Annotated in this window: 51 protein-coding genes and 1 pseudogene (2 of these 52 only partly in view); 34 read left to right on the top strand and 18 right to left on the bottom strand. The window is 73.0% G+C overall.

The genetic code is table 11. The annotated features are described in order from the left end of the window. Positions 1–661, top strand: the 3' end of a protein-coding gene (locus V1634_RS12970; protein ID WP_407951779.1) for an LVIVD repeat-containing protein. 797 nt of this gene lie to the left of the window's left edge; only the last 661 of its 1,458 coding nucleotides appear in the window; its start codon lies beyond the left edge, outside the window; its stop codon occupies positions 659–661. A 92-nt stretch (positions 662–753) separates the two neighbouring features. Further along, positions 754–1,125, top strand: coding sequence for a cupin domain-containing protein (locus tag V1634_RS12965; RefSeq protein WP_331208023.1), 372 nt, complete (start codon positions 754–756; stop codon positions 1,123–1,125). Between the two features lie 147 nt (positions 1,126–1,272). Here V1634_RS12965 and V1634_RS12960 read toward each other — a convergent pair whose 3' ends face one another. Then, entirely contained in the window at positions 1,273–2,379 is a 1,107-nt protein-coding gene (locus tag V1634_RS12960) for a cellulose binding domain-containing protein (RefSeq protein ID WP_331208021.1), read from the bottom strand. A gap of 187 nt (positions 2,380–2,566) precedes the next feature. On the opposite strand from V1634_RS12960, the gene V1634_RS12955 reads away from it, so the two are divergent. From V1634_RS12955 to V1634_RS12940, 4 genes are read left to right on the top strand one after another with little or no spacing between them, the layout of a single operon-like run. Continuing rightward, on the top strand, positions 2,567–3,289 hold the full coding sequence (locus V1634_RS12955; RefSeq protein ID WP_331208020.1) for an N-acyl homoserine lactonase family protein: 723 nt from the start codon (positions 2,567–2,569) through the stop codon (positions 3,287–3,289). A gap of 21 nt (positions 3,290–3,310) precedes the next feature. Beyond that, on the top strand, positions 3,311–3,688 hold the full coding sequence (locus V1634_RS12950) for a nuclear transport factor 2 family protein (RefSeq protein WP_331208019.1): 378 nt from the start codon (positions 3,311–3,313) through the stop codon (positions 3,686–3,688). Positions 3,689–3,720: 32 nt separating this feature from the next. Next, positions 3,721–5,280, top strand: a complete 1,560-nt coding sequence (locus V1634_RS12945) for a DUF4419 domain-containing protein (protein WP_331208018.1) — start codon at positions 3,721–3,723, stop codon at positions 5,278–5,280. A gap of 46 nt (positions 5,281–5,326) precedes the next feature. Continuing rightward, positions 5,327–5,818: a DinB family protein gene (locus tag V1634_RS12940; RefSeq protein ID WP_331208017.1), complete on the top strand. Its 492-nt coding sequence runs from the start codon at positions 5,327–5,329 to the stop codon at positions 5,816–5,818. Positions 5,819–5,846: 28 nt separating this feature from the next. Here the strand turns inward: V1634_RS12940 and V1634_RS12935 are convergent, their stop codons facing one another. Next, positions 5,847–6,929: a nucleoside hydrolase gene (locus tag V1634_RS12935; protein ID WP_331208016.1), complete on the bottom strand. Its 1,083-nt coding sequence runs from the start codon at positions 6,927–6,929 to the stop codon at positions 5,847–5,849. Between the two features lie 249 nt (positions 6,930–7,178). Between V1634_RS12935 and V1634_RS12930 the strand changes: the two genes are divergently transcribed. Genes V1634_RS12930 through V1634_RS12900 form a run of 7 tightly spaced genes read left to right on the top strand, consistent with a single transcriptional unit; the run spans position 7,179 to position 14,048 of the window. Next, the gene (locus tag V1634_RS12930) at positions 7,179–8,780 is read left to right on the top strand and encodes an ABC transporter substrate-binding protein (RefSeq protein WP_331208015.1); all 1,602 of its coding nucleotides are present in this window, start codon (positions 7,179–7,181) and stop codon (positions 8,778–8,780) included. Further along, on the top strand, positions 8,777–9,790 hold the full coding sequence (locus tag V1634_RS12925; RefSeq protein WP_331208014.1) for an ABC transporter permease: 1,014 nt from the start codon (positions 8,777–8,779) through the stop codon (positions 9,788–9,790). Before V1634_RS12930 ends, V1634_RS12925 begins: the two co-directional genes overlap by 4 nt. Further along, on the top strand, positions 9,783–10,667 hold the full coding sequence (locus tag V1634_RS12920) for an ABC transporter permease (RefSeq protein ID WP_331208013.1): 885 nt from the start codon (positions 9,783–9,785) through the stop codon (positions 10,665–10,667). The genes V1634_RS12925 and V1634_RS12920 overlap by 8 nt, the downstream gene beginning before the upstream one ends. After that, positions 10,664–11,713, top strand: a complete 1,050-nt coding sequence (locus V1634_RS12915) for an ABC transporter ATP-binding protein (protein ID WP_331208012.1) — start codon at positions 10,664–10,666, stop codon at positions 11,711–11,713. Before V1634_RS12920 ends, V1634_RS12915 begins: the two co-directional genes overlap by 4 nt. Continuing rightward, the gene (locus V1634_RS12910) at positions 11,710–12,492 is read left to right on the top strand and encodes an ABC transporter ATP-binding protein (protein WP_331208011.1); all 783 of its coding nucleotides are present in this window, start codon (positions 11,710–11,712) and stop codon (positions 12,490–12,492) included. The genes V1634_RS12915 and V1634_RS12910 overlap by 4 nt, the downstream gene beginning before the upstream one ends. A gap of 9 nt (positions 12,493–12,501) precedes the next feature. After that, positions 12,502–13,317: an AraC family transcriptional regulator gene (locus V1634_RS12905; RefSeq protein WP_331208010.1), complete on the top strand. Its 816-nt coding sequence runs from the start codon at positions 12,502–12,504 to the stop codon at positions 13,315–13,317. Between the two features lie 11 nt (positions 13,318–13,328). Then, positions 13,329–14,048: an SDR family oxidoreductase gene (locus V1634_RS12900; RefSeq protein WP_331208009.1), complete on the top strand. Its 720-nt coding sequence runs from the start codon at positions 13,329–13,331 to the stop codon at positions 14,046–14,048. A 51-nt stretch (positions 14,049–14,099) separates the two neighbouring features. Here V1634_RS12900 and V1634_RS12895 read toward each other — a convergent pair whose 3' ends face one another. After that, positions 14,100–14,642 carry an MOSC domain-containing protein gene (locus V1634_RS12895; protein ID WP_331208008.1) on the bottom strand — a complete coding sequence of 181 codons (543 nt, stop codon included), beginning with the start codon at positions 14,640–14,642 and terminating at the stop codon, positions 14,100–14,102. A 320-nt stretch (positions 14,643–14,962) separates the two neighbouring features. Between V1634_RS12895 and V1634_RS12890 the strand changes: the two genes are divergently transcribed. From V1634_RS12890 to V1634_RS35460, 8 genes and pseudogenes are all read left to right on the top strand, one after another. Next, positions 14,963–15,949, top strand: a complete 987-nt coding sequence (locus V1634_RS12890; RefSeq protein ID WP_331208007.1) for a Scr1 family TA system antitoxin-like transcriptional regulator — start codon at positions 14,963–14,965, stop codon at positions 15,947–15,949. A 166-nt stretch (positions 15,950–16,115) separates the two neighbouring features. Continuing rightward, positions 16,116–17,387 (top strand): glycosyltransferase 87 family protein, encoded by a 1,272-nt coding sequence (locus V1634_RS12885; RefSeq protein WP_331208006.1) that lies wholly within the window; start codon positions 16,116–16,118, stop codon positions 17,385–17,387. A 144-nt stretch (positions 17,388–17,531) separates the two neighbouring features. Continuing rightward, positions 17,532–18,707 carry a low temperature requirement protein A gene (locus V1634_RS12880; RefSeq protein ID WP_331208005.1) on the top strand — a complete coding sequence of 392 codons (1,176 nt, stop codon included), beginning with the start codon at positions 17,532–17,534 and terminating at the stop codon, positions 18,705–18,707. 209 nt (positions 18,708–18,916) lie between these two features. Further along, on the top strand, positions 18,917–20,098 hold the full coding sequence (locus tag V1634_RS12875) for an outer membrane protein assembly factor BamB family protein (protein WP_331208004.1): 1,182 nt from the start codon (positions 18,917–18,919) through the stop codon (positions 20,096–20,098). Positions 20,099–20,308: 210 nt separating this feature from the next. Then, positions 20,309–21,790 carry a CoA-acylating methylmalonate-semialdehyde dehydrogenase gene (locus V1634_RS12870; protein WP_331208003.1) on the top strand — a complete coding sequence of 494 codons (1,482 nt, stop codon included), beginning with the start codon at positions 20,309–20,311 and terminating at the stop codon, positions 21,788–21,790. 110 nt (positions 21,791–21,900) lie between these two features. Continuing rightward, positions 21,901–22,380 (top strand): cysteine dioxygenase, encoded by a 480-nt coding sequence (locus V1634_RS12865; RefSeq protein ID WP_331208002.1) that lies wholly within the window; start codon positions 21,901–21,903, stop codon positions 22,378–22,380. Between the two features lie 61 nt (positions 22,381–22,441). Then, a complete protein-coding gene (locus V1634_RS12860) occupies positions 22,442–22,939 on the top strand; it encodes a rhodanese-like domain-containing protein (RefSeq protein WP_407951784.1) in 498 nt (165 codons plus the stop codon). Positions 22,940–23,399: 460 nt separating this feature from the next. Then, a pseudogene (locus tag V1634_RS35460) lies at positions 23,400–23,758 on the top strand (winged helix-turn-helix domain-containing protein); the annotation flags it as partial. 115 nt (positions 23,759–23,873) lie between these two features. On the opposite strand, the gene V1634_RS12850 reads toward V1634_RS35460, so the two are convergent. Beyond that, on the bottom strand, positions 23,874–24,797 hold the full coding sequence (locus V1634_RS12850) for an AEC family transporter (protein ID WP_331207999.1): 924 nt from the start codon (positions 24,795–24,797) through the stop codon (positions 23,874–23,876). A 192-nt stretch (positions 24,798–24,989) separates the two neighbouring features. Here V1634_RS12850 and V1634_RS12845 point away from each other — a divergent pair, with 192 nt between their 5' ends. Further along, on the top strand, positions 24,990–25,607 hold the full coding sequence (locus V1634_RS12845) for a winged helix-turn-helix domain-containing protein (protein ID WP_331207998.1): 618 nt from the start codon (positions 24,990–24,992) through the stop codon (positions 25,605–25,607). A gap of 39 nt (positions 25,608–25,646) precedes the next feature. Here V1634_RS12845 and V1634_RS12840 read toward each other — a convergent pair whose 3' ends face one another. After that, on the bottom strand, positions 25,647–26,303 hold the full coding sequence (locus tag V1634_RS12840; RefSeq protein ID WP_331207997.1) for a response regulator transcription factor: 657 nt from the start codon (positions 26,301–26,303) through the stop codon (positions 25,647–25,649). A 1-nt stretch (position 26,304) separates the two neighbouring features. After that, complete coding sequence (locus tag V1634_RS12835) at positions 26,305–27,615, bottom strand: sensor histidine kinase (RefSeq protein WP_331207996.1); 1,311 nt, start codon at positions 27,613–27,615, stop codon at positions 26,305–26,307. A 168-nt stretch (positions 27,616–27,783) separates the two neighbouring features. Between V1634_RS12835 and V1634_RS12830 the strand changes: the two genes are divergently transcribed. The 6 genes from V1634_RS12830 to V1634_RS12805 all read left to right on the top strand — a co-directional run bounded on the left by V1634_RS12830 (position 27,784) and on the right by V1634_RS12805 (position 32,290). Next, positions 27,784–28,779 carry an ABC transporter ATP-binding protein gene (locus tag V1634_RS12830; RefSeq protein ID WP_331207995.1) on the top strand — a complete coding sequence of 332 codons (996 nt, stop codon included), beginning with the start codon at positions 27,784–27,786 and terminating at the stop codon, positions 28,777–28,779. Then, complete coding sequence (locus V1634_RS12825; RefSeq protein WP_331207994.1) at positions 28,776–29,606, top strand: ABC transporter permease subunit; 831 nt, start codon at positions 28,776–28,778, stop codon at positions 29,604–29,606. The genes V1634_RS12830 and V1634_RS12825 overlap by 4 nt, the downstream gene beginning before the upstream one ends. A 33-nt stretch (positions 29,607–29,639) precedes the next feature. Further along, entirely contained in the window at positions 29,640–30,278 is a 639-nt protein-coding gene (locus V1634_RS12820) for a nucleoside/nucleotide kinase family protein (RefSeq protein WP_331207993.1), read from the top strand. A gap of 143 nt (positions 30,279–30,421) precedes the next feature. After that, entirely contained in the window at positions 30,422–30,820 is a 399-nt protein-coding gene (locus V1634_RS12815) for a TraR/DksA family transcriptional regulator (protein ID WP_331207992.1), read from the top strand. A gap of 73 nt (positions 30,821–30,893) precedes the next feature. Beyond that, on the top strand, positions 30,894–31,763 hold the full coding sequence (locus tag V1634_RS12810) for a DUF72 domain-containing protein (RefSeq protein ID WP_331207991.1): 870 nt from the start codon (positions 30,894–30,896) through the stop codon (positions 31,761–31,763). Positions 31,764–31,861: 98 nt separating this feature from the next. Further along, positions 31,862–32,290 (top strand): DUF2267 domain-containing protein, encoded by a 429-nt coding sequence (locus V1634_RS12805; RefSeq protein ID WP_331207990.1) that lies wholly within the window; start codon positions 31,862–31,864, stop codon positions 32,288–32,290. 90 nt (positions 32,291–32,380) lie between these two features. On the opposite strand, the gene V1634_RS12800 is transcribed toward V1634_RS12805, so the two are convergent. Both V1634_RS12800 and V1634_RS12795 read right to left on the bottom strand, forming a co-directional pair. Continuing rightward, on the bottom strand, positions 32,381–33,130 hold the full coding sequence (locus tag V1634_RS12800) for a DUF72 domain-containing protein (protein WP_331207989.1): 750 nt from the start codon (positions 33,128–33,130) through the stop codon (positions 32,381–32,383). Positions 33,131–33,255: 125 nt separating this feature from the next. Continuing rightward, positions 33,256–35,730, bottom strand: a complete 2,475-nt coding sequence (locus V1634_RS12795; protein WP_331207988.1) for a beta-xylosidase/alpha-l-arabinosidase — start codon at positions 35,728–35,730, stop codon at positions 33,256–33,258. A 783-nt stretch (positions 35,731–36,513) separates the two neighbouring features. On the opposite strand from V1634_RS12795, the gene V1634_RS12790 reads away from it, so the two are divergent. Continuing rightward, a complete protein-coding gene (locus tag V1634_RS12790; RefSeq protein ID WP_331207987.1) occupies positions 36,514–38,016 on the top strand; it encodes a PQQ-dependent sugar dehydrogenase in 1,503 nt (500 codons plus the stop codon). Positions 38,017–38,097: 81 nt separating this feature from the next. On the opposite strand, the gene V1634_RS12785 is transcribed toward V1634_RS12790, so the two are convergent. The 4 genes from V1634_RS12785 to V1634_RS12770 all read right to left on the bottom strand — a co-directional run bounded on the left by V1634_RS12785 (position 38,098) and on the right by V1634_RS12770 (position 41,661). After that, positions 38,098–39,405, bottom strand: a complete 1,308-nt coding sequence (locus tag V1634_RS12785) for an MFS transporter (protein ID WP_331207986.1) — start codon at positions 39,403–39,405, stop codon at positions 38,098–38,100. Beyond that, complete coding sequence (locus V1634_RS12780) at positions 39,402–40,154, bottom strand: Clp protease N-terminal domain-containing protein (protein ID WP_331207985.1); 753 nt, start codon at positions 40,152–40,154, stop codon at positions 39,402–39,404. The genes V1634_RS12785 and V1634_RS12780 overlap by 4 nt, the downstream gene beginning before the upstream one ends. A 69-nt stretch (positions 40,155–40,223) precedes the next feature. Then, the gene (gene rnhA, locus V1634_RS12775; RefSeq protein WP_331207984.1) at positions 40,224–40,700 is read right to left on the bottom strand and encodes a ribonuclease HI; all 477 of its coding nucleotides are present in this window, start codon (positions 40,698–40,700) and stop codon (positions 40,224–40,226) included. Positions 40,701–40,722: 22 nt separating this feature from the next. After that, positions 40,723–41,661, bottom strand: coding sequence for a ribose-phosphate diphosphokinase (locus V1634_RS12770; protein ID WP_331207983.1), 939 nt, complete (start codon positions 41,659–41,661; stop codon positions 40,723–40,725). A gap of 300 nt (positions 41,662–41,961) precedes the next feature. Between V1634_RS12770 and V1634_RS12765 the strand changes: the two genes are divergently transcribed. Beyond that, positions 41,962–43,656 (top strand): cholesterol oxidase substrate-binding domain-containing protein, encoded by a 1,695-nt coding sequence (locus V1634_RS12765; RefSeq protein ID WP_331207982.1) that lies wholly within the window; start codon positions 41,962–41,964, stop codon positions 43,654–43,656. A 116-nt stretch (positions 43,657–43,772) separates the two neighbouring features. Beyond that, positions 43,773–44,444, top strand: coding sequence for a class I SAM-dependent methyltransferase (locus V1634_RS12760; protein ID WP_331207981.1), 672 nt, complete (start codon positions 43,773–43,775; stop codon positions 44,442–44,444). 29 nt (positions 44,445–44,473) lie between these two features. Here the strand turns inward: V1634_RS12760 and V1634_RS12755 are convergent, their stop codons facing one another. The 6 genes from V1634_RS12755 to V1634_RS12730 all read right to left on the bottom strand — a co-directional run bounded on the left by V1634_RS12755 (position 44,474) and on the right by V1634_RS12730 (position 51,463). Beyond that, positions 44,474–45,298: an inositol monophosphatase family protein gene (locus tag V1634_RS12755; RefSeq protein WP_331207980.1), complete on the bottom strand. Its 825-nt coding sequence runs from the start codon at positions 45,296–45,298 to the stop codon at positions 44,474–44,476. 26 nt (positions 45,299–45,324) lie between these two features. Continuing rightward, complete coding sequence (locus tag V1634_RS12750; protein ID WP_331207979.1) at positions 45,325–46,794, bottom strand: NADH-ubiquinone oxidoreductase-F iron-sulfur binding region domain-containing protein; 1,470 nt, start codon at positions 46,792–46,794, stop codon at positions 45,325–45,327. Then, on the bottom strand, positions 46,791–48,548 hold the full coding sequence (locus V1634_RS12745) for a chromosomal replication initiator protein DnaA (RefSeq protein WP_331207978.1): 1,758 nt from the start codon (positions 48,546–48,548) through the stop codon (positions 46,791–46,793). The genes V1634_RS12750 and V1634_RS12745 overlap by 4 nt, the downstream gene beginning before the upstream one ends. A 291-nt stretch (positions 48,549–48,839) precedes the next feature. Further along, entirely contained in the window at positions 48,840–48,962 is a 123-nt protein-coding gene (locus V1634_RS12740; protein WP_255416204.1) for an MFS transporter small subunit, read from the bottom strand. Then, positions 48,959–50,428 (bottom strand): OFA family MFS transporter, encoded by a 1,470-nt coding sequence (locus tag V1634_RS12735; RefSeq protein WP_331208390.1) that lies wholly within the window; start codon positions 50,426–50,428, stop codon positions 48,959–48,961. Before V1634_RS12735 ends, V1634_RS12740 begins: the two co-directional genes overlap by 4 nt. A gap of 261 nt (positions 50,429–50,689) precedes the next feature. Continuing rightward, a complete protein-coding gene (locus tag V1634_RS12730) occupies positions 50,690–51,463 on the bottom strand; it encodes an SIR2 family NAD-dependent protein deacylase (protein WP_331207977.1) in 774 nt (257 codons plus the stop codon). A 288-nt stretch (positions 51,464–51,751) separates the two neighbouring features. Between V1634_RS12730 and V1634_RS12725 the strand changes: the two genes are divergently transcribed. The 3 genes from V1634_RS12725 to V1634_RS12715 all read left to right on the top strand — a co-directional run. Beyond that, positions 51,752–54,169 (top strand): phosphoketolase family protein, encoded by a 2,418-nt coding sequence (locus V1634_RS12725; protein ID WP_331208389.1) that lies wholly within the window; start codon positions 51,752–51,754, stop codon positions 54,167–54,169. 51 nt (positions 54,170–54,220) lie between these two features. Then, positions 54,221–56,902 (top strand): bifunctional acetate--CoA ligase family protein/GNAT family N-acetyltransferase, encoded by a 2,682-nt coding sequence (locus V1634_RS12720; protein ID WP_331207976.1) that lies wholly within the window; start codon positions 54,221–54,223, stop codon positions 56,900–56,902. A gap of 76 nt (positions 56,903–56,978) precedes the next feature. Next, a protein-coding gene (locus V1634_RS12715) for a GAF domain-containing protein (RefSeq protein WP_331207975.1) crosses the window boundary here: on the top strand, positions 56,979–57,323 show its start. It continues 1,380 nt past the right edge of the window; 345 of the gene's 1,725 nt are visible here — the first part of the coding sequence; its start codon is at positions 56,979–56,981; its stop codon lies beyond the right edge, outside the window.

Raw genomic sequence — 57,323 nt, 5'->3', positions numbered from 1 at the left:
CCCGAGCAAGGACCTGGCCGCCGGTGCCTGCATGGGTGACGGCATCCTGCTGAACATCGCCAACCGCGAGGCGCCCCGGGTGATCAACCGGGTGCGGGACACGGTCAACTTCTCGTTCTGGCACTCGGCGACGTTCAACAACTCCGGCACCAAGGTCGTCTTCACCGACGAACTCGGCGGCGGCTCCGGCGCGACCTGTGTCGAGACCGTCGAGCCGACCCGGGGCGCCAACGCCATCTACGACATCGCCGGTCGGGGTGACGGCCGCAATCTGGTCTTCCGGAGCTACTACAAGATCCCGCGGCTGAACACCACCCTGGAGAACTGCGTCGCGCACAACGGTTCGCTGATTCCGGTGCTCGGCCGGGACATCATGGTCCAGGCGTGGTACCAGGGCGGCGTCTCGGTCTTCGACTTCACCGACTCGGCCCGTCCGGTCGAGATCGCCTACTGGGAGCGGGGTCCGCTCTCGACCGACCGCCGGATCATCGGCGGATCGTGGTCGGCGTACTGGTACAACGGCCACATCTACTCCAACGACATCCAGAAGGGCCTGGACGTCTTGGAGCTGCGGGACTGGCGGATCTGGACGGCGCACCTGACCCGGTTCAAGGAGCTGAACGTGCAGACCCAGCCCAGCTACCTGGGCAGCAACTGGTAACCACAGCGGTACGCACCGGGCGGCCCGGTCCCCGCGAGCGGGGGCCGGGCCGCTCCCGTGATAACTTGCCCGACCTGTGGAGGGGAGGGCCGGTGCGGGACGGCATCTACGTCGGCCAGGCCGAGATCGACGGTGCACAGAACGGCGGCTGGCTGCTCGGCCACTTCATGCCGCCCGGGGTGGACGTGCGGCACAGCGCCGAGGTGGAGGTCAAGTGGGGCGTACACCCGGCCGGTGACACCCGGGCCGAGTGGGTGACCGGGGAACGGCGTACCGCCCTGTTGGTGCTGGTCTCCGGCCGGTTCCACGTCGAGCTGCGGGACCGTACCGTCGTGCTGACCCGGCCGGGTGACTACGTCGTCTGGGGACCCGGGGTCGACCACTCCTGGCTGGCTCCGGAACCGGCGGTGGTGCTCACGGTCCGCTGGCCGTCGGTGGCCGGCTACAAGGTCCCCGCGAGCTGAGTCCGCCGCGCGGGTCGGCCGTACTCCGGTGCGGGGCGGCCGGCGGGGTCCGGGAAACGGTACCGGGTCCCCGTGCCCAGTGGGGCCGACCGCCGCGACGGGGGCACGCGGGGCCGGTACTGGGCACGGGGACGTCCTCGGTGCCGGTCAGCCCAGTGCGCAGCTGACCGCCGGGGCCGGATTGCTGCCGGTCCAACTGCCGACGAAGCCGAACGTGGCCGTACCGCCGGGAGCGAGCGAGCCGTTCCAGCCGACGTTCCGGGCGGTCACGGTGCTGCCGCTCTGCGACACGGTGGCGTTCCAGGCCTGGCTGACCTGTTGGCCGGCGCCGAAGGTCAGCTCGGCTGCCCAGGACCGGCCCGTCGCGGTGCCGTTGTTGCGAACCGTCACCTCACCCTGGAAGCCGCCCTGCCACTGCCCGATGCTCCGGTAGGTCGCCGCGCAACCGCCGGCCGGCGGCGCGGTGGTGCTCGGCGGCGGGGTCGGGGTCCGGGTCGGCGGTGGCGTCGGGGTCCGGGTCGGCGGCGGGGTGGGCGTGGCGCCGTCCAGCACCGCCGCCAGCGCGGGGTACCACCGGTCGGACATCTTCTGGTCCCCGGCGGCGTTGGGGTGCACCCCGTCGTAGGTGTCGCTGCCCGTGCTGAAGCCGGTCCACTGGTCGACCACCACGATCGGCGATCCGGCGGTGCTCTTCGACGCCGCCCAGCCCGGAATGGCGTCGTTGAGCGCCACCACCCGCTGGCCACACTCGGCGCAGGTGCTCGGTGCCATCGGGATGATCTTCGCGACCAGGATCTTCATCGCCGGGTTGCTGGCCCGCATCTGGTCCACCAGCTTCCCGTACGCGGCGAGGATGGTGGCGGGGGCCCGGTTGCTCCAGACGTCGTTGGTGCCGAAGTGCATCAGTACGACGTCCGGGCGGGTGGCGGCGAGCCACGGCGGAAGCTGGTTCTGGTCGGCCACTGTGGTCACCAGGGCGCCGCCGTGCCCCTCGTTCTCCCCGTCGTACGGCTGTCCGCAGCCCTGCGGGCCGAGCGTGCCGACGAAGTCGATATCGGTGTACCCGGTGTTCTGCAACCGGTTCCAGAGGATGGCGCGCCAACAGCCCGGGGAACCGGTGATCGAGTCGCCGAGCGGCATGATGCGCACGGGTGCCGGTGCCTCCGCCGGGAGCGCGGGTCTGGCGACGACGACCGTGCCGAGCGCGACGACGAGCGCGGCGAGCACGATGCTGAGCAGGGGCCTGCGGAGCATGGTTGTCTCCTGTCACGGTGTTAGGGGTGGAACGTGCCCGGCCCTGTGCGCCCGAGATATTCAAACAGGTAACTGGATCAGAACTCAACCGGTACCTTCCGCGTACTGTCCGTCGTCGGCGTGCCGGCGGTTACGCGGGTGGTGAACGGGGCTATGCCAGCCTGTCGCCGGAGGCGAGGATGAACCGGTGACACAGCTCGACACGGCGGTACGCCGGCTCGACCTCGGCTATCTCGTCCGGCCGGCGGCGGAGGCGGGCGAGCCGCACCCCCGGGTCGAGCCGGCGTACGGCTACCTCGTCCGGCGACCGGAGGGGCTGCTGCTCTTCGACACCGGCATCGGCGAGGTCGACCCGGGGACCGAGGCGCACTACCGCCCGGTCCGCCGGTCGGCGCTGGCGGCCCTGGCCGCCGCCGGGATCGGCCTCGACGAGATCTCGCTGGTGGTCAACTGCCACCTGCACTTCGACCACTGTGGTGGCAACCCGGCCCTGGCCGGCCGGCGGATCGTGGTGCAGCGGGCCGAGCTGGCCGTGGCCCGACAGCCGGGCCACACCATCCCCGAACTGGTGGACTTCCCGGGTGCCCGCTACGAGGAGCTGGACGGCGAGGCCGAGATCTGGCCGGGGGTGTGGATCCTGCCCACCCCGGGGCACACCGTCGGGCACCAGTCGCTGGTGGTACGCCAACCGGACGGCACCCTCGTCCTGGCCGGGCAGGCCCACGACTTCGCCTTCCAGTTCGGCTCGGCCCAGCTCGCCCTGCGGGCCGCCCGGGACGGGGTGGCCCCGCCGCTGCCGCCGGTGCCGGGGTGGCTGCCCCGGCTGATGGACCTCGACCCGGCCCGGGTGCTCTTCGCGCACGACGGTGCGGTCTGGGAACCGACGTCCGACGAGTGGCGCCGGGCGTGACGACGCGGAAGGTGGGGCCAGATGTCCGATGACGCCAGGGTGGAGGCGCTGCGCGAGGCCGAGCGGCGACTCCAGGCGGCCCAACTCGCCTCGGACGTCGCCGAGCTGGACCGGCTGCTCGACGAACGACTCGTCTTCACCGGCCCGGACGGCAACCACTACGGCAAGCAGGACGACCTGCGGGTGCACCGCACCGGGGAGCAGGTCCTGACCGAGGTACGGCAGGAGGAGTTGACCGTCCTGGTCAGCGGCGACACCGGGGTCACCTGTTTTCTCGGCACCCTGTCGGGGACGATCGCCGACACGCCGTTCACGGCCCGGGTGCGGTACACGCGCACCTGGATCCACGTCGAAGGTCGCGGGTGGCGACTGCTGGCGGCACACGTCAGCGCCGTATGACCACCTCCGGTGCGCGGCGCTAGGGTCACCGGATGGTGATCTTTCCGGTCGACGACGTCACCCCCGCCGCCGAGCCGCTGCCGACCCGACCGCTCGGAGAGCTGTTCGACGACGCGATCGTCGTCGGCGGAGACCCCACGCTGCCGGCGCTGGAGCCGAACGGCGTACATCCGCTGCTCGGTGCCGTGGGAAGGGCGTTCGCCGACCACCGTCCGCTGGTGCTGTCGCCGGACGCGGTGTGGCTGACCATCGCGCAGGGCGTCGCCCAGCATGTCCGGCTGCACGCGGAGGAGCTGCGCCCCCGACTGGTGCGCCACTCCGGTCGCAAGCGGCTGGAGGTCGTCGTCGACGGCGCGATGCCGGGGAGCGCGGACGCCTGGCGCGACATGGTGGAGCTGTTCGGCAAGCTGCTCCGGGCCGAGGGCGTCGACTCGGACCTCTTCGAGTGCGACTTCTCCACCAGTACGGAGGTCGAGCGGGTCGCCGGGCGGATCGTGCTGCTCGACGCGTACTCGCCGTACTTCGCGATCTGGATGGTCTTCGTCTGCGGGATCCCGTCGATCACCCTGACCGGCACGGTCGAGGACTGGCGGCGGATCCGGGACCGCGTGGACGCCCTCGCGGATCTCGGGCTGACGACCTGGAGCCGGTCACTGGCCCCGATCCTCGACCAGTTCGTCCGAGCCGCGTCCGGCGATGTCGACACCGCCTTCTGGCAGCGCATCTACAGCCCGGTCGACGCGTACGGCGGCGAGGTGGTGACCGGTTGGGTGGCGCGGCTCTACCCGTACCTCCGCGGGGACGCCGTCGCCGACGTGCCGAACCCGCTGCTGGAGCTGCCGATCGGCGAGCCTCGGGACATCGCCGCCGCGCACGGCTTCTATCACGGTCCCGGCATCCGGACCGACCAGGTGCCGGCGACCATGTCCCGGGTGGTCGTCAACGTCAACGACCGGGTCGGCGGCGACAACCGGGTGCTGGCCCTGCACGGCGGCCTGGCGGCCGTCACCCAGGACGACGACGGCGCGCTGCGCCCGGTCGCCGGCTGGCATCTGGGGCCGGCGACCGTCGCGATCGACGACGTGCTGGACCGGATCGTCCGCGACCACCGGACCACCCCGCCGCAGCCCGGCCACCCGATGCACACGCACACCGACCCTGATCTCGTCGCGCTCTATCGACGGATCGGCTCGGCGACCCTCTTCGACGGCGGGTGGCGGCTGCTGCCGGCCGCCGAGCAGGAGTGGATCTTCGACGACGTCGGTGACCTCGGGGTCGCGGTGATCGGCGAACTCGCCGACGGCCGCAGCCTCTGCGCCGCCGCCGACTTCACGGCCCAGACGACGCACTGGGTCGCCTGCCGGATCGCGCGGGATGCGGCCGACCGGCCGGGCACACCTGGACCGCTGCGCCTGGTGGACCGGCTCGCCGAGGTGCCGGTGTACGGCAGCTCGCTGGCCCTGCTGCTCGACGCCGCACTGGACTCCGGCGGCGACATCCGGCACCTCGAAACCGGTCGGCTGGACGCCCTGGCCGAGGCCGTGGCCGGGAAGCACCCGGCGGTGGACGGACGCGATCCGGGCGTGGCCTGAGGGTGGATCGGATCCGCCGGACCTCCCGGTCGTACCCTTGGCGGTCGTGGAGCGTTGCGACGAGTGCGGGTTCGACTATTCCTCCGTGCCGGCCGAGGCGCTGCCCGACCGGCTCCGCGAGTTCGGTCCAAGGTATTCCACCGGGCTACGCAGGGCACGGGACCCGCGACGGCGCCCGGCCGAGCGGGTGTGGTCGCCGCTGGAATACACCTGCCACGTGCGGGACGTCTTCCGGGTCCAGGGGGAGCGGCTCGCCCTGGCGCTGGCGGTGGACGAACCGGAGTTCACGCCGATGGGACGGGACGAGCGGGTGGTCGCGGACGCGTACAACGAGCAGGATCCGGCCGTGGTGCTCGGCGAACTCGGCGCGGCGGCCGGGGAACTGGCGACCGCGTTCGGCAGGCTCGGCCCGGCGGAACTCGCCAGGACCGGCAGCTATCCGTGGCCGCAGCGGCAGGTCCGGACGCTGTTGTGGCTGGGCCGGCACAGCGTGCACGAGGGCGAGCACCACCTGCTCGACGTCGGCCGCGGCTCGTAGCCGGACGTCACCACCGCGCCTTGCCCGATCAGCGGCGACCGTTGAGCGAGTCGAGGAGTCGCTCCTCGAACGCGGTCCGGTCCGCCTCGAAGGCGGCCCGGACCCGGGCACCGTCACGGTCGATCACCGTACGCCCGGACTGCTCGCCCGCCTGCACGATCGAGATCGGCACCGTACGCCGCGCGGTGACGACGTCGTCGTGCACCAGCCAGACGGCGGCGAGCGCGTCCCACCAGTACATGATGCCGAGGTCGATCAGGGCCGCCAGGTCGGGCTGGCTGGCGATCCGGTACGCGATCCGCGCCCCCGGTGCGGTCTGCTCGGCGCCGAGCCGGGCAACGAAGTCCGGGGTGATCGGCACGAACCGGGTGGCGTCGAGCGGCACCAGGCGTACGGTGCCGGGCCGGGCCCGGAGCAGCATCCGCCGCGCCGAGGGCGGATCCATCCACATGTTGAATTCCTGCGAGTTGTCGAATCCGGGCAGTGCGGAGCCGTACAGGTTGCCGGGCACGGCCAGCGCGCCACCCATCACGTAGATCCGGGCCAGCCGGTCGGCCACCCCGGGGGAGGCGAGCGCGTCGGCCAGGTTGGTCATCGGGCCGGTGGCGAGGAGGACGACGTCCCGGGGTGCCGTCCGGGCGGCTCTTTCGATGAGCCGGGCGGCGCTGAGCGGTGACGGCGGCACCGGATGGTCGGCGTCGTCGAGCGCACCGGTGAGTACCGTCTCGATCGTGGTGACCAGCTCCGGCGGCGCGGGATTCACCCCGGCTCCGGTGGCGCCGTCGGCGACGGGTATCCGGGGCAGGCCGCACTGGTCCAGTACGCTGCGCGCGTGGGTCAGGGCCCGGTGCGCCGCGCCGAAGCCGTTGTTGGCCACGGTGACCGCCCGCAGGTCGATCCGACCGAGCTTGTGTTCCTCGCAGAGCAGCGCGAGCGTCGACGCGTCGTCGAAGTCCATGTCGCTGTCGTAGATGACCGGAACCGGCCCACCGGCCGGCCGCCCGGCTTCGGCCGCAGCGGCGGCGGTGAGGGCCGGACCGGGCCACTGCCCGGCGAGTACGACCCCGACGGCGAGCATCGCCGTCACGGTCCGGCGCGGTAACACCTGCACTGTGACACCTCCCCGTTTCGGCCACTGTCTCGAAGATAGACGGTGATCGACGGTGCCGGGTGCCGCGCCAACCTCCGGGCCACAGGTGAACGGTCGAACCTCCGGCCGGTGACCAGCACAAGATCAATAGCTTAATGCGAGATGCCCGTTGTTGCCAAACTTTTGCAACTCTGCCACCGTGATCAACCGAGGGTGCCGGCGCGAGCCGGTCGCCCCCGCGTTCATGTCCGACCTCCGTGGGAGACCTCCGTGATCCGGATCCGTCCGACCGCCCGCCGACTCGTGGCGGTGGCCGCCGCCGGTGGCCTGCTCGCCGTCGCGTCCTGCTCGTCGTCGACGGCACCCGGGGCGTCCACGGCCGCCGGTGACACCTTCGTGGTCGCCACCGGCGGCGAACCGGACACGCTGAACCCGGTGCTCAACTACGGTGTCGACGGAGCATCGCTGATCTTCGACGGCCTGGTCGCCCGGGACGCGCAGAACCGGCTGGTGCCGGGGCTCGCCACCGAACTGCCCACGGTCTCGACGGACGGCCGGACCGTGACGGCCAAGCTGCGCGACGGGGTGCTCTTCCACGACGGTGCGCCGCTCACCTCCGCCGACGTGGTCTTCACCTACCGGACCGTGCTGGACCCGAAGGTCGACTCCACGCTCCGGTCCGACCTGGAGATGCTGGAGTCGGTCGAGGCACCGGACCCGGCCACCGTGGTGTTCCGGCTCAGGCACGCGTACGCGCCGTTCCTGCAACGGCTCACCCTCGGCGTCGTGCCGGCCAAGGCACTGAGCGGGCAGGACGTCAACAAGGCCGGGTTCAACCGCAAGCCGGTCGGCACCGGCCCGTACCAGGTGGAGTCCTGGACCCCCGGGGACCGGCTGGTACTCACCGCCAACGACCGCTACTTCGCCGGGAAGCCGACGAACCGGCGGCTGGTGGTGGCGTTCGTCGCCGACGACAACATCCGGGCCCAGCGGATGCGGGCCGGCGAGTTCGACGTCGCCGAGCTGGCCCCGAAGCTCGCCGCCGGCTTCGACGGCGGCGCCGGCTACCGGGTCGAGCGGGTGCCGACCGCCGACTACCGGGGCGTGATGCTGCCGATGGGCAACCCGGTCACCGCCGACCCGGCGATCCGGCGGGCGCTCAACCTCGCCGTCGACCGGGCCGCGATGGTCGGCGGGGTGCTCGGCGGCGCCGGTGAACCCGCCTACGGACCGGTCCCGCCCACCTCGGAGTATGCCGAACCGGCCGTCGCCGGCAAGCCGACCGCCGATCCGGCCGCCGCCACCGCGCTGCTCGACGCCGCCGGCTGGATCCCCGGTGCGGGCGGCATCCGGGCCAGGGACGGCCGCCCGGCCCGGTTCACCCTGATGTACCCGGCCAGCGACAGCCTCCGCAAGGAACTGGCGCTGGCGGTGACCGCCGACGCCAGGAAGGTCGGCATCGAGATCACCCCTGCGGGCCTGACCTGGGACGCCATCGACCCGCGACTCAACTCCGACGCGCTGATCATGGGCTACGGCACCCCGTACGACCCGGACTTCGTCTCCTACAAGCTGTTCGGGTCCCGCTTCGCCGGGCAGGGCTACTTCAACCCCGGGCACTACAGGTCCACAGTGGTCGACCAGGCGTTGCAGCAGGGCCGGGACCAGTCCGACCCGGTCCGGCGCAAGCAGGCGTACTCGACGTTCCAGAAGCAGCTCGCCGCCGACGTGCCATGGGTGTACCTGACCTATCTGAAGCACACCTACGTGCTGCGGGACTCGATCGACGGGGTGGCGCCCCGGGTCGAGCCGCACGAGCACGACGTGGCGAACAGCCTCTGGTGGAACATCAACACCTGGACCCGGCGGTGACACGACCATCAACGCCGGTCAGGCGTCGGGGCCGGCTCGCCGGGGCGGGCACGGTGGTACGCCGCCGGCTGCTGGTCGCCGTACCGGTGCTCGTCGCCACCAGCATCGGCATGTTCGCCCTCGGCGCGGCCAGCCCGGTCGACCCGGCGAAGCAGTACGCCGGGGCCGCGGCGTTCACCACCAGCGAGGAGAACCTCGCGCAGATCCGGGCCAACTGGGGCGTCGACGACCCGCTGCCGGTGCAGTACCTGCGCTGGGTCGGCAACCTGCTCCGGGGTGATCTGGGCTGGTCGACCAGTCGACACGAGGCGGTCGGCTCGGTCATCGCGGCCCGGGCCGGTTGGACGCTGCTGCTGGTCGGCGCCGCGCTCGCCGTCGTACTCGTGGCGAGCCTGCTGCTCGGGTCGCTGGCCGCGTACCGCCGTGGTGGGCTCTTCGACCGCGGCCTGCGGGCGGCGGCGTTCGCGGTCCAGTCGATGCCGGTCTTCTGGCTCGGGCTGGCCGCCATCGCCCTCTTCGCGCTCGCCCTGGGCTGGCTGCCGGCCGGCGGGCTGACCGACGTCACCGCGACCGGCACCTCGTGGAGCGACGTCGCCCACCACCTCGTGCTGCCGATCGGCGTCCTGGCGGTCTCCCAGGCCCCGTGGTTCGTGCTCTTCGTCCGGGACGCGGTCGCCGACAGCCTCCGCGACGACCACGTGCTCGCCGCCCGGGCCCGGGGACTGCCCGGCCGCACGGTGCTGTTCGGGCACGCGCTGCGTACCGCGCTGCTGCCGTTCCTCACCCTGGTCGGCACCCACCTGCCCGAACTCGTCGGCGGTGCGGTGCTGGTCGAGACCGTCTTCTCGCTGCCCGGACTCGGCGCCGTCACCGTGCAGGCCGCGCTCGGCAGCGACTTTCCGCTGCTCGCCGCGATCACCCTGCTGACCACCGCCGTGGTGCTGGCCGCGAACCTCGCCGCCGACCTCGGCTACGCCGCCGCCGACCCCCGGGTGCGCCTCGATGACTGACCTGACCCGTACCCGTGTCCGCGCCGCCGGCTGGCGGCCCCGTTTCCGGCTGCGGCCCGGCCAGGCAGGTGCGGCCGTGGCCGGTGCGGTGCTGCTGGTGGCGATCGTCGCCTGCCTGGTCGCGCCGCTGCTCTGGCCGCTCGACCAGAGCGCCGTCGCCCTGGACCGGATCCGGCTGGCCCCCTCCTGGGATCATCCCGCCGGCACCGACGACCTCGGCCGGGACGTCGCGCACCGGGCCCTCTACGGGCTGCGGGTCTCGCTGCTCGTCGGTGCGGTCGCCGCACTGGTCGCCACCGTGATCGGCGGCATCGTCGGCGGGATCGCCGGCACCGTCGGCGGCCGGGTGGACCGGGTACTGATGCGGATCGTCGACACCGTCGCCGCCCTGCCGCACCTGCTGCTCGGCATCTTCATCGTCGCGATGCTCCGCCCCAGCCTGGGCGCGGTGATCGCCTCGATCGGGCTCACCCACTGGCTCTCCACCGCCCGGATCGTCCGGTCGGAGCTGCTGAGCCTGCGGACCCGGCCGTTCGTCGACGCGGCGATCAGCGGGGGCGCGAGCCGGCTCCGGGTGCTGACCCGGCACCTGCTGCCGCACGTACTGCCCCGGCTGGCCCTGGCCGTCACGCTGATGATCCCGCACGCGGTCTGGCACGAGACCGCGCTCTCCTTCCTCGGGCTCGGCCTGCCGCCACACCTCGCCTCACTCGGCAACATGATCAACGACGGCCAGGGATCGCTGCTGGCCGGCGCCTGGTGGGCCAGCCTCGCCCCGGGCGCGGTCATCGTGGTGGTCACCCTGGCCATCGCCGTGGTCGCCGCCCGCTGGCGGGACCGGCTCGATCCCCGCGTCCGAGCGGAGCTACAGCTGTGAAGACCACCTCGCGATCGGGTACCACCGCCAGCACCGCCGGCCCGGCACGATCCGAGGCCGCCGGTCCGGCGCGCTCCGGTGGCGCCGCGCCGGTGCTCAGCGTCGACGGGCTCACCGTCCGGTTCCGGCTCCGGGACGCGACCGTGCACGCCGTCAGCGACCTCGCCCTCACCATCCACCCGGGGGAGCTGCTGGCCGTCGTCGGCGAGTCCGGCTGCGGCAAATCGGTCCTCGCGCACGCCCTGCTCGGGCTGCTGCCCCGCAACGCCACCGTCACCGGCCAGGCCCGACTGCACCAGCCGGACGGCGGGCAGCTCGACCTGGTCACCTGCGGTGAACGGGTACTCGCCGGCTCGGTCCGGGGCCGGCGGGTCGGTCTGGTACCGCAGAGCCCGGCCACCGCGCTCAACCCGGTGCGTACCGGCCGTCGCCTGATCGAGGAGACCCTGCGCGCACACCGGCACACCCGCGCCGAAGCCGCCGCCGGGGCGGAACGCGCCGCCACCGAGGTCGGCCTCGACATCGCCGACCTGGACCGCTACCCGCACGAACTCTCCGGCGGCATGGCGCAGCGGCTGGTCACCGCGCTCGCCCTCGCCCCGGACCCCACCCTGCTGATCGCCGACGAACCCACCAGCGGGCTGGATCAGCCCCTGGTCGAGCAGACCCTCGACCTGCTCCGCCGCAGGTGCGACAGTGGACAATCCGTCGTGCTGATCACCCACGACCTCGCCGCCGCCGAACGGGTCGCCGACACCGTCGCCGTGATGTACGCCAGCCGCGTCGTCGAGCACCAACCCGCCGGGCGGTACTTCACCGCACCCGCCCACCCGTACGCGGCCGCGCTGCTCGACGCGCTGCCGGGCCGCGCCTTCCGGGCCGTACCGGGGTATCCGCCGATGCTCACCGCGCTGCCGGAGGGCTGCGCCTTCGCCGCCCGCTGCCCGTACGCCACCGACGCCTGCCGGCGGCAACCGCCGTTGGCGGCGTACGACGCGGGGGCGGTCGCCTGCCACCACCCGCTCTCCGCCGGAGTCCCGTCGTGACCGAACCCCTACCCACACCCGCACCGGGATCCGGACAGCTCGCCGCGCACGAGGTCACCGCCGGCTACCGGCGACAGGTGGTGCTCGACCGGGTCAGCCTGCGGATCGACCGGGGTGAGACGGTCGGGTTGCGGGGACCGTCCGGTGGCGGAAAGTCCACCCTGGTCCGGGTCCTCGCCCTGCTGCACCGGCCGGACGGTGGCCGGGTGACGGTCGACGGTACGCCGGTCACCGCCACCCGCTACGCGGTGCCGGTGGCCGTCCGTACCCGGATCGCGGTCCTCTTCCAGAGCCCCCGCGCCGCCGCCGACCCACGGCTGAGCCTGACCGACCTGATCGCCGAGCCGCTCCGCGCCACCCGGCACCCGGCCGACGAGATCCGCCACCGGGTCGCCGAACTCGCCGACCTCGTCGGGCTCACCCCCGACCTGCTCGGCCGGCGCCCGCACGCGGTCAGCGACGGGCAACTGCAACGCGCCTGCCTGGCCCGCGCCCTCGTGCACCGCCCGGACTATCTGCTCTGCGACGAGGCCACCGCCATGCTCGACGCCTCCACCCAGGCACACGTCGCCGCCGTGATCACGGAGTACCAGCAGGCGCACCGGGCCGGGGTCCTGCTCGTCACCCACGACCCGGCGCTGATGGCCCGCTGGGCGGACCGGGTCGTCGAGCTACCGGCGGCGGCGCCGGAAGCCGACAAGGCAGGGACGTCGAGCGGGGCTGAGACGTCGAGCGGCGTCGACCGGGGTGTCGAAGCTGGTGAGCCCGGCCGGTCATGATGGTGGCTGATGGCCCGGCTGACGCAGCTTCATTCGATACCGGCGGAAGCGCAGGCGGTGGCGTGCGAGAGCATCGTCCGGCTTCCGCACCCACGGCTGCGCCAGCACGTGCTCGGCTATGCCGGATTCCGGGCCGGATCGGTGACCCGGATCCCGCACCGGCTCCTGCCGTTGAGTTACGCCATCCTGCTGGTCGACTTCGCCGACCCGGACGCGCTGGTCACCGGGGCGCGCAGCACGGCGACGGTGGCCGGGCGCACCGACTGGGCGTACGGGGTCAGCGTCGGGCTGACCCCGGCCGGGGTGTCCGCGCTGCTCGGCGTACCGATGCCGGAGCTGACCGAGGTCACCGCCCCGCTGTCGGACCTGGCCGGCCCGCGCGCCGCCGGGCTGGCCGAGCGGCTGTGCGGGGCGCCGGACTGGCCGAGCCGGTTCGCCCTCCTCGACCGGGTACTCGCCGGCTTGCTGGCCGGTGCACCGGCCGGGTCGGCGGACGCGCTGGCCACCGCGGCCTGGTGGCGGCTCTCGCACAGCCCTGAGCGGCTCCGGATCGGCGTTCTCGCCGACCGGCTCGGAGTCAGCCGTCGTCGCCTCGAACTCGGCTTCCGCCGCCAGATCGGCCTGACACCGGGCACCGTCGCCCGGACCGCCCGGTTCCAGCACGCGGTCCGGTTGCTCGTCCAGGGCGCGGACCTGGCGGGCACGGCGGCCGAGACCGGGTACGCCGACCAGCCGCACTTCACCCGCGAGGTGCGGGCGCTCTCCGGCCTCACCCCGACCGAGCTGTGCGCATTTCTTCAAGACCACGCGCTTGGCTCCGGATAGCGTCCCAGCGCATGAGACTGGATGGCAGGACGGCACTGGTCACCGGCGGTTCCCGGGGAATCGGCCGGGCGATCGTGCGACGGCTCGCCGAGGCCGGCGCCCGGGTGGTCTTCACCTACCGGAACGACCGGGCGGCGGCCGACGAACTCGTCTCCGGCTACGGCGATGTGGTCGCCGTCCGCGCCGACCAGGCGGACCTGGCCAGCCTCGGGCCGATGTTCGCACCGGTCCGCGACGGCCTGGACATCCTGGTCAACAACGCCGCGATCGGCCCGGCGACGCCGATCGCCGAACTGACCGGCGAGGAGTTCGACCGGGTGATGACGGTCAACGCGAAGTTTCCACTGCTGGCGATGCGCGAGGCGGCCACGTTGCTGCGGGACGGCGGCCGGATCGTCAACATCTCCACCCTCAACACCGTGCTGCCGGCACCGGGGCTCGCCCTCTACTGCGCCAGCAAGGCCGCCCTCGAACAGTTCACGGCGGTGGCCGCCCGGGAACTCGGCCCCCGGGGCATCACCGTCAACACGGTCTCGCCCGGCGCCACCGACACCGACCTGCTCCGGGCGTCGAACCCGGCCGAGGCGCTGGCCAGTACCGCGACGCTCACCGCGCTGGGCCGGCTCGGCCTGCCGGACGACATCGCCGCCGTCGTCGCCTTCCTCGCCGGACCCGACGCCGGATGGATCACCGGACAGAACATCCGGGCGACCGGCGGTCTGCTCCTCTGAGGCACTCCGCTGCTCTGAGGCACTCCGCCGACGGCGGGTGGGTGGGGCGGATCAGACCCGGTCGAGCGGCCGGTGTGGCTCGGCCGGCAGTTCCACGGTGATCTCGTCGCCGGGCCGGATCTCGCCACCCTCGCGTACCACGCCCATGATGCCGGCCAGCCGGACCAGGTTGCCGGCCTCGTCGCGCCGGACGACCCGCTTGAGCAGGCCGGCCTGGAAGTTGTCGATCTGCGCGCACGGGTTGCGCAACCCGGTCACCTCGACCACGGCCGCGTCGCCGAGCCGGAGCAGCGTGCCGACCGGCAACCCGAGCAGGTCCACACCCCGGGTGGTGACGTTCTCGCCCATCTCGCCGGGTGCCACCTCGTGACCGGCCGCGCGCAGCTCGTCGTGCAACTCGGCGTGGATCAGGTGTACCTGCCGGAGGTTCGGCTGGGTCGGATCCTGTGCCACCCGCGAGCGGTGCTTGACGGTGACGCCGAGGTGCGCGTCGCCCTCCACGCCCAGCCCGGCCAGCAGCCGGATGCTGTCCCGGGTCGGCTTGCTGAAATGGTGCCCCTCGTTCCGGGACACCGCCGTCACCACCGCGCCCATCAGACCCCCCGTCCGGTGTGAGCCGCGCGCCGCCGGCCCCGGCGGTCGCGGGCAGTCGCTTTGATCATAGTCCGGTCGTGCCGGGCACCCGCGCGGTACGGGTTGAGCAGGTCCGAGCAGAACCGGCCGGTTTGTGGGGAGAGGCCGTGCAGCCCGGTACTGGCCGCAAACCGGTTCAGAACGATGGAATCTGGGTGGTGACACTCCGCTGTGGACCGGACTACGCTGACCGGCGATCGGATGATCGCAGAGAGTGATCACCCGAGGTTGTGGGGGCGGCTGACGGCGAGAGTCCGGTATGAGCAGGGGAGTCAGAGCAGATGACCATGTCACCGTCCGAGTTCCTGATCCGGGAGTTGCGACGCCGCAGAGTCGCCGCCGGTCTCAGTCAGGAGGCGCTGGGGGAGTTGATGCACTTCTCCGGCTCACACGTCAGCTCGGTCGAGACCGGCCAACGCCCACCGACGCCGAGGTTCCTCAAGGTGGCCGACGAGGTACTGAACACCGGCGGCCTGCTCATGAGCATCTACGAGGACCTCGTCAAGGCCGACCTGTCCCCCGTTTGGGTTCGCGAATGGCTGGAGTACGAGGCCGAGGCGGAGACGCTACGCACCTTCGAGAACACGACGATACCCGGCCTGCTCCAGACCGAGGCTTACGCTCGGGCGATTTTCGCCAGCGGTGGCATGTTGACGCCGGACGAGGTCGAGCGCCGGGTGGCAGCCCGGATGGAGCGGCAGGCGGTGTTGCAACGGGAGAACCCGCCGCACTTCACGGCGGTGCTGGATGCCGGGGTGCTGCGGCGCCCGGTCGGCGGGCCGGAGGTGATGCGTGAACAGTTGCTCCACCTGGTCAAAGTCGTGACGGAGATGCCGCACGTGCGAGTGCAGATCGTTCCCGAAACAGTCGGGGCGTACCCTGGGCTCGGCGGCCCCTTCGCGATCGCCACCCTTGCCGGCAATGAGCACATCGGCTACCTGGACAACATGTCTAAAGGGCAGGTGGTGCAGGGTGGCCCGGAACTGAGCTGGATCCTCAAGGCGTGGGAGGCGATCCGCTCCGAGGCGCTGCCGCACCAGCAGTCGGTCGAACTGATATTGGAGGCGGCGGAACTAATGGGCGACCTGACTGGCGCTAACTGGCGGACGAGTTCTCGTAGCGGCCAGAACGGCGGCAACTGTGTCGAGGTGGCGGACAATCTGGTGGGCGTGGTCGCGGTGCGGGACAGCAAGGACCGGTCGGGACCGGTGTTGCGTTTCGCGCCGGCGGCCTGGCGTGCGTTCGTCGGGCGGCCACCCGCTCGGTAACAGGGTGGTCGGAACCCGGGCGGCGGTCGATCGCCTCGGGAGTGATCTCGCCCGGCCCACCGGTCGTCCGGCTGTGCGGCACCAGATTCTGCAACCGGAGTACCCGGCCGGCCGTCCGGCCTAGACTCCTTCCGCTGGTATTGACCTCGGTGGATAGGCGGAGTGGGTGTCGACGACCGATCGCGTGGGTGCGCAGTCGCACCGTCGGAGCCGGCTGTGGTCGACAGCCGCCGTGGTCGGGGTCTGGATCGCCACCCGGACGGTCTTCGTCCTGATCTACGCGAACGTGATCCGGGCTCCGGTCGGGAACGTCTTCGCCGACGTGGCGCTCTACCGCCGCTGGAGCGACATGCTGCTCGACTGGCAGGTTCCCCGAGACGATCCGATGTGGCAGTACCCGCCCGGCGCCGCCGCGCTATTCCGGTCCCTCCGGCACGTCGCGGGGGACTCGGCAGGCTCGTACGAGATCACGTTCTTCACCCTGGCCCTCGTCGCCGACCTGCTGGTCCTGCTCACCCTGCTCCGACTAGCCCGTGGCGACGGCCTGCTCCTCGGCGTCTGGGCGTGGGCCGTGGTCGTCCCGCTGCTCAACCTGCTGACGTACGCCCGGTACGACATCTTCGTCACCGCGACCGCCGTCGTCGCGCTCGCCGCGACGATCCGGCGTCCGGTCCTCGCCGGTGCGGCGCTGGGCATCGGCGCGCTGATCAAGGTCTGGCCGGCGGTACTGCTGATCGGTGCCAGACCGCTCGGTGGCCTCCGGCCGGTCCTTGCCGGCTTCGCCGTGACGATCGCCGTGCTCGGCGGTGTCCTCACGCTCGCCTTCACCGGCGCCTGGTCCGGGTTCACCGGCAACCAGGCGGACCGTGGCCTCCAGATCGAATCGATCGGTGCCACCCCGCTGGTCCTGGCCCGCCTGGGCGACCGCAGCGTCGACGTCCGCTACGCCTACGGTGCGATGGAGTTCGTCCACGACCCGTTCGTGCGACCGGTGACGCTCGGGCTGCCCATCCTGACCATTCTCGGGCTGGCTGCCCTGGGTTTCTGGTGGTTCGCCAGGGGACGGCATCTCACCTGGACCGGCGCCCTCGGCTTCGACGTCGCACTGCTGGCGGTCCTGACGACGGTGGCGACCAGTCGGGTCTTCTCCCCGCAGTACATGCTCTGGCTGGTCGCGGTGGCGGCGGTCTGCCTGACCCGCCGGGACACGACGCAGCGCGTCGCCAGCGCCCTGATCGTCGTCGCGACCGTGCTGACCAGCGCCCTGTTCCCGTGGTACTACGCACAGGTGTCGACGGATCCCGCTTGGCCGGGTACCGCCCTGCTGGTCGTCCGGAACGCCCTCGTCGTGGCGGCGCTCGGCATCGGCTTCCGCGCCCTGACCCGGCGTCGTGAGCACGCGGCCCAGGTCGACGCTTCGCGCCTTTCACCCGTTTGAAGGAGGTACGTGAAGATCGGCGTTACGATGACCGCGTAGTGGCGGACGCCCCGGCCCGCCGCCGGCACCCCTGCGGAGCCATGGCGGGAGAGGCTGTCGTCATCAGGACGGATCCCCATGCGGCGCTTTCTCCGATTCCGAACGGTGCCGACCAGCGCCGGGATCGACCGCGCGAGCCCGTTCGAACTCTTCTTCGACCTCGTCTTCGTCTTCGCCCTCACCCAGATCATCGCCTTCATGGGGCACCCGCCCAGCTTCACCAGCCTGGCCCGGGGGATGTTGCTCCTGCTGTTGCTGTGGTTCTCCTGGGGGGCGTACATCTGGCTGAGCAACCAGGCCCGGTCCGACGTCGGCCTGATCCGGGCCGGCACGCTGCTGGCGATGGCCGCCCTGTTCGTGGCCGCTCTGGTGATCCCGGAAGCCTGGCGTACCGAGGCCGGATCGATGCGGGCACCGCTGATTCTGGTGGTGGCCTATGTGACGCTCCGGGCGGTGCAACTCGCGCTCTACTACCGGGTCGCCGCACACGACCCGGCGGTACGCACCGGACTGCGGGTGCTTGCGATCCCGATCGTGCTGGCCTGGATCCCGCTCGTCCTCGGCGCGCTGTACGGCGGGGCCGTGCAGACCCTGCTCTGGGCGGTGTCGTTGCTGGTCGACATCGGTGGCCAACGGCTCGCGCTCGCCGCCTTCGGGGGCTGGCAGTTGCGGAATCCCGGTCACTTCAGCGATCGGCACAACCTCGCGTTGATCATCGCGCTCGGCGAGTCGCTGATCTCCATCGGCACCGGGGCCGGGAAGGCGGTCACCCACCCGCCGGTGCTGGCGGCCGCCCTGCTGGGCCTGCTCTCGACGGTCTGCCTGTGGCGGCTGTACTTCGAGAACGTCGGGCCGGCCGCGGCCCGTGCCCTGGCCGGGGCCCCGGCGCCGCAGCGCGACCGGATCGCCGCCGACGGGTACGGTCTCGCCTACCTGCTGATGATCACTGGAATCATCTACCTGGCGCTCGGGATCGAACAGGTCGTCGCGGACCTGGCCGAGAACCGGTCCGGCGGGTTCGCCGGTGAACCGCTGGACTGGCCCTCGGTCGTCGCCCTGCACGGCGGTGCCGCGCTCTACCTCGCCGGTCGGCCACTGTTCCTCTGGGTCGCCCTCCGGTCGGCGCCCCGGGCGCAGTTCGGCGCGGTCGGCGGGGCGCTGCTGCTGTTGCCGGCGGGGAGGCACCTGCCCGCCCTGGCCGCGTTCGGCCTGGTCGTGGCGTTGCTGGTCGTGGCGACCGGTTACGAACGCGTGCGCTGGCGGCCGGCGCCGCAGTCCTGACGCGGCACCGGGGTTACCCGTCCTCGTGCGGCGGGTGGCCGACGATCTCCTGGTGGATCCGCCGCATGCCGCCACCGGCCCGACACGCTGCCGGCGGCGCTTTGCCGCCGTTCGCCCGTTTGATTGAAGTACGTCATTGCACGGGTTACGCTGACCGGGTAAGTGGTGGCTTACCCGGACCCCGCTTCGTCGTGTCGACGTGCGCTGGAATGGGTGGAAACGTGAACGTCACCGGCATCGACCATCGTCCGACCGGCCCGCCGGCCCCGCCCGGGCCGACCCGGCAGCGCCACACCGGCACCCTTGCCGGCGCCATGGCCGGAGCCGTCCTCGCGCTGCTGCTCGGATATCTGCCCGGGGCACGGCTGGGCCTGCCGGGCCACCCGAGCGACCCGACCGGGCCACAGCTCCGGTGGACCTTCACCGCCGCCGACGTCACCCACGCCGCCCCGGTCGTCGCGGGTGGCACGGTCTATCTCGGCAGCGCGGACGGCACCCTCTACGCGCTCGACGCCGCCACCGGCACGGTGCGCTGGACCCATCCGGTCCCCGAGCCGGAGACCACGGCGACCGTCGCCGACGGCGTCCTCTACCTCGCCGGTTCCGAGCTGCTCTACGCGCTCGATGTCGCCACCCACCGCATCCGGTGGAGTTTCCGGGTCGGTGGCAGCCTCCGGTCGACAGTGAGCGCGACCGGCGGGCTGGTCTACGTCGCCGACCAGCACGGTAGCCTCGGTCCGAACCTCTACGCGCTGGACCAGGCCACCGGCCGGCTCCGCTGGACCCGCAACCTGGGCCGCCTGAACGGCACCGGACCGACCGTGGCGCACGGCGTGGTCTACGTCGGCGGCGACCGCACCCTGTACGCGCTCGACGCGGGTACCGGTGCGCTCCGGTGGAGCTATCCCGACCTGCCGGGACCGGTGGGTGCCGCCCCGGTGGTCTCGGACCACGCCGTGCACATCACGGCCGCCGGCAGCTATCTCGGCGCCTTCGACCTGTGGGACGGCCGGAAACTGTGGAGTCACGAGTCCGATCTGGTGGCCACACCGGTGGTCCGGGACGGCACCGTCTACGTACCGCTCGGCACCGGCTGCTGTTTCGACCGCTGGCGTACCAACGCCTACCGGGGGTCGACCGGTGAACTCCTCTGGTCGGCCGAGTTCCACGCCTCGGGGCTGGCCACCGGGGGCGGGATCCTCTACTCGCGTGCGGCCGGCGACGGCACGGTGTACGCGTTCGATCCGGCGACCGGCGCGGTGGGCTGGCGCTTCGCGACCGGAGACCCCAACTCGGCGGCACCCGCCGCCACCGGCGACACGGTGTACGTGGCCGACGGCGAGCGCACCCTCTACGCGTTCCGGGCTCCACCGCCGCCACCCTGGCGCTGATCCCCCCGCTCGGCCGGCGCGGCGGGGCGCGGGGCGCGGCGGCGCAGCATGTCACCTCTGCGCGGGAATCAGTAACAAACTGGCCGTTGTCCGTCCCGACCCGCCTCACTAGAGTCCAACGCCATCCGGCGCAGACCAGGGGGCACGGTGCCCGTACTCCTGTCCGGGACTGCCGACGTGGCGCAACCGAGCGGGACGGGGGCTGGCGTGATGCGGGAGATTCCACACTGGATCGACGGGGTCGAGGTGGCCGGCGGCGGGGACCGGCGGCTGCCCGTCTACGACCCGGCGACCGGGGAACGGCAGGCCGAGGTGGTGGCCGCGACCGACGCCGAGGTGCGTGCCGCGGTCCGCTCCGCCGCTGCCGCGCAACCGGGCTGGCGGGCGGCGTCGCTGTCCCGCCGGGCCGAGGTGATGTTCCGGTTCCGCGACCTGGTGGACGCCAACCGGAAGGAGATCGCCACCCTGCTCTCCGGCGAGCACGGCAAGACGGTGGCCGACGCGGCCGGCGAGGTGGCCCGGGGCCTGGAAAACGTCGAGTTCGCGGCCGGCGCCCCGCACCTGCTCAAGGGCGGCTACAGCGAGCAGGCCGCCACCGGGGTGGACGTCTATTCGATCCGCCAGCCGCTCGGGGTGGTCGCCGGGATCACCCCGTTCAACTTCCCGGCCATGGTGCCGATGTGGATGTTCTGCACCGCGCTGGTCGCCGGCAACACGTTCGTGCTCAAGCCGAGCGAGAAGGACCCGAGCGTCTCGCTGCTCCTGGCCGACCTGCTGCGCCGGGCCGGGCTGCCGGGCGGGGCGTTCAACGTGGTCCAGGGCGACCGGTCGGCGGTCGAGGCGCTGATCGCCGACCCGGCCGTCGCCGCGCTCTCCTTCGTCGGCTCCACCCCGGTGGCCCGGTCGATCTACGTCGCCGGTACCGCCGCCGGCAAGCGGGTGCAGGCGCTCGGCGGGGCCAAGAACCACATGGTGGTGCTGCCGGACGCGGACGTCGGGGCCGCGGCCGACGCCGCCGTCTCGGCCGGGTTCGGTTCGGCGGGGGAGCGCTGCATGGCCGTCTCGGTGGTGGTCGCGGTCGGTGCGGTCGCGGACCCGCTGGTCGAGGCGATCTCGGAGCGGATGGGACGGATCCGGGTCGGCCCGGCCAGCGACCCGGACGCCGAGATGGGACCGTTGATCACCGGCGAGCACCGGGACCGGGTCCGGGCGTACCTGGACCGGCCCGGCGGGCAGGTGGTGGTCGACGGGCGGGCGTTGCCGGCCGCCGACGGGCCCGGATTCTTCCTCGGCCCGTCCCTGGTGGACCACGTCGCGACCGACTCCGGCTACTACCTCGACGAGATCTTCGGGCCGGTGCTGTCGGTGGTCCGGGTCGGCAGCTACGCCGAGGCCGTCGCCCTGGTCAATTCCAACGAGTACGGCAACGGCACCGCGATCTTCACCCGGGACGGCGGTGCGGCCCGGCGCTTCCAGTACGACGTGGTCTGCGGCATGGTCGGGATCAACGTGCCGATCCCGGTGCCGGTCGCCTACTACAGCTTCGGCGGCTGGAAGTCGTCGCTCTTCGGCGACCTGCACATGTACGGCCCGGAGGGGCTGGCCTTCTACACCAGGATCAAGGTGGTCACCTCGCGCTGGCCCGACCCGGCGACCAGCGAGGTCGACCTCGGCTTCCCCAAGGTGCGGTGACCCGGTGGCACGGCGGCCGTGCCGTCGGGGCTTGTGGGAAAACCTACTAAGCAGATAGGTTTTATGGGCTACCCTCGCCGGTAGTCGCACACCTGCCCCGAGGACCGAAAATGATCTCCTTTTCTTCGAACCCGTCGGCCGGCCCGGACCCGCTGGCCATCGCCCGCCGGTACGCGGCGGACGCGGCCGGCCCGGCCGGTTGGCCCGTACCGCTGCGCTTCGACCCGATCGAACGCTGGTACCACCGGCTGGCCGGCGCCGCCGACCACGAGGTGTGGGTGCTCACCTGGTTGCCCGGCCAGCACACCGACCTGCACGACCACGGCGGCTCCGCCGGTGCCTTCCTGGTCGCCGCCGGAACGCTGGTCGAGGAGACCGTGGCCCGGGGCCGGCTCCATCCCCGTCAGCTCGGCGCCGGCGCCGGTCGCCGGTTCGGTGCCCGGCATGTGCACCGGGTCGCCAACACCGGCGACCAGCCGGCGGTGAGCGTGCACGTCTACCGCCCCGCGCTGCGGAGCATGACCCGCTACCGGCTCGACGGCGGGCGGCTGCGGGTCGCCGACGTGGCCGAGGCGGGAGTCGCCTGGTGACCGGGCGCGACACCCGGTGCGGGTTCGAGGCCCGACACGACGGAAGGACAGCACGGTGAACCTGACCAACCTCCGAGAGCCCGTCGACGGCTGTCGCGGAGCGCAGGCCCCGGCCGGTTCGCGGAGCATCGACGAGATCCTCGCCGCCGCCCGGGTGCGGCTGCGCCGCCTGGAGCCGGAGTCGGCGCATCTGGCCGCCCGCGCCGGCGCGGTACTGGTGGACATCCGCCCGGCCGCCCAGCGGGCCGCCACCGGGTCGATCCCGGGGGCGCTGCCGGTGGAACGGAACGTCCTGGAGTGGCGCTTCGACCCGCGCAGCTCCGCCCGGCTCCCGCTCGCCGACCGGTACGACCTGCCGGTCATCGTCTTCTGCCAGGAGGGCTACACGTCGTCGCTGGCCGCCGCCGCACTTCAGGAGCTCGGCCTGCACCGGGCCACCGACATCGTCGGCGGATTCGTCGCCTGGCGCGGGCTCGGGCTGCCCGCCTTCGGGCCGACCGACGTCTACGCCCAGCCCGAACCCGTCCCGCCGGTGATCCTCCGGCGGGCGTTCACCTGACCCCCGCGCGCCACCGCACGCGGGCGGACCGGACCAACGTCCCACGAAGGAGTTCCCATGTCGGTCGTCGCCATCCACCCGCGTACCGCGTCACCGGCCGGACCGCGCCGGGCCCCCTCGGCCCGGCGCCGTTCGCCGGCCGTCGAGACCGCGCCGGCGGTCGAGACCGCGCCGGTCATCCGGGTCACCGTCGATCTCCCACTGGTCGGCGGGCAGGTCACCCAGGAACTGGCCCTGCTGCTGGGGCTGGTCCGTCAGCTGCGTGACCAGGGCGCCGACGTGGTGACCGAGACCCGCCTGCCGGGTCGGGGCGCCACCGAGCCCGGCCTGCCGAATCTGCCGGACGCGCTGCTGCCCGACCTGCCGGAGCCGCTGCGGTCCGGCGCCGGCTTTCCGGCACCACTGCTGCCCGGCGCCGGTCTGCAGGACTCTCCGCTGTCCTCCGCCGGTCTACCGGAGTCGTCGTCGACCGCTGCCGGCGCGGCGGCGGCGACCGGTGCGGGCGACGGCGCCACCGACTCACTGCGAGTGCTGACCGGGCCCCGGGTGGTGCTCCAGGGCGGGCGACCGGTCCCGTTCACCCGGCTGGAGTTCGACCTGCTGGTCTTCCTCGCCCGCAACCCGCGCCGGGTATTCACCCGGTTGCAGCTACTGGGCAACGTCTGGGGGTACGAGCACGCCGTCGCCCGCACCGTCGACGTGCACGTACGCCGGCTGCGGGCCAAGGTCCACCCGTCGATGCCGCTGGTCACCACCGTGCACGGGGTCGGCTACCGGCTCGCCGACGACGCCCCGGTACGCATCGACGACGACACCTGACGCCCGGGCCCCCGAGGGGCCAGCAGCGGAGCCGCGCGGGGAGAGACTCGGCCGGCGGAGAGGCTCGGCCGGCGGAGGGGCTCGGCCGGCGGAGAGGCTCGGCCGGCGGAGAGGCTCAGCCGAGCAGGGCGGCGATGGCGGCGAGCGAGACGGCGGCGGCGATGGTGGAGAGCACCACCACGTCCCGGGCGTGCGGTTGGGCCTGCCGGTAGTGGGTGGCGAAGACGAAGACGTTCTGCGCGGTCGGCAGCGCCGAGGTGACCACGGCGGCCAGCAGGGCCGGCCCGGTCAGCCCCAGCGCGTACCGGGCGATCAGGTACGCCACCGCGGGCTGTACGACGATCTTGAGGGTCACCGCGACGTACCGCTGGGCGGCCCCGGGACCGGCCGCCAGGGGGCGGCTGCCGGGCAGCGACGTGCCGAGCGCGATCAGGGCCAGCGGAACGGCGGCCGAGCCGACCAGGTCGAACGGGAGCAGCAGCTCGGCCGGCGGATGCCAGCCGGAGACCGCGACCAGCAGCCCGCCGGCAGAACCGAGCATGATCGGGTTTCGGGTCGGCAGCAGCGCCAGCCGGCGTACCGACAGGCCCCGGTCGGTGGTGGTGGCGTCCAGCACCCCGAGCGCCAGCGGCGCCGCCACCAGCACCTGGAAGATCAGGACGGGTGCGACGAAGGAGACGTCTCCCAGCACGTACGCGGCGACCGGCAACCCGAGGTTGGCCGCGTTCACGTACGACGCGGACATCGCGCCGACGGTCGCCTCGCCGACCGGGCGGCGCCAGCCGAAGCGCGCGACGAGCAGGTAGACCGCCGCCACGATCAGGGTGCTCAGCACGAAGGCGGCCAGCGCCGGGGTGAACACATCAGCCACTGTGGAGCGGGCGAGGGTGCCGAAGAGCAGCGCCGGGGTGGCGACCAGGAAGACCAGCCGGGCGATCACCGCGGTGCCGTGCGGGCCGAGCAGGTCGTACCGGCCGACGAGGTAGCCGACCAGGGTTACCGACCAGATCACCGCGAACCCCGTCAGCACGCCCCGCATCTTGACCATCCTGCCGGGTGTGCGTCCGGAGACATGATCTGGTACTAAGAGCGAGCAAGTGATTCCGTTGAGTTTGTCGATTGTCACATTCATGCATCGTCGTGTCCCCTTGACCCCCGCCCCGGTGCCCGGAAGCATCGACACAGCGGCGGTTCGGGCCGTGGGGAACACCCGGAGCAGCCAAGGAGGACCATGTCGGTCAGCCCCGCCTCGTCGCGTACCGGGTGGCACAGCGCCCAACCGGTCGGCCCCGGCCGACCGCCCGGGGCGTCCCGCCGGCCCGCCGGGTCGACCGCGCCGACGCTCACGGTAACGTTATCGATCCCGCTCGTCGGCAACGAGGAACTCCTGACGGCACCGGCTCGCCGGCTGCTCGAGGCCGCCCGTGAGCTGGTAGAACGGGGCGAGGCGACGATCACCGGTGGGTTCGCCGGCCAGGCGGAACGCCGGGGCGAAGCCGCCGTGCCGCGCACACCGGCCCGGCCGGCCACCTCCACCGCCACCGGCGGCTCCGAGCTGCACATCCTCGCGGCGTCCCGGTCGGTGTTGCTCGGCGGCGAGCCGCTGCCGCTCACCCGGCTGGAGTTCGACCTGCTGATGCACCTGGTCGCGCATCCCCGGCGGGTCTTCACCCGACTCCAGTTGCTCACCGCGGTCTGGGGCTACGAGCACACCGGGGTACGCACCGTCGACGTGCACATCCGGCGACTGCGCGGCAAGGTCGGCGACGTACCGCTGATCACCACCGTCTACGGGGTCGGCTACCGGCTGGCCGACGACGCCGTGGTCACCATCGACCGCAACGCCTGACCCACCGGCCGCGACGGCTGACCCACCCCGGCCGGGGCGTCAGTTCCACGGGGTGGGCCCCGCGTCCCGGGACAGCAGGGCGGCCTGCACCCGGTTCGTGCAGTCGAGTTTGGCCAGGATCCGGCTCACGTACGTCTTGATGGTCATCTCGCTCATCCGCAGCCGGCGGCCCACCTCCGCGTTGGACAGACCCTCGGCGACCAGGCACAGGATCTCCGACTCGCGCGCGGTCAGTACGGCCAGCCGGTCCCGCGCCTGCCGTCGCCGCCCCGCCGGTTCCGATGCCACCATCCCGAGCAGCAGCCGGGTCACCGCCGGGGAGAGGTAGGCGTCGCCGTCGTGCGCGGCCCGCACCGCGCGGATCAGCTCCTCCGGCGTGCAGTTCTTCAGCACGAACCCGGCCACCCGGGCCTGCACCGCGCGCAGCACGTTCGGCTCCGCACCGAACGAGGTCAGCACCACCACCCGGAGTCCGGGCAGCCGCCGGCCGAGTTCGTCGACCGCGTCCAGCCCGTCCAGCACCGGCATCCGGATGTCCAGCAGCGCCACGTCGGCCCGGTGCCGCAGCGCCGCGTCGACCGCCGCGCCGCCGTCGGTCGCCTCGGCGACCACCTCGATGTCGCCGGCCGACTCCAGCACGGTGCGGATGCCGGCCCTGATCAGCGGCTCGTCGTCGGCGAGCAGCACCCTGATCATCTCACCGCACCCCCAGCAGCATGCTCGCCGGCATCGCCACGAACATCAGGGCCGCGGTGGCCAGCCCGAGGGCCAGGGTACGGACCCCGACCCGTGCGGGCAGCTCTGCGTCCTCGCCGTCCGGCTCCGCGACCGGCAGCATCGCGAGGAGCCGCCAGCTCCGTGCGCCACCGTCCGGCTGCGCGGGATCGCCGGGCTCGACGATCCGGTACGCGACCAGCCCGCCCGCCTGCTCGGCCCGCTCCCGCAACCCGACCAGCCCGTGCCCGACCGCTCCCGGCCGGTCGCCGCCGCCCTCGACGTGACCGCTACCGGAACCACCGCCGCCGTCGCGGGTGGACCCGTGGCCGGACGGCGTCCCCGCCTGCACCGGCAGCGGATTGTCGACGGTCAGCAGCAGGGCGTCCGGCTCCCAGCGGAGCCGTACCGTCACCGGCTGGCCCGGCGCGTGCTTGACCGCGTTCGTCAGCCCCTCCTCGACCACCCGGTACGCCGCCCGCCCGGCCGCGCCGGGCAACGGAAGTGGGGCGCCCTCCTGCCGCAGCGTCACCGGGGTGCCGGCCGCGCGGAACTCCGCCACCAGGGGGCCGATCCGCTCCGAGCCCGGCGACCGCTGGTCGGTCCCGTGCCCGCCGCGCAGCGCACCGACCAGCTCGTAGAGTTCGTCCAGGGCGCCGCGGGCGGCTCCGGCGAGCTGCCGTACCGCCTGCCGCTGCACCGGCGGCAGCTCCGCCACCTCCAGCGCGGCGGCCTGCACCGAGACCAGACTGAGCCGGTGGCCGAGCGAGTCGTGCATGTCCCGGGCGATCCGCAGCCGCTCCCGGAGCTGCTCCTGCTCGGCGAGCAGCTCCCGCTCCCGGCGGAGCTGCCGGTTGTGCCGGTCGAGGGTGGAGACCAGCCGTTCCTGCTGGGCCAGGTAGCGGCCGACCAGCACCGGCAGCGCGGCGAAGACCAGGTACGTCGAGACCAGGTTCGGCACCGTCCCGGGCTCCGCCGGTGCGCTCACCAGGTGTACGGCGAGCGCACCGGTCAGCGCCCCGGCCACCATCACCGCACTGGTGCGGTCCAGCGACTCCCGCCCCGCCTGGTAGGCGGCCCAGAGCAGCAGGACGTACCCGCCGTCGGAGAGCGCGACGAGCAGCAGCGCGCCGATCAGCGCACCGACCGGGGCCCGGTGGCGTACCGCGATGACCAGCGCGACCAGCCCGGCGTGGCCGACGACGTCCCAGGGTGACGTGCCGGGCCCGGATCCGGCCAGCGGCAACGCGGTCTCCGCCAGCAGTACGACCACGGGCAGCAGGTGTCGGCGCATGCCAGCAGGTTACGTCCGCCGGTCACCGACCGGCACCGAGCGGCACCGGCGGCACGCCACCGGCCGTCGCCCCCGACGGTGTCGCCCCGGGTCCTGTCGACATTGGTGACCGGGGTGGACGACTTTCGAGGACTGTCCCGACGGGCGGCGCTGCCTACCGTGGCGGGCGTGATCGAGGTGTGCAATCTGAGCAAGCGCTACGGGCGGACGGTGGCGGTCGACGGGATCTCCTTCACGGTCCGGGCCGGACAGGTGACCGGCTTCCTCGGCCCGAACGGTGCGGGCAAGTCGACGACGATGCGGATGATGCTCGGCCTCGACCGGCCGAGCGGAGGTCGGGTGCTCATCGACGGCCGGAGCTATCCGGAGCAGGTCGCGCCGCTGCGCTCGGTCGGCGCGCTGCTGGAGGCCCGCTCGGCGCACCCGGGACGCAGCGCGTACCACCATCTGCTCTGGCTGGCGCAGAGCAACCGCATCCGGCGCGCCCGGGTCGCCGAGGTGTTGGCGCTGGTGGGGCTGGAGAGCGTGGCGAAGCGGCGGGTCGGCGGCTTCTCGCTCGGCATGGTGCAGCGGCTCGGGATCGCCGCCGCACTGCTCGGCGACCCGCCGGTGCTGCTCTTCGACGAGCCGGTCAACGGGCTCGACCCGGAGGGCATCCGGTGGATTAGGGAGCTGATGCGAGGGCTCGCCGGGCAGGGGCGGACCGTCTTCGTCTCCAGCCACCTGATGAGCGAGATGGCGCTGACCGCGGACCACCTGGTGGTGATCGGGCAGGGCCGGCTGCTCGCCGACACCGGGATGCGGGAGTTCGTCGAGGCGAACTCCGGCACGACGGTACGGATCCGTGCGCCGGAGCCGGAGCGGCTGCGCGGGGTACTGGCGGCCGCCGGCATCCGGGTCGAGACGGAGCCGGACGGGACGCTGCTGGCGTACGACAGCGAGGCCGCCCGGATCGGAGAGCTGGTCGCGGCCAACCGGCTCACGGTGCACGAGGTCGGCGTGCAGCGGGCGTCCCTGGAGGAGGCGTTCATGCGGCTCACCGCGACGGCGGTGCGGTACCGGGCCGACGTCAGGGCGGAGGGTCCTCGGGTGCAGAGCAGTAAACGGGTGCAGGGCGGTCAGCGGGTGCAGGGCGGTCAGCGGGTGGACGGGGGTCAGCGGTGAGTGCGGTGCCGGAGGCGAGCGCGACGGCCGGTGGGTTGGCGCGGGGCCGGGTCGACCCGACCGGGCTCGGTGCGGTGCTGCGGGCCGAGCTGACGAAGATCCGGACCGTCCGGTCGACGGTCTGGACCCTGTTGCCGACCTTCGTCGTCGGCGTCGGCATCAGCCTGCTGGCCGGGCTCAGCTTCGGCGCGCAGCCGCCGGAACGGCAGCTCGGCTTCGATCCGCTCTTCCCGGCCTTCTACGGCCTGACGCTCGGCCAGCTCGCCCTGGTGGTCTTCGGGGTGCTGGTGATGGCGACCGAGTACAGCTCCGGGACGATCCGGGCCACCCTGGTCGCGGTGCCGCGCCGGGGACGCTGCTACGCCGGCAAGATACTCGGCACCGCCCTGTTCGCCGGCGCGGTGGCGGTACCGACCGTGCTGGTCGGCTTCTTCGCCGCCCAGGCCGGGCTCGGCCGGTACGGCGTCGGGCTCGGTGCGCCGGGCGCGGGGGCCGCCGTGATCGGCGGTTGCCTGCACCTCGTACTGCTCTGCCTCTTCTCACTCGGGGTGGCAACGATGCTGCGCAGCCCGGTACGTGCACTGGCGGTGCTGCTGCCGCTCTTCTTCCTCGGCTCGCAGGGCCTCGGCAACGTTCCCGGACTGCGTACCGTCACCCAGTACCTGCCGGACCAGACCACCTGGGTGATCCTGCACCTCGCCGGAGCGCAGGACGAGGCCCGATGGGCCCGGGACTACGGCCCGTGGACCGGGGTCGCCCTCCTGGCGCTCTGGACCGCCGCCTCGCTACTCGGCGGCTACCTCGTGCTGCGCCGCCGGGACGCCTGACCGGCCGGCCGGCCCGAGGGGCAGGATGGTCGGATGAGGATCCGTCCGATCAACCCCGAGCTGCTGGTGCAGGAGTTGGCCGACCGGCTGGCCGGCGAGCGTGCCGGCGGCTGGCTGCGGGTGGCGGTCGACGGGCCGCCGGCCGCCGAGCCGGGCCGGCTCGCCGACGCGCTGGTCGACCCGCTGCGGGTCCGGGGCCGCCCGGCCGTCCGGATCGACACGGCGGACTTCCTCCGACCCGCGTCGCTCCGCTACGAGCAGGGCCGCACCAACCCCGACGCGTACTACCTCGGCTGGCTCGACGAGGCGGGCCTGCGTCGGGAGGTACTCGATCCCGCGGGCCCGGCCGGTTCGGGGCGGATCCTGCCGTCGCTGTGGAACGCCGAGACCGACCGGGCCACCCGGGCCGACTACGTCACCCTGCCGCCCGGCGGTGTCGTCCTGGTGAGTGGGGCGCTGCTGCTCGGCGGCGGCCTGCCGTTCGACCTGGTGGTGCACCTCGTGCTCTCGCCCGGTGCGCTGGCCCGGCGTACGCCCCCGGCGCAGCGGTGGACCCTGCCCGCCTTCGCCCGGTACGCCGACGAGGTCGGACCGTCGACCTTCGCCGACGTGGTGGTCCGGCTGGACGATCCCCGGCACCCCGCACTGGTCGAGGCGGACAGCGTCCGCTGACGGCTCGGGACCGGTGGCGGGTCGGGAAATCGGCGGTTTGCCGGCGACGGCGGTGGGGTAATCGCGCTGCTCATGACGGAGCGACCCGGACAATAACGTCCAGGACCGCAGATCCGTTCCTTCGACGGAAAGGCAGGCAGCGCATGCTCGTCAACGAGGCAATCGGTACGCGCCGCTCGGCGGCCGACAGCGACCAGATCCGCCGTGCCCTGCAGGCCCGCTTCGACGAGCTGACCGCCGAGTACGACGAGACGTTGGCACAGAGCCAGGTACTGCGCCTGGTGGAGGTCGGTGACACGGCCGGGGACGACCAGGCCGACAGCGGCACCAAGACGGCCGAGCGGGACACCGCGCAGTCGCTGCTGCGGACCATCCTCGACCGTCGGGCCCAGTTCGAGCACGCGCTCAGCCGGCTGGCCGAGGGGACGTACGGCTGGTGCGAGGGGTGCGGCGACTCGATCCCGGTGGAGCGGCTGGAAATCTTCCCCTCCGCGACCACCTGCGTCACCTGCAAGCAGTCCCGGGAACGCCGGGCGGCCTGACCGGACGCGACCGACGACGGAGGTGGACCGCGCTCGGCTTGCCCGTCCCGTTCGGGGCGGGTGAACTGGAGTCATGGGTGAGATCAAGGTCGGCACGGCCTCGTGGACCGACAAGACCCTGCTGGAATCGGGCTGGTATCCGGCGGGCGCGGACACCCCGGAACGGCGGCTCGGCTACTACGCCGAGCGGTTTCCGCTGGTCGAGGTCGACGCCACCTACTATTCGCCGCCGGCCGAGCGGACCGCCGAGCTGTGGGTGGGGCGTACCCCGGCCGGGTTCACCTTCAACGTGAAGGCGTTCAGTCTGCTCACCGGGCATCCGACCCGGGTCTCCGCGCTCTACAAGGACCTGCGGCCGGAGACCGAGAAGAAGAACATCTACCCGGGCGACCTGCCGGCGCAGGCGTACGAGGAGGTGTGGACGCGGTTCCTCTCCGCGCTGGAGCCGCTGGCCGAGGCGGGCAAACTCGGTGCGCTGCTGTTCCAGTTCCCGCCGTGGTTCACCATCCGCCGGGACAACAAGCAGTACCTGCTGGAGGTGCGGCGGCGCTGCGGCCCGCTGCGGCCGGTCTTCGAGTTCCGGCACGCCTCCTGGTTCGCCGACGGCAACCGGGAGGAGACCCTGGAGTTCCTCCGCAAGCACGAGCTGGCGTACGTCTCGGTCGACATGCCGCAGGGCCACCGCTCGTCGGTGCCGCCGGTGCTGGCCGCCACCGCCGACCTGGCGGTGGTCCGGTTCCACGGGCACAGCGACAAGTGGACCAGCAAGAACATCTACGACAAGTTCGGCTACCACTACTCGGACCGGGAGCTGGCGGACTGGGCGCCGAAGCTGCGCGAACTCGCCGACGACACCGCCGAGACGCACGTGTTGTTCAACAACTGCTATCGGGACTACGCGCAGACGAACGCCGAGAAGCTCCGCGATCTCCTCTCGGCCTGACCCGGCGGAATCACCCGGTGCGGGTGAGCGGCGTTCACCCGTGCCAGGGCGAGCATGGCAAGGGTGGGCAGTAGCCGAGACGGGACGGGGGATCAGTCGTGACGAACAATTCGTACTCGGCCTTCGAGACGTCGATAGACAAGACCAACCTCATCCTCAAGGACATCGAGCAGGCGTACGGGTGGCCGAAGGAACGCCGCAACCAGTCGTACGCGGCGCTGCGGACCGTACTGCACCTGCTCCGGGACCGGTTGCCGGTGCAGGAGAGCGCGCATTTCGCCGCCCAGTTGCCGTTGCTGGTGCGCGGGGTCTACTTCGACGGATGGGATCCGAGCGTCGTCCCGATCAAGCTGAATCGGGAGGAGTTCCTCTACGAGGTCCGGGCCGGCTTCCCGTTCGACGTCGAGGGCGGCCCGGCGACCGTGGTGAACACGGTGCTGAACGCGCTGCGCCGGCACGTCACCGACGGGGAGTGGGACGACGTCAAGTCGAGCATGCCGAAGGACCTCACCACGATCATGCCGTAGCCCGGCGGTAGCGGTGCGGAGCCGGGCACCCCGGTCGACGGCTGGGCGGCGCTTCGGAGGCCGGCGGGGTCGTTGGTCGGTCCGGAACGCTCAGGGTGTCCGGCTAACCGGGACGCCCCGGCGCCGGGCGATCGCGGCCAGCGCGGCGGCGTCGACGATCGCGGCCCCGCCGGGATCGTTGTTGAAGTAGACGAAGACCGGTTCGTCGCCGGGGAAGGCCGCGCCGATCCGGTCCAGCCAGGAGCCGAGCGCGGTCCGGCCGTACCGGGGCCGGGGCTCGGCCCGACCCTCGTGCAGTCGCAGGTAGCCGAAGTCGGCGGTACGCCACAGCGGCGTCACCGGTCGGCCACCCCGGTCGGCCCAGCAGAGCGCGGCGCCGTGCCGCTCCAGTACCTGCCGGGTCTGCCCGGTCCACCAGGACGGATGCCTCGGCTCCACGGTGACGCGTACGCCGGGTGGGAAGAGCGAGAGCACCTCGGCCAGCACGCCGGTGTCGGCCGGCAGGTTCGGCGGCAGTTGCAGCAGTACCGGACCGAGCCGGTCGCCGAGTGCGGTGGCCCGGCCGAGGAACCGGGCGACGGGTTCGGCCGGTTCCCGCAGCCGCTTGATGTGCGTCAGGTAGCGGCTCATCTTCACCGCGACACAGAAGTCGTCCGGGGTACGGGTCCGCCAGGCGGCGAAGACGTCCCGTTCGGGGAGCCGGTAGAAGGCGTTGTTCACCTCGACCGTGCCGAACCGTTCGGCGTAGTGCTCCAGCCAGCGTCGTTGGGGCAGACCGGTCGGATAGAACCGGTCCCGCCAGTCGCGGTACTGCCACCCGGAGGTGCCGACGAGGATCATCCCCGGTCAGTATGCCGGCTCGGCCACCCGCCCACCGGTCGGGCGACGACCCGCCGGCCGCCGGGGTTGGCAGCAGGAGTGGGCCCGGCGCCCCAACCGCCGACCATCGGGGCGCCGGGCGGCTGTCAGTGCAGCGTCACCTCGGCGACGAGCTGCCGGCGGTGGTCCACCCGCCGCTCGGGACCGGTCAGCTTGACCGGGACGGTGTGTCGGTGGTCGTCGCTGGAGGCGGAGAGCCGCAGCTCCAGGTCGCCGGGCTCGACCACCCGGTGGCCGCGCCGGCCGGTGAACGAGGAAAGGTCCGCGTGCACGCGGAAATCCACCTGCCGGGTCTGGCCCGGTTCCAGCGGCACCCGGGCGTAGCCGATCAGCCGGACCACCGGGCGGTTGACCTGGGCGACCGGGTCGTGCAGGTAGAGCTGCACCAGCTCGGCGCCGGGCCGGTCGCCGTCGTTGCGGACCGAGACCGAGACCGTGACGGCACCGTCGGTGGGCACCTCCACCGGTCGGTCCGCGACCGGTGCCGCACCCTCCACCCGTACCTCGGGCCAACTGAACGACGTGTACGACAGGCCGTGGCCGAACGGGAAGAGCGGGGTGGGGTCGACGCTGCTGACCTCGGTCTTCTGACCCAGTTTCGGGTTGAGGTAGCTGTTGGGCTGGCCGCCCGGGGTGCGCGGGACGCTCACCGGCAGCCGGCCGGTGGGGTTGACCGCGCCGCTGAGCACCCGGGCCACCGCCGGCCCGCCCTCCTCGCCGGGGAAGAACCCCTGCACCACCGCGGCGAGCCGGTCGATCGAGTCGCCGAGCGCGTAGGGGCGGCCGGCGAGCAGCACCAGCACCACCGGGGTTCCGGTGTCCAGCAGTGCCGCTAGCAGTTCCGGCTGGGCACCGGGCAGCCGCAGGTCGTCGCTGTCGCAGCCCTCGCCGGAGGTGCCCCGGCCGAAGAGTCCGGCCCGGTCACCGAGTACGGCGATGCAGACGTCGGCCTCGACGGCGACCGCAGCGGCGGCGCTGATCGCGTCGGCGTCGAGGTCGGCGGTGCCGTCGACGGTGCTGCCGGGTGCGTACTTGATCGGGGTCTCGGGCAGCTCGGCCCGGAGCGCGGCCAGCAGGGTCGGGATCTCGACCCCCTCCGGCAGCTCCGGGTGCTGGCTGCCGACGTGGCTGGGGAAGGTGTAGCAGCCGAGCATGCCGGCGACGTCGTCGGCCAGTGGCCCGACCATGGCGATCCGGCTCTCCGGCCGGAGCGGCAGTGCCCCGGAGTTCGCCAGCAGCACCACCGACTCCTCGGCGATCGTCCGGGCCAGCGTCCGGTTGGCCGGCGGGTCGAGGTCGACGGTGCCCTCGACGAGGCCGGGTGTGTCGCCGTTGCTCCGCTCGGCGGTCGCGGCCAGTGCCGGCGGCAGCGGCGACCAGTCGGGGTCGAGGAGCCCGAGTTCGCACTTCTGCTGAAGGATCCGGGTCACCGCCCTGTCGACCAGGGACTCCGGCACGATGCCGGCCCGGACCGCGTCGATCAACGCGTCGCCGTAGCAGTGCGCGGAGGGCAGCTCGACGTCCACCCCGGCCGTCAGCGCCAGCGCCGCGGCCTCGCTCAGGTCGCCCGCGACGTTGTGCAGCCGTTGCAAAAAGCTGATGCCGAAGTAGTCGGAGACGACCGTGCCGGTGAAGTCCCACTCGTCGCGGAGCAGCCGGGTGAGCAGCTCCGGGTCGGCCGCCGGCGGAATGCCGTCGATCTCGTTGTAGGCGTGCATCACCGACCTGGCCCCGCCGTCCCGCAGAGCCATCTCGAAGGGCGGGAGGAGCACGTCGGCCAGCTCCCGGGGTCCGACACTGACCGGTCCGTGGTTGCGGCCCGCCCGGGAGGCCGAGTATCCGACGAGGTGCTTGAGGGTGGCGACCACGCCGGTGGACTCCAGGCCCCGGACGTACGCGGTGGCGATGGTGGCGACCAGGTAGGGGTCCTCGCCGATCGACTCCTCGCAGCGCCCCCAGCGCAGGTCCCGGATCACGTCGAGCACCGGGGCCAGCCCCTGGTGTACGCCGAGCGCCCGCATCGCCGAGCCGATCTGCCCGGCCATCCGCTCGACCAGTTCCGGGTTGAAGGTCGCGCCCCAGGCCAGCGGGGTCGGGTAGACGGTCGCCTTCCAGGTCATGATGCCGGTCAGGCACTCCTCGTGCGCGATGGCCGGGATGCCGAACCGGTTGGCGGCGACGATCTCCTCCTGCATCCGGGCGAGTGCCCGGGCGCCGAGGGCCGGGTCGACGGGCGCGGTGCCGAACGCCCGGGTGACCTGGCCGAGGCCGGCGCTGATCAGGCCGCGCCAGTCCGGTGCCTCGCTGGCCATCTCGTGCTGGTGCGGCGCCAGGTCCTCGCCGGTGGAGTCGCCACCGACCCAGACGCCGTACAGCTGGGCTGTCTTCTCCTCCAGCGTGAGCCGGGCGAGCAGGTCCTCGACCCGCCGCGCCACGGGCAGCCGCGAGTCCTGCCAGTCGGGCAGGGCGTCGGGAGCGGGGCTGTCGTTGGGCGCTGCGTCGTCCGCCGGGACGGTCGCGGTAGCGGTGAGCTGTCCGTCGTGCGGATGCCCATCGTGCACCCCCGTCACCTCAAGCCGCTCGACTTCGGTGGTTGTCCGACTGGTGTCGGCGGCATTGCGGTTGCTGCTCACGAGCAGCCTCCTGTCGCTTGTTGCTGGCCTCTTCCGGAGCCGCCGCACGTCGATGTGGGGTGTGGACGCGGGCGCACACGTACTTCCGACATGTTTCCGGAAAGTCCGGCCCGCGTCGAGAGGGTACTTAGGCCGAAAGTAGCTCGCAAGTTTCCGAAGGGCGCAAGCCTTGACCGTTTGTTCACCACGTCGTAGCGTGCGCCGCATCACGGCGAATTATCGGGCCGGCACCGAAAGTTTGCGGATGCTTCGGCTCGGGCCCGGCGCGGAGACGCCCGGCCGGCCCGGGCGGCGCAGGTCCGCGACGGCGGCGCGAAGGGGACGAGGACTCGTGCGACGACCCGGGGACCACCGAAACGGTAGCCCACCGGCCGGGGCGGGGTCGGCGAACGTGAGGATCATCTCCGGTTGCCCGGGTGCGGGTCGACAGGTGTGCAGCTCGCGGCGTGACCGGCGGCCGGGTGCCGCCCGTCGGCGCCGCGACACCTCGGGTCGGAGCGTGCTCACACCCGGATGAGTGGCGGGCGGGGGAACCCCGCCGAGGACGCGGGCGGGCCGGCCGGGCGGGGACCGGCTCGTCCGCCCTCGGCGGAGCTGATCTAGACCGTGCCCGGCGCCGGTGATACATTGACGCGTGTCTCTGTCCCTGTCCCTGTCTCTGTCTCGTCGGGCGGCCGTGCCCACGGAAGAGTGGTGCTCTGGAGGTGTGGCATGAGGAGTAGTCGGCTTCTCGTCACGGGTGCGGCGCTCGCCGTCGTACTCGGCGGCGCCGGGTTCGCCGTCGCCGACACGACCTCGGCACCGGCCGACGGGGTGGGGGTGCTGGCCGCCGGTGACTTCGACTTCAGCCGCCCGGAGACCGTCGCCACCAACCTCCAGACGCCCTGGGGCATGGCCTTCCTGCCCGACGGCAGCGCCCTGGTCGCCGAGCGGGACACCGCCCGGGTCGTCCAGATCCGCCCCGGGCAGAGCCCGCAGCAGGTCGCCACCATCTCCGGCGTCTCGCCCGGCGGCGAGGCCGGACTGCTCGGCCTGGCCGTCTCGCCGACCTACGCCAGTGACCGCTACGTGTACGCCTACTTCACCTCGGCCAGCGACAACCGGATCGTCCGGTTCCGGCTCGACGCGCCGCAGACCCAGACGCCGATCCTCACCGGCCTGGCCCGGGCCAACTTCCACGACGGCGGCCGGATCGCCTTCGGACCGGACGGCATGCTCTACGCCGGAGTCGGCGACGCGGGCCAGACCGCCAACTCGCAGAACCCGTCCAGCCGCAACGGCAAGATCCTGCGAATGCGCCCCGACGGCAGCGCCCCGCCGGACAACCCGACCGCCGGCTCGCTGGTCTACAGCCTCGGCCACCGCAACGTGCAGGGGCTCGCCTGGGACGCCCAGGGCCGGCTCTACGCCAGCGAGTTCGGGCAGAACACCTGGGACGAGGTCAACTACATCGTGCCCGGCGGCAACTACGGCTGGCCGACGGTGGAGGGGCAGGGCAACGACCCCCGGTTCCGGAACCCGATCGTCACCTGGAGCACCGCCGAGGCGTCGCCGAGCGGCGCCACCATCGACGGCAACATGCTCTTCGTCGCCGCGCTGCGCGGCACCCGGCTCTGGCAGGTACCGCTGAACGGCAGCGGCGGGGTCAGCGGCAGCCCGATCGCCCGGCTCACCGGCCAGTACGGCCGGCTGCGTACCGTCGAACGTGCCCCCGACGGCTCGCTCTGGGTGTCCACCAGCAACCGGGACGGCCGCGGCTCGCCGGCCGCCACCGACGACCGGATCCTGCGCTTCCTGCCGGTCGGCACCACCCCGACGCCCACCGCGACCACCCGGCCGCCCACCTCCTCGCCGACCCCGAGCCTGCCGCCGACCGTGCCGCCGACCAGCACCCCGCCGCCGGGCAGTGGGGCCTGCACCGCGACCTACCGGCAGGTCAACCAGTGGCAGGGCGGCTTCCAGGGCGAGGTGACGGTCCGCAACAACGGCACCAGCACGCTGAACGGCTGGACCGTGCGCTGGACCTTCGCCAACGGGCAGACGATCAGCCAGCTGTGGAACGGCACCCTGACCGCGAGCGGATCGTCGGTCGCGGTCCGGAACGTGGGCTGGAACGGCACGCTCGGCGCCAACGGCTCGGCCACATTCGGCTTCCAGGGCTCGTGGACCGGCACCAACACCCCGCCGAGCGATCTCACCTGCACCAGCCCCTGAGTCCGACGTCGCGGTCCGGGCAGGGCCGGCCGGGGTGCCGGCACCTGCCCGGGGCGGGATGCTCAGCCCGGGGCGGAATGCTCAGCCCGGGGCGGGATCAGCCGTCGGCACCGGCCCGAGTTCCGGACGCGCCGCCCTGATCGGGGTCAGCGCGGCGACGGCGGCGATGCCGAGGCAGGTCAACCCGGCGGCGAGGCAGACCGGGCCGGTGCCGTACCGGGCCACCGCGCCGGTCAGCACCGCCGCGCCGAGCGGGCCGAGCCCGGAGTGCAGGGTCCAGAACGCCGACGTCACCCGGCCGAGCAGGTGCTCGGGGGTGACCTGCTGGCGCAGCGACATCGAACAGATCCCGGCGAGGCTGGTCCCGAACGTGTAGGCGGCCACCAGCAGGGCCAGTGCCGGTACGTCCCGGGTCAGTCCGGCACCGGCGACGGCGAGGCCGCTGACCGCGTACGCCCCGATCCAGCAGGCGCCGAAGCCGAGTGCGCGGCGGACCGGCGCGACCAGCAGCGCGGCCACGATCGTGCCCCCGGCCGCGGCGGCGAGGACCTGCCCGACGGTCCCGTCGGAGCGCCCGAGGTCGTGCTTGACGTGGTAGATGAAGACGTCGGTCAGCCCGATGGTGAGGAAGGTCAGGAACGACAGCAGGACGGTCAACGTCCGCAGTACCGGATGCCGCCAGAGGAACCGGACCCCGACCAGCAGCCCGGACCAGCCGGAACGGCCGCCCCGGGGGGCCGGCGCGGTGCCGGCCGGTGCCTCCGGCCCGGTGCCGTCGCCGGCCCGGTACGTCGCCGGGGTGCGCAGCCGGACGAAGCAGAGGCCGAGCGCGGAGAGCGCGAAGGTGCCGGCGTCGACGGCGAGCGCGGCGGTCGGCCCGACGGCCGAGGAGAGCAGCCCGGCCAGCACCGGTCCGACGATCCCGGCCGCCGCGTACGTCGCGTAGAGCTGGCCGTTCGCCCGGGTGATCCGGGCCGGGCCGACCAGCGCCGGCACGGCGGCGACGTAGCCGACCTGGAAGACCATCCCGGCGGCGGCGCAGGCCGGCGCCACCAGGTAGAGCAGCCAGAGCTGCGGCGCGAAGAGCCAGATCACCGGGATGCTGGCGTATCCGGCGGCCCGGAACAGGTCGCAGCCGAGCAACAGGAGCCGCCGGTCGACCCGGTCGACCAGGTAGCCGGCGAAGACGCCGGCGCCCACCGACGCCGCACCGACCAGTCCGGTCAGCAGCCCCATCCGGGCCACCGAGCCGGTCACGTGCAACACCAGCAGCGGTACGGCGAGCAGCGAGAACGAGTCACCCAGCGCGGAGAGCGCCTGTCCGGCCCAGAAGAGCGGGAAGTCGCGGCTTCGCCAGAGCGTTCCGGCGCCCGGTCTCGCCGCCTTCACCTGCCGGAACTGGCCGACCGGGACAGTCCTCCGAGGGTGTCGACGATCCACTCCTCGGCCCGGTCCCGGGTGATGCCGAGGTCGGCCAGGATCCGGGCGCCCGGCTCGGTGTCGCTGGCGAGCAGGCCGAGCAGGATGTGTTCGGTGCCGACGTAGTTGTGGCCGAGCCGAAGCGCCTCGGCGAAGACGCGGTCCCGGACCCGTTTGGCGTCGGGGGAGAAGGGCAGGTGCTGCGGGTTGTCCGCCGGCTCGGTCGGCTCGGTGGACACGGGTGCGGTGGCGCGGACGGCTGTCCGGACCGCCTCGGCGGAGACGCCGAGCGCACTGATCGCCCGGCCGGCCAGGCCGTCCGGCTCGTGCAGGATGCCGAGCAGCAGGTGTTCGGTGCCGACCTCGGGGCTGCCGGCGCTGCGGGCCTCCGCCTGCGCCTCCGTCACGACGTGTCGGGCCCGGTCGGTGAACCGGGCGAGGACGCTGGCCGGGACCGGCTCGTCCGGTTCGGAGCGGCGGGTCACGAAGCGCTTCTGCACGGCCTGCTTGGTCACACCCATGCTCTGGCCGATCTCGGTCCACGAGGCGCCGGCGCGGCGGGCCTGGTCGACGAAGTGCCCGATCAGGTGGTCGGCGAGGTCGCCGAGGTACTCGCCGACCAGTACCGCGTCGGTGAGCCGCTCCAGGGCGTCCCCGCTGGGGTGCTGGCGGCGGACGTACTCGATCAGGTCGTCGAGGCGTACCGGTAGTCGCTCCATTCGTCAACCGTAGGTTGACGATGCCGAGTCGTCAACCTACGGTTGACCGAGATTTCTGAGGTGTCCGGGTCAGGCCGGTACGGCCGAGTGCCGGCCCCGGCCGGCGGTCGCCTCCCGCATGCCCCGGACGGCGAGCTGGTCCGCCCGCTCGTTCTCCGGATGCCCGGCGTGCCCCTTCACCCAGTGCCACCGCACCTGGTGGCGGGCGGCGGCAGTCTCCAGCCGCTGCCACAGGTCTGCGTTCTTGACGGGTTGCTTCGCGGCGGTCTGCCAGCCGTTGCGCTTCCAGTTCGGCAGCCACTTGGTGATGCCGTCCCGGACGTAGGTGCTGTCGACGTAGATCTGCACGGTCACCGGGCGGGTCAGGCTCTCCAGCGCCCGGATCGCCGCCATCAGCTCCATCCGGTTGTTGGTGGTGGCCGCCGCCTCCCCGCCGTGGAGTTCCTTCTCCACCGTGCCGTACCGCAGCACGGCGCCCCAGCCGCCCGGACCGGGATTGCCACTGCACGCACCGTCGGTGTAGATCTGCACGACCTGCTCTGTCACCGGGGCAACATACCCTGCCCGGTCAGCCGAAGAGGGCGCTGACCGACTCCCCGTTGTGGATCCGGCGCATCGCCTCGGCCAGCGCCGGGGCGACCGAGAGCACCGTCAGCTTGTCGGTGTGGTCCGCCGCCGGGATCGGCACCGTGTTGGTGCAGACGATCTCGGCGATCTCCGGCTCGGCGGAGAGCCGGCGCAGCGCCGCCGAGGCGAAGAGCCCGTGCGTGCAGGCCACCCGTACGCTGCGCACCTTCTGCTCGCGCAACCGGTCGAGCAGCTCGAACACCGTACTGCCCTTGGCGATCTCGTCGTCGAGCACGATGACGTCCCGGTCGACCACGTCGCCGATCACCGCGCTGATCACCACCTTGTCGTCGGAGAACCGCTGCTTGGCCCCGGCCGCCACCGGCACCTTCAGCATCCGGGCGAACGCCGCCGCCTGCTTGGCGTTGCCTAGGTCCGGCGAGACCACCACCGTGTCGGTCAGGTCGTAACCCCGGAAGTGCGTCGCCAGCTCGCGCAGCGCGTGCAGGTGGTCGACCGGGATGCTGAAGAAGCCGTGCACCTGCGGCGAGTGCAGGGTGATCGCCAGGATCCGGCTGGCACCGGCCGTACTGAGCAGGTCGGCGACCAGCCGCCCGCCGATCGAGATCCGCGGGGCGTCCTTCTTGTCGCTGCGGGCGTACGCGTAGTGCGGCATCACCACGGTGATCCGGCCGGCCGAGGCGCCCCGGGCCGCGTCCAGCATCAGCAACAGCTCCACCAGGTGCTCCTGCACCGGCGGCACCAGCGGCTGGATCAGGAAGACGTCCCGCTCCCGGCAGTTCGCCTGCAACTGCACCTCGAGGCAGTCGTTGGCGAACCGGGAGATCCGGGTCGGGAGCAGGGGGACCCCGAGGTGGTGGCAGATCTCGGTGGCCAGCTCGGGATGGGCACTGCCGCTGAAGACCGCGATGTCGCGCACCCGGCAGAGTCTAGTGAACGACGGCCCCGCCGGCCGGTCACCCGGCCCGGGTCGCCGCGGCCGGGTCGCCGCCGGGGGACGTCGGCGCACCGCCGCCCGCCGGGGGTACCGGCTGCCGGGTTGACGGTGATGTGCCGGTGTTGACAGCGGTGTGCCGGCGTTGTCGCTTTGATCAGCGGCCCCGATTCCCCGCCCGGTCGAGTTCCGCCGACCGGTGCCGGGGGTAAGGCGCGATCATTTCGCGCCGGCAACGATCACTTCGCGGCCGGCGTCGACCACGTCCGAGCAGAGGGGAACGAGATGGCTCTCACCCGACGGGGCTTCCTCGAGGCGTCCGCCGTGACGGCATTCGGTTCACTGTGGACGCCGGGGCAGCGGCCGGCACCGCCGGACTTCCCGGCCGACGTACCCGTGCAGCGGGAGGCGTACCGCAACTGGGCCGGTGAGATCCAGGCGGACGGCGTCTGGACCTGCGCGCCCCGGACCGCGGCCGACGTGGTGACGGTGACCAACTGGGCGTACCGGCACGGCTATCTCGTCCGGGCGCGTGGCTACCGGCACACCTGGGCACCGCTGACCCTCCCGGCCGACGGTACCGCCGAGCGGACGATCCTGGTGGACACCACCCGGCACCTGACCGCGATGACGGTGCTCTCCACCGCGCCCACCGGGGCGGTACGCGTCCAGGCCGGCGCCTCGATGGACGACCTCCTCGCCTTCCTCGAAGAGCACGGGCTCGGCGTCACCAACACCCCCGCCCCCGGCGACCTCAGCGTCGGCGGGGTACTCGCGATCAACGGCCACGGCACCAGCGTGCCGGCCGACGGCGAGACCCGGCCCCCCGGGCACACCTACGGATCGCTGAGCAACCTCATCCTCTCGCTCACCGCCGTCGTGTGGGACGTGACGGCCGGCGGGTACGTGCTGCGCACCTTCGACCGGGCGGATCCGGAGTGCACGGCCCTGCTCACCCACGTCGGCCGGGCGTTCGTCACCGAGGTGACGCTGCGGGTCGGCGCCAACCAGAACCTCCGGTGCGTCAGCCGGGTCGACATCCCCGCCTCGGAGCTGTTCGCCGCACCGGGCAGCGGCGGCCGTACCCTGGCCAGCCACGTCGCGGCGGCCGGCCGGGTCGAGGCGATCTGGTTCGCCTTCACCGACAACCCCTGGCTGAAGGTCTGGAGCGTCAGCCCGACCCGACCGCTGACCTCCCGCCCGGTGGTCACCCCGTACAACTACGTCTTCTCCGACAACGTCCCCGAGCCGGTCTCGGAACTGGCCGAGCAACTGCTGAACGGGGCGTGGGCGCTGACCCCGACCTTCGGGCAGGTGCAGTACACCACCGCCGCCGCCGGGCTGACCGGCACGCTCGCCACCGACCTGTGGGGACCGTCGAAGAACCTGCTGCTCTACGTCAAGCCGACCACCCTGCGGGAGACCGCCAACGGGTACGCGGTGCACACCGCCCGGGGCGCGATCCAGCGGGTGGTGCACGAGTTCGCCCGGTTCTACCAGCGGCAGCTGGCCGCGTACCAGGCCCGGGGCGAGTTCCCGGTCACCGGCCAGGTGGAGATCCGGGTCGCCGGGGTCGACCGGGCCGCCGACGTCGGCGTACCCGGGGCGGAGCCGCCGGCACTCTCCGCGGCCCGGCCCCGCGCCGACCACCCGGAGTGGGACACGGTGGTCTGGTTCGACGTGCTCACCTTCCCGACCGCGCCCCGGGCGCACGCCTTCTACCGGGAGATGGAGACCTTCTTCTTCACCAACTACACCGGTTCGTACGCCGGCTGCCGGGTCGAGTGGTCCAAGGGCTGGGGCTACACCGACTCCGCCGCCTGGTCCGACCCGACCATGCTGACCCGGACCGTGCCGGACTCCTACCGGCACGCGCCCGACCCGACCTGGGACGCGGCGGTGGCGAGGCTGAACTCCCACGACCCGCACCGGGTGTTCAGCAACGCCTTCCTCGACGTGCTGCTGCCGGGGACACCGTGACCCGGTCGCCGTGCCGCCGAGGTCGACCTGCGCCCTGAGCGAACAGGGCTGGCCTACGGCGCCGCGCCGTGTGGAAATGGAACCGGCATCGGTGGGGCCGACCGGGGAGGAACCGGATGCGTGGTGGCGCGGCGTACGACGAGATCGCCGACTGGTACGAGGCGGAGTTCCTGCCCCGGCACACCGTCGCCGACGACGAACTGGAGGTCGGCCGGACCCTGCGGCTGCTGCTCGGCCCCGGCGACGGGCCCTGCCTGGAACTCGGCTGCGGCACCGGCGCGTACGCCGACTCGATCCGCGCCCTCGGTCGGACACCGGTCGGCGTCGACATCTCGGCCGGCATGCTCCGGTACGCCCGCGACCGCCTGCCGGTGGTCCGGGCCGACGCCGCCCGGCTGCCGGTCCGGGACGGTGCGCTGCCGGCGGTCGTCGCGGTGATGGTGCACACCGACATGCCGGGATATCCGGCGGTGCTCCGGGAGGCGGCCCGGGTGCTTGCCCCCGGCGGGACCTTCGTGCACGTCGGCGTCCACCCGTGTTTCTGCGGCGGGTTCGCCGACCGCACCGACCGCGACGCGATCGTGATCCGCCCCGGTTACCGGGACAGCGTCTGGACGAAGGAGTCCTGGACCGACCAGGGGATCCGGGACAAGGTCGGCGCGACGCACCACCCGCTGCCGGAACTGCTGCACATGTTCCTGGACGCCGGGCTGAGCTTCGAGCGGTTCGCCGAGGGCGGCGGGCCCACCCCGATCGTCCTCGCCGCGCGCGCCCGCCGGTCAGGCTGAACCGGTCGCCGACTCGGCGGGCCCGCCGGTCAGGCTGAGCCGGTCGCCGACTCGGCGCGCCCGCCGCCGAGCCGCCGCAGCGCGGCCTCGTGCAGCGCCGGTGTCCGGGCGAACAGCGCCGGTCCGGCGGCCGGTCGGGACCGCCCGTCGAATCCGGTGTACCGGCCACCGGCCTCGGTGACGATCAGAGAGGTGGCGGCGAAGTCCCAGACCTGCCCCCGGGTCTGCACGGCGAGGTCCAGCTCGCCGCGCGCGACCAGGAGCGCCGGGTGGGTACACCACGGGGTCGGCGTGCTGACCGCCACCAGCGGGGCGATCATCTCGCGTTCGGCCGGGTAGACCTGCTCGTCCGGCGGTACCACCCCGAGCCGGCCGCCGGGCAGCGGATCGGCCGGGTCGGATCCGCGGGTGCGCAGGGGCCGTTCCCCGGTCATCCCGGTTCCAGTGATCTCCGCCTGGTGCGCACCGGAGCCGCGCCGGGCCCACCAGATCGTCCGCTGTGCCGGCAGGACGGCCACCCCGACGACGATCTCGCCCGCCTCCTCCAGGGCGACGAGCACCTGCCAGCGCTCGTCACCGGCGACGAACTGCGCCGTACCGTCGATCGGGTCGACGATCCAGCGCCGGGCGGCCTGCCCGGTCTGCCCGACCTCCTCGCCCAGGATCGCGTCGTCGGGCCGCGCTGCGGCCAGTACCTCCCGGACGGTGGCCTCGACGGCCCGGTCGGCCTCGGTCACGACGCTGCCGTCCGACTTCCGCTCCCGGTCGAGCCGGCCGAGGTCGGCGAAGTACCGGAGGGCGACGGTGGCGCCGGCCAGCGCGGCCCGGCGGGCAAGGAGAAGATCGTCTTCCACCGACCCATCCTCGCGGTCGACCGGGGTCAGCGGTCGACCGGGGTCATCCGCAGGGCAAGGGCCGGGCACATCCGTACCGCCTTGCGGGCGCCCCCCTCCAGCCAGGTCGGCACCGGGGTGGACGGGAACGACGGGAAGCCGTTCGAGTCCAGCCGGATGAACTCCGGCACCACGCTGGCGCAGAGCCCGTGCCCGTCACAGCGCGACCAGTCCACCACCAGCTTCGAGGTCGGGGCGTCGGCCGCGTTGGGCAGCCCGAGGAGGCCCTTCACCTTCCTGCCGCAGGTGCCCCGCGCGGCGTGCACCTCCAGGTCCTCGGTGAAGATCTCCAGCGCCGAGGTGGCGAACCGGGCGGTGCCGTCGGGATGGCTGCACGCGCCACGACCCTTCACCGCACCGGCCGCCGCCCGGACCACCTCGGCGGCGGCGCTGCCACCGACGATCAGATCCAGCGACCGGGCCAGGTCCGGCAGGCCGAGCCGGCACGGCCCGCACTGCCCGGCGGACTCGCCGGCCAGGTAGGTGACGACCTGTGCGGCCTCGCCGAGCGGGCACACCTCGGCGCTCAGCGGCATGATGATGCCCGCGCCGAGCGCGCCGCCGACCTTGGCGAAACCGGCCCGGGACACCTCGGCGGTCGCGGCGCCCTCGGCGCTGATCCACTTGCCGTGGTAGCCGCCGGTGAGCACACCCGGCCCCTCCGGCGTCTCGCAGAGTTCCAGCACATCCCGCAGCGGGATGCCGGTCGGGCACTCCACCACCGCGGGCCGTCCGGCGGCTCCGGTCACGGTGAGCAGCACGGTGCCGGGCTCGTCGGCGGTGCCGACCGTGCCGTACTCGTACGGGCCGAGCCGGGCGGCCAGGGCGAGCTGGGCGTACGTCTCGGCGTTGGAGAGCAGCGTCGGCAGCCCGCCCACCCCGGTGTCGCTGGCCCGCACCTTGCGCCCCGGCGGGATGTGCGCCTCGCCGTTGATCCCGCGCACCAGCGCGCCACCCTCGCCGGAGATGAACCGGTGCGGCACGGTGACGATGCCGGTGCGTACCGGCATCCGGCGCTCGGCCAGCGCGGCGGTCAGTGACGCCTCACCGATGCCGTCGTCGGCGACGCCGATCACGATCTCGTCGGCGTCCAGGGCGTAGGCGGCGATCGCGGCCCCGTCGAGGATCAGGTGCGGCGCCCGGGTGAGCAGCGCCTTGTCCTTCCAGGCGCCCGGCTCGCCCTCGGTCGCGTTCACCACCACCACGGTCGGCAGGTCCTGCCGGTCCGCCGACTCCAGCACCGCCCGGAACTTGCGGGCGAACGGGAAGCCGGCGCCCCCCTTGCCCTTCAGTTCGATCCCCTCGACCAGTCGGAGCAGGCCCTTGGGGGAGAGCGGGTTGACAGCACCGTGCACCATCTCGTGCGCGGTCAGGTCGAGCCGGCCGAACTCGTCGAAGCCGGCGGTGAGCCGGGGTTCGCCGAAGCAGGCGACCGGGGGTACGGCGGTCAGACTCACCGCGCTTCACCTTTCAGACTGGTCCAGTACGCGCCCTCCTCGGCCGCCTCGTCCGGGTCGTCCCGGCGCCGGGAGGACCGGCTGGACGGCTCGTCGGACCTGCGGGACCGGCGGGTGGCAAGGTCGATCAGGGCAGGCTTCTCGTCGTCGTCATCGTCGTCGTCCGCCCGGGCGACGAGATTCGGCTCGTACCGGGCGGCCCGGCCCCACTCCGCGGTGCTCTCCTCGGCCTCGTCGGCGCCGCGAGCCCGGCTGTGCCGTCCGGAGCGGTCGTCCGGTTCCTCGTCGGCGGCCCGCCGTCGCCGGCCGGCCCGGGTGGCACCGCTCGGCGTCGGCTCGTCGTCCGACTCCCGCCAGGAGCGCCGCCCCGACCCGTCGGTGTCCCGTCGGGACCGCCGGCTCTCGCCGGGCTCGTCACCGGCCGAGGTGTCGTCCCAGGCGCGCGGCGGGCGGTACATCGCGTCGTCCTCGCCGCCCCGTGGCCGCTCCCACGGGTCGCCCGGCTCGTCGCCGGCCGCCCAGCGTCGTGGGCTGTCCCAGGGCAGCTCGGCGTCGCTGAGTGCGTCGCCCTGGTCCCTGCCGCCCGACATGCTGCCCGGCGGCGGCACCTCGGGTACGGCGAACCGGTCGGATCGGCTCCGGGGCGCGTACGTGCTGTCGAGTTCGCCGGCCCGGGCCCAGGCGTCGATCGCCGACTCCGAGCCGCCGCGCAGGTCGGAGAGGCTTTCCCGGCGACGCCGGCCACCGCCCTGGGTGTCGTCCGGCCGGCCGCCGTAGGTGTCCCGCTCGTCGCGGCCGGCCCGGCTCGCCGGCTGGCCGCGCCGCCCGCTCACGGCCTCCGAGTCGTCCCAGCGGTTGCCCCGACCACCGCCGCGCCGGCCGGCGAGGGTGTCGTCCTCCCACCGGCTGCGCCGGCTCCGGCCGCCCTCCCGACCGGGGGAGTTGGCCCGGCTGGCCCGGATCTCGTCGGCGGTACGGCGCTTGGCCGGCGCCATCGAGCTGGTCCGGCCGACCGGACCCGGCTTGCCCGGCCTGCCGGCCCGTCCCGGCTTGCCGGCTCGGCCGACCGGGGAGAGCGCGCCGGTGGTCTGGCCCAGTTCCGCCCGCTTGCGACCCAGCGACACCGAGAGTCGGACACCCAGCAGCGCCAGTACGAGAGCCACGCAGAGCAGATAACTGAGGGTGACCCAGGTGGCCGCGGCCCGGCCGGCCTGGAGGCCGTGCACCAGCGCGATCGGCCAGGCGGCGTACGAGATGCTGTGCAGCGTCCGCCACAGCCACGGCTTGCCGACCCCGGCGAACCGGGCCCGGACCAGGCCGGTCCAGAGCACCGCCACCATCATCGCCCCGGCGACGGTGCCCAGCCCGACGTAGACGTTGGCACCGTTGAGGAAGGGCAGGAGCGCCTTGTCGGGGCTGATGTGACCGGCCGCGATCTTGGTCAGCACGTGCAGCACCAGGGCGAAGACCGCGATGATGCCGAGCGACCGGTGGGCCGACTGGAGCAGCACCCGGTGCCGGATCAGCAGGACGATCCGGTCGGTCGCCACCAGCCCGATCATCACGGTCAGGCTCAGCGCCACCAGGGTGGCCGGTCCGGCGAAGAACGCCATGTAGACGAACATGTAGGCGTTGATCAGCCCACCGATCGGGCTCAGCATCGCCGCCGCCCAGAGCATTGCCAGGGCCGAGACGACGAGCAGGGCGACCGCACCCTGCGGCTTGGGTGTGCTTCCCCGGCTGGTGAAGCTCATGGGGACGCTGGCACGCTGAATCTGTCTCGTCCGGGCCATCTGCTCCTCGATCTTCCGCCTCGGCGCCCACCACCGCGCCCCGCCTGCCCACCCGTCGCGCGACGGGCACGGCCGCCTATTGTGCCCCGCCCCGATCGCGCCACTTTGGGCGGAGTCGTACCGCCGCGCGTCGCTCGACGGCGGTCCGACCCCCATCAGGTACGGGAAAACGGGCCGGGGGGATGAGTCCCGTGCCGATTATGTTTCACGATCGGTGGAGTTGGCTGCCCCCGGGGGGTGGGCAATCCGGGGTCAACCGGTGAAGAGCTTCGCCGCGGTGATGACGGTCTGTACGACGCCGTACCCGAGGAGTGCGGCGACCAGCAGCCACGAGATCCAGAGTCGGCCGGACTGGTTCTTCGGTTGCCCGGTCATCGGGTACTGCTCCTCTCGGTGCCGGTCGCGTCGGCGGCCGTCGTGGCGGGGGTGGTGTCGGGCCGATCACCGTCCGTCGGCGCCGGAACCGGTGTGTCCGTCGTCCGGGCCGGCTCGTGGAAGCGGTCCGGTACCGGCCGGATCAGCAGGTTCGCCACGAACCCGATGGCCAGTACGCCGACCATGGTGAACAGTGCGGGCTGGTAGGCGGAGGCGGTGAGAGTGCCGGGCTTGCCCTGCGCGTCGAGGAAGCCGTTGATGATCAGGGGACCGGCGATACCCGCCGCCGACCAGGCGGTCAGCAGTCGGCCGTGGATGGCGCCGACCTGGTAGGTGCCGAACAGGTCCCGCAGGTAGGCCGGCACGGTGGCGAAGCCGCCGCCGTAGAAGGAGAGGATGACGCAGGCCAGCAGGACGAAGAGCGCGGTCGCGGTGGAGCCGACCAGGGCGAGCAGGGCGTACAGCACCATGCCGACGCCGAGGTAGACCATGTAGATCGGCTTGCGCCCGATCACGTCCGAGGTGGACGACCAGGCGAACCGGCCGGCCATGTTGAACAGTGACAGCAGTCCGACGAAGCCGCCGGCCGCCGCGATGGTGACGCTGGAGGTGCCGCCGTCCCGGAAGAAGTCCTGGATCATCGGGCTGGCCTGTTCCAGGATGCCGATCCCGGCGGTGACGTTGCAGAACAGCGCGATCCAGAGCAGCCAGAACGAGCGGGTGCGGATCGCGTTCGACGCCGAGACGTTCGCCGTGGTCACCAGGGGCTTGGCGGCCACCGTACCCGGATCGAAGCCGGCGGGGCGCCAGCCCGGCGCCGGGACCCGGACGTTGAAGACCCCGAACATCATGATGGCGAAGTAGCCGAGGCCGAGGGTGACGAAGAGGCCGACCAGGGCGCCCCCCGAGGCGACCGAGGCGGAGTTGGCCGGGTCGTAGCCGGGGTCGTAGAGCGAGAGTAGTTGCCGGCTCAGCGGGCTGGCCAGCATCGCGCCGCCGCCGAAGCCCATGATCGCCAGGCCGGTGGCCAGTCCGGGGCGGTCCGGGAACCACTTGATCAGCGTGGAGACCGGCGAGATGTAGCCGATGCCGAGACCGATGCCGCCGAGGAAGCCGTAGCCCAGGTAGACCAGCCAGAGTTGCCCGGTCGCGATCCCGAGCGCACCGACCAGGAAGCCGGCGGCCCAGAAGGAGGCCGAGACGAACATCGCCTTGCGGGGACCGTTCGACTCCACCCAGGTCCCGCCGAGCGCGGCCGAGAGGCCGAGCATCACGATGGCGATGCTGAAGATGACCCCGATTGCGGTCTGGCTCGCGTCGAAGTGCGCGATCAGGGAGTTCTTGTAGACGCTCGTCGCGTACGCCTGACCGATGCACAGGTGCACCGAGAGTGCCGCCGGAGGTATCAGCCAGCGACTGTATCCGGGTGCGGCGACGGTGTGCTGGTGGTCGAGTGCGGTCATCAGCGACACGACGTACCTCGCTTGCGGCAGGGCGGGGGCGCGGCGCGGGTGCCACGGATCGGTCGTCCCGCGTCGCCAGCCGCGGTGGTTTCGCTCTTCGACCGGAACCTATTCCCCGGTACGGGCTTCCTTGATCATCGATCTCTCACCGATCGGCGGACGGTCGATCGGCTGAGCCGAACGGTAGTTCGTATACCGTACGCGGTCGCCAGCGCCCTCCAGTCGGTGCGCGTCCGGCTCGGCGGGCGGGCCGAACGCACCCGATCAGCGAGGAGCCCGGGCGGCGGCGGTGAGCGCGGCGGTGATCCGGGGCAGCGCGCTGCCGATCGGCTCCCTGACCACCTCGTCGGCCAGGCCGTCGTACGGGGTCGGGTCCCGGTTGACGATCACCAGCCGGGCACCGGCACCCACGGCGATCCGGCAGAGCGAGGCGGCCGGCTCGACCAGCAGCGAACTGCCGACCGCGAGCATCAGCTGACTCGCCGCCGCGATCCGCTTCGCGTTGTCCAGGGTGTCCGGGTCGAGGTACTGCCCGAACAGCACGACGGCGAGTTGCAGGATGCCCCCGCACTCCCGGCACCCCGGATCCGGCTCGCCCGCCGCCACCCGGTCCAGGGTGGCCCGCGCCTCGGACCGCGCCCCGCAGCCGGTGCAGACCACCGCGCGCATGCTGCCGTGCAGCTCCAGCACCTTCCGGGCGGCCATCCCGGTCATCTGGTGCAGACCGTCGACGTTCTGGGTCAGGATCCGCACCGCGATCCCGGCCCGGTCCAACCCGGCCAGCGCGTGGTGCGCGGCGTTCGGCTCGGCCCGCCACGCGGCGTGCCCGAGATAGCTCCGCCAGAACCGGGCCCGCACCTGCGGGTCGGCCATGAAGCGGTCGTGGGTGAACGCGTCGGCGAGCTTCGGGTCCCGGGTCCAGACCCCGTCCGGTCCCCGGTAGTCGGGCACCCCGGAGTCGGTGGAGATGCCCGCCCCGGTGAGCACCGCCACCCGGCGTACGTCCCGGCACCACTCGGGGATCTCCACGTCGTCCATGACCGGCGATGCTAGGCGGCGGTGCCGGGCGGCGGCGAGGCGATTATCGGCCGGCCGACCCCACGCCGAAGACGAACGCCCGCGGGAGACACCGCGATCCGATTGGGTGAACGGGTCGAAGGTCCCGGGCCGGGCGGACCTCGGACCGGTCGCTCCGGGGAGCCGACGGCCATACCGTGGTGGAGGCGGCCGGGACATCGGCGCGGATCCGGGTACGGAACGCGGCGCCGGCCCGCCGGAGGCCGACGACGTACGCCTGCGGAAGGGTTGAACGTGGCAACCGAGACCATGGACCAGACCGGGACGGCGGACGACGCCGCGATCCTGCACACCCTCGCGGCGCCGGACGAGTCCGACCTCGCCCGGCTCGACGCGTGGTGGCGGGCCAACAACTACCTGACGGTGGGGCAGATCTACCTGCGCGGCAACCCGCTGCTCCGTGAGCCGCTCAGCGCGGAGCACATCAAGCCCCGACTGCTCGGGCACTGGGGGACCAGCCCCGGCCTGTCGCTGATCTACGCGCACGTCTCCAGGCTGATCAGGCTCACCGGGCAGCCGGCGATCTACCTCGCCGGGCCGGGGCACGGCGGGCCGGCCCTGGTCGCGGCCGGCTACCTCGAGGGCACCTACAGCGAGATCTATCCGGAGGTCGGGCAGGACGAGGCCGGCCTGCTCCGGCTCTTCCGGCAGTTCTCCAGCCCCGGCGGCATCCCGAGCCACGTCTCGGTGACGACGCCGGGCTCGATCCACGAGGGCGGCGAACTCGGGTACGTGCTCGTGCACGCCTACGGCGCCGTCATGGACAACCCCGACCTGCTCGCGGTCGCCGTGGTCGGCGACGGCGAGGCGGAAACCGGCCCGCTGGAGGGCTCCTGGAAGGGCGTCTCCTTCGTCAACCCGGCCCGGGACGGCGCCGTCCTGCCGATCCTGCACCTCAACGACGCGAAGATCGCCGGTCCGACGGTGCTGGCCCGCAAGGATCCGGCCGAGGTCCGGGCGCTCCTGGAGGGGCACGGCTACCAGGTGATCGAGGTCGACGCCGCCGACCTGCCCGGTTCACACCACCGCTTCGCGGCGACCCTCGCCGAGGCGTGGGGCCGGATCCGCGCCATCCAGCGGGCCGCCCGGGGCGGCGACTGGGACGGTAGCCGGCCGCGCTGGCCGCTGATCGTCCTGCGCTCGCCGAAGGGCTGGACCGGCCCCGAGGAGGTCGACGGGGTCAGGGTCACCGGCAGTTGGCGGTCCCACCAGGTGCCGCTGTCCGGGGTACGGGACAACCCCGAACACCTGGCGCTGCTGGAACGCTGGCTGCGGTCGTACCGGCCGGAGGAGCTCTTCGACAAGGCCGGCGCGCCCACCGCGACCGTGCGGGAACTCCCACCCCGGGCAGACCTGCGGATGAGCGCCTCGCCGCACGCGAACGGCGGCCGGCTCACCCGCGATCTGGACCTGCCGGACTTCCGCGACTACGCGGTCGACGTGCCGGCCCCGGCCAAGCTGCGCGCCGAGTCGACCCGCCGGCTCGGTGAACTCCTCCGGGACGTCTACCGCCGCAACCCCGACACGTTCCGGCTGTTCTGCCCGGACGAGACGAACAGCAACCGCCTCGGCGCCGTCTTCGAGGCGTCCGACCGGGCCTTCATGGAACGGGTCACCGACGCCGACGTGGCGATCGGCCGCGACGGCCGGGTGATGGAGGTGCTCTCCGAGCACAACTGTCACGGCTGGTTGGAGGGGTACACGCTGACCGGCCGGCACGGGATGTTCGCCACCTACGAGGCGTTCGCGATGGTCAGCGCGTCGCAGACCGTCCAGCACGGAAAGTGGCTCCAGGAGGCGAAGCACCTGCCGTGGCGGGCGAAGGTGCCGAGCCTGAACATCCTGCTCACCTCGACGGCCTGGCGCAACGACCACAACGGCTTCTCGCACCAGGGCCCCGGCCTGATCCAGGTGGTCCTCACCCAGCGCGGCGACATCGCCCGGATCTACCTGCCGCCGGACGCCAACTGCCTGCTCTCGGTCGCCGACCACTGCCTCCGGTCCCGGTCGTACATCAACCTGATCGTCATCGACAAGCAGCCACAGTTGCAGTGGCTCTCGATGCCCGAGGCGATCACGCACTGCGCCCAGGGCGCGGGGATCTGGGAGTGGGCCGGCACCGACGACGGCGGCGGCGACCCGGACATCGTGCTCGCCTGCGCCGGTGACGTCGTCACCATGGAGACCGTCGCGGCCGCCCAGATCCTCCGGGAACGCCTGCCCGGGATGAAGGTCCGGGTGGTCAACGTCGTCGACCTGATGACCCTGGTCCGGCCCAGGGACCACCCGCACGGAATGAGCCCCACCCTCTTCACCGAGCTGTTCACCGACACCGTGGACGTGGTCTTCGCCTTCCACGGCTATCCCGGCGCCATCCACCAGCTCGTGCACGGGCGGCCGGACGCCGACCGGTTCCGGGTACGCGGATTCGTGGAGCAGGGTACGACCACGACGCCGTTCGACATGACGGTACGGAACCGGACGTCCCGCTACCACCTGGTGCTGGACGCGATCAACAACGCCCGGCGGCTGCCCCGGGGCGCGGCCGAGCTGAGCCGCTGGTGCGAGCGGCAGCTCGCCCGGCACGAGGCGTACGTGGTGGAGCACCTGGAGGACATGCCGGAGGTACGCGACTGGTCCCTCGGCGACTGGGCGGCCCGCGGCTGAACCGTCGACGACCGGACCCGGCAAGAACCGACTCGAAATGGGGTACCAGAGGTGTTCGTGCAGGCCGTACCCGGTGCCGACGCGCTCACCATCGACGGTGGAATCGTGCGGATCCGCGCGGTCATGCCGCAGGACCGGGACCGGTTGACCGAGCTCTACCGGAGCAGCTCGCCGGAGAGCCTGCGGATGAGGTTCTTCGCCGTGGCGGGTGAGCGGACCATCGCCGCCGAGGTCGACCGGCTCTGCCGGCCCGCGTCACCGGCCGAGCACGGCGCCGTGCTGGCCGAGACCGCCGGCCAGCTCGCCGGGGTCGCCTCCTACGAGGTGGGTGACGGTGGCGCCGGAGCCGAGTTCGCCGTCTTCGTCGCCGACGGGCAGCGCGGCCGGGGCATCGGCACGCTGCTGCTGGAGCACCTGCGGGCGGTGGCCGGCGCGGCCGGTGTGACCGAACTGCGCGGCGACGTCCTGCCGGCAAACGCCGCGATGCTCCAGGTCGCGGCCGACCTGACCGGACGCGCGGGCTCCCGGACCGAGGACGCGATCCTGGCCGTCGGCCTGCCAACCGAGGTCAGCGAGGCCGAACTCGGCGCCGCCGACGCCCGCGACCGGGTGGCGGCGCGCGCCTCACTGCGACCGCTGCTCGCACCCCGCTCGGTGGCGGTGGTCGGCGCCGGCCGTACCCCGGGCGGCATCGGTCACGAGACGCTGCGCAGCCTGCTCCGGTACGGCTTCACCGGGCCGGTCCACCCGGTCAACCCGCACGCCACCGAGGTCTGCGGGCTGCCGGCGTACCCGAGGCTGTCGGCGCTGCCCGAACCGGTGGAGCTGGCGGTCGTCGCGGTGCCCGCCCCGGCGGTGGTCGACACGATCCGGGACGCGGCCGCCGCCGGGGTACGCGCCGCCGTGGTCCTGACCTCCGGGCTCGGCGAGAGCGGCGCCGCCGGCCGGGAGGCGCAGCGCCAACTGGTGGAGGTCGCCCGGGCGCACGGGATCCGGCTGGTCGGCCCGAACTGCATCGGGGTGGTGAACACCGACCCGGCGGTCCGGCTCGCCGCCGCCTTCGCGCCGGTGTTGCCGCCCGCCGGAGGGCTCGCGGTCGCCTCGCAGTCCGGCGCGGTCGGCGTCGCGCTGCTGGAGCAGGCCGAGCGGGTCGGCTGCGGGCTCTCCACCTTCGTCTCGCTCGGCAACAAGGCCGACGTCAGCGGCAACGACCTGATCGCGTACTGGTACGACGACCCGGCGACCAGGGCGGTCGCCCTCTACCTCGAGTCGTTCGGCAATCCCCGCCGGTTCGCCCGACTGGTCCGCGGGCTCGCCCGGCGCAAGCCGGTGCTGGCGGTCAAGAGTGGCCGTTCCCGGGCCGGAGTGCGGGCCGGGGCGGCGCGCACCGCCGCCGTGGCGGCGCCGGACAGCACGGTCGACGCGCTCTTCGCCCAGGCCGGGGTGATCCGGTTGGAGACCCTCGGTGACCTGATGGACACCGCGCGGCTGCTCACCGACCAGCCGCTGCCGACGGGTGATCGGCTCGCCGTCATCGGCAACGCCGGCGGGGTCAACGTGCTGGCCGCCGACGCCGCCGACGGGGCAGGGCTCCGGGTCGGGGCGCTCAGCCCGGCGCTGCGGGAGCGGCTGCGGGGCGTACTGCCTCCGCTGGCCGGGGACGACAATCCGCTCCACCTCGGTGCGGGGGCGAGTCCGGCGGCGCTCGCCGACGCGGCCCGGGTGGTCGCGGCCAGCGGCGAGGTCGACTCGTTGCTGCTGGTGGTCGCGGCGACCCGGGCCAACGACGTGCCGGCGATGCTGGCCGCCCTCGCCCCGGTCCTGGACTCGGCGCCCGGCCTCACCGCCGCCGTCGTCGTGCTCGGCCTGGCCGATCCGCCGGTCACCGTGGGCAGCCGCCGGGCACCCGTCTTCGACCTGCCGGAACGGGCCGTCCGGGCGATCGGACGCGCCGCCTGGTACGCCGACTGGCTCCGGCAGCCGGCCGGCGGCATCCCGCCGAGGGTCGCGGGTGCCGGACGGGGTCGGGAGCTGGTGCGCGAGGCGCTCGGTACGGCTGCCGGCTGGCAGCCGTACGACCGGATCGCCGAGATCCTCGGCAGCTACGGCATCCCGGTGGTGCCGGCGCGCCGGGTGGAGACCGTCGAGGAGGCGGTCGCCGCCGCCGAGGGGTTCGGTTACCCGGTCACGCTGAAGGCCGCCGCTCCGGACCTCGTGCACAAGAGCGACGTGGGCGGGGTCGCGCTGGGGCTCGGCGGCCCGGAGCAGGTGCGAACGGCGTACCCGGGGGTGGCCGGTCCGGCCGGTCCGGTACTGGTGCAGCCGATGGCCCGGGGCCAGCTGGAGCTGGTCGCCGGAGTGGTGCACGACCCGCAGTTCGGCTCGCTGGTGATGGTCGGGCTCGGCGGGGTGCACACCGACCTGCTCGGCGACCGGTCGCTGCGGCTGACCCCGGTGACCGACCTCGACGCCGGCCGGATGTGGCGGTCGTTGCGCGCCGCGCCGCTGCTCACCGGTTACCGGGGTACCCCGCCGGTCGACACCGCCGCGGTCGAGGAACTGCTCTGCCGGCTCGGTCAGCTCGCCCAGGACCTGCCGGAGGTGGCCGAACTCGATCTCAACCCGGTGCTGGTCGGCCCGGACGGGGTGGCGGTGGTCGACGCCAAGCTGCGGCTCGCGCCGGTCGGCGCGGGGTCGCAACGCATCCTGCGGAACCTGCGGGCCGCACAGTGAGCCGGTGGCCGCGCGGCGGGCACGACCTGATCATCGGGCCTGCCGTGCGGACCGGCCCCGGGGATACCATCGCCGGATGACCGAGCCGAGGCCGCCCGCCGAGTCGGGGTTCGCGGCCCCGTCGCTGGGCATCACACCGCTGTCCCGGGTACGCCTGGACGAGTTGCTCCAGGAGATGCTGGACCGGGTCGGCGAGGTGGTGACCAGCCGGGAGCGGCTGCGGGCGCTGCTGACCGCCGTCGTCGGGATCAGCACGGACCTCGACCTGCACAGCACCCTGGACCGGATCGTCGCGGCCGCCTGCCGGCTGGCCGACGCCCGGTACGCCGCGCTCGGCGTCATCGGCCCCGACCGGCTGCTCACCGAGTTCATCACGCACGGCATCGACCCGGAGACGCACGCCCGGATCGGCGACCTGCCG

This window comes from Plantactinospora veratri (assembly GCF_036421995.1).
Lineage (GTDB): Bacteria > Actinomycetota > Actinomycetes > Mycobacteriales > Micromonosporaceae > Plantactinospora > Plantactinospora veratri.
This window is presented reverse-complemented; position numbering and strand designations above follow the sequence as displayed.

What these genes read in the sequence shown, in the direction of transcription:
- V1634_RS12945 (WP_331208018.1), top strand. Translation starts at nt 3,721, where the DNA reads ATGGTGATCTTTCCGGTCGACGACGTCACCCCCGCCGCCGAGCCGCTG.
- V1634_RS12895 (WP_331208008.1), bottom strand. Translation starts at nt 14,642, where the DNA reads ATGGGCGCGGTGGTGACGGCGGTGTCCCGGAACGAGGGGCACCATTTC.
- V1634_RS12730 (WP_331207977.1), bottom strand. Translation starts at nt 51,463, where the DNA reads ATGGACGACGTGGAGATCCCCGAGTGGTGCCGGGACGTACGCCGGGTG.
- V1634_RS12870 (WP_331208003.1), top strand. Translation starts at nt 20,309, where the DNA reads ATGCGGGAGATTCCACACTGGATCGACGGGGTCGAGGTGGCCGGCGGC.
- V1634_RS12845 (WP_331207998.1), top strand. Translation starts at nt 24,990, where the DNA reads ATGTCGGTCAGCCCCGCCTCGTCGCGTACCGGGTGGCACAGCGCCCAA.
- V1634_RS12725 (WP_331208389.1), top strand. Translation starts at nt 51,752, where the DNA reads ATGGACCAGACCGGGACGGCGGACGACGCCGCGATCCTGCACACCCTC.
- V1634_RS12890 (WP_331208007.1), top strand. Translation starts at nt 14,963, where the DNA reads ATGACCATGTCACCGTCCGAGTTCCTGATCCGGGAGTTGCGACGCCGC.
- V1634_RS12875 (WP_331208004.1), top strand. Translation starts at nt 18,917, where the DNA reads ATGGGTGGAAACGTGAACGTCACCGGCATCGACCATCGTCCGACCGGC.
- V1634_RS12765 (WP_331207982.1), top strand. Translation starts at nt 41,962, where the DNA reads ATGGCTCTCACCCGACGGGGCTTCCTCGAGGCGTCCGCCGTGACGGCA.
- V1634_RS12815 (WP_331207992.1), top strand. Translation starts at nt 30,422, where the DNA reads ATGCTCGTCAACGAGGCAATCGGTACGCGCCGCTCGGCGGCCGACAGC.
- V1634_RS12840 (WP_331207997.1), bottom strand. Translation starts at nt 26,303, where the DNA reads ATGATCAGGGTGCTGCTCGCCGACGACGAGCCGCTGATCAGGGCCGGC.
- V1634_RS12920 (WP_331208013.1), top strand. Translation starts at nt 9,783, where the DNA reads ATGACTGACCTGACCCGTACCCGTGTCCGCGCCGCCGGCTGGCGGCCC.
- V1634_RS12780 (WP_331207985.1), bottom strand. Translation starts at nt 40,154, where the DNA reads ATGGAGCGACTACCGGTACGCCTCGACGACCTGATCGAGTACGTCCGC.
- V1634_RS12960 (WP_331208021.1), bottom strand. Translation starts at nt 2,379, where the DNA reads ATGCTCCGCAGGCCCCTGCTCAGCATCGTGCTCGCCGCGCTCGTCGTC.
- V1634_RS12900 (WP_331208009.1), top strand. Translation starts at nt 13,329, where the DNA reads ATGAGACTGGATGGCAGGACGGCACTGGTCACCGGCGGTTCCCGGGGA.
- V1634_RS12740 (WP_255416204.1), bottom strand. Translation starts at nt 48,962, where the DNA reads ATGACCGGGCAACCGAAGAACCAGTCCGGCCGACTCTGGATCTCGTGG.
- V1634_RS12850 (WP_331207999.1), bottom strand. Translation starts at nt 24,797, where the DNA reads ATGCGGGGCGTGCTGACGGGGTTCGCGGTGATCTGGTCGGTAACCCTG.
- V1634_RS12800 (WP_331207989.1), bottom strand. Translation starts at nt 33,130, where the DNA reads ATGATCCTCGTCGGCACCTCCGGGTGGCAGTACCGCGACTGGCGGGAC.
- V1634_RS12820 (WP_331207993.1), top strand. Translation starts at nt 29,640, where the DNA reads ATGAGGATCCGTCCGATCAACCCCGAGCTGCTGGTGCAGGAGTTGGCC.
- V1634_RS12810 (WP_331207991.1), top strand. Translation starts at nt 30,894, where the DNA reads ATGGGTGAGATCAAGGTCGGCACGGCCTCGTGGACCGACAAGACCCTG.
- V1634_RS12745 (WP_331207978.1), bottom strand. Translation starts at nt 48,548, where the DNA reads ATGAGCTTCACCAGCCGGGGAAGCACACCCAAGCCGCAGGGTGCGGTC.
- V1634_RS12905 (WP_331208010.1), top strand. Translation starts at nt 12,502, where the DNA reads ATGGCCCGGCTGACGCAGCTTCATTCGATACCGGCGGAAGCGCAGGCG.
- V1634_RS12835 (WP_331207996.1), bottom strand. Translation starts at nt 27,615, where the DNA reads ATGCGCCGACACCTGCTGCCCGTGGTCGTACTGCTGGCGGAGACCGCG.
- V1634_RS12760 (WP_331207981.1), top strand. Translation starts at nt 43,773, where the DNA reads ATGCGTGGTGGCGCGGCGTACGACGAGATCGCCGACTGGTACGAGGCG.
- V1634_RS12865 (WP_331208002.1), top strand. Translation starts at nt 21,901, where the DNA reads ATGATCTCCTTTTCTTCGAACCCGTCGGCCGGCCCGGACCCGCTGGCC.
- V1634_RS12950 (WP_331208019.1), top strand. Translation starts at nt 3,311, where the DNA reads ATGTCCGATGACGCCAGGGTGGAGGCGCTGCGCGAGGCCGAGCGGCGA.
- V1634_RS12790 (WP_331207987.1), top strand. Translation starts at nt 36,514, where the DNA reads ATGAGGAGTAGTCGGCTTCTCGTCACGGGTGCGGCGCTCGCCGTCGTA.